This window comes from Corallococcus sp. AB032C (genome assembly GCF_003668935.1).
GTDB classification, from domain to species: domain Bacteria; phylum Myxococcota; class Myxococcia; order Myxococcales; family Myxococcaceae; genus Corallococcus; species Corallococcus exiguus.
The window spans coordinates 1-54826 of sequence record NZ_RAWP01000062.1; the positions used below are offsets into that span (position 1 = coordinate 1).

61 protein-coding genes (1 of these 61 cut by a window edge) are annotated in these 54826 nt (G+C 70.4%); 29 read left to right on the forward strand and 32 right to left on the reverse strand.

The annotated features are described in order from the left end of the window. A partial coding sequence (locus D7X99_RS24950) for a hypothetical protein (protein ID WP_147476253.1) occupies positions 1–222 on the reverse strand: 222 nt, incomplete at its 3' end. A 106-nt stretch (positions 223–328) separates the two neighbouring features. On the opposite strand from D7X99_RS24950, the gene mazG reads away from it, so the two are divergent. Both mazG and rpsT read left to right on the forward strand, forming a co-directional pair. Further along, positions 329–1519 carry a nucleoside triphosphate pyrophosphohydrolase gene (mazG, locus tag D7X99_RS24955; RefSeq protein WP_121779972.1) on the forward strand — a complete coding sequence of 397 codons (1191 nt, stop codon included), beginning with the start codon at positions 329–331 and terminating at the stop codon, positions 1517–1519. Positions 1520–1692: 173 nt separating this feature from the next. Then, complete coding sequence (gene rpsT, locus D7X99_RS24960; RefSeq protein ID WP_120576275.1) at positions 1693–1959, forward strand: 30S ribosomal protein S20; 267 nt, start codon at positions 1693–1695, stop codon at positions 1957–1959. A 46-nt stretch (positions 1960–2005) separates the two neighbouring features. Here rpsT and lptE read toward each other — a convergent pair whose 3' ends face one another. From lptE to leuS, 3 genes are all read right to left on the reverse strand, one after another. Then, positions 2006–2527 (reverse strand): LPS assembly lipoprotein LptE, encoded by a 522-nt coding sequence (gene lptE, locus D7X99_RS24965; RefSeq protein ID WP_121779973.1) that lies wholly within the window; start codon positions 2525–2527, stop codon positions 2006–2008. A gap of 100 nt (positions 2528–2627) precedes the next feature. Continuing rightward, positions 2628–3218, reverse strand: a complete 591-nt coding sequence (locus tag D7X99_RS24970) for a hypothetical protein (protein ID WP_120576277.1) — start codon at positions 3216–3218, stop codon at positions 2628–2630. Positions 3219–3236: 18 nt separating this feature from the next. Next, a complete protein-coding gene (gene leuS, locus D7X99_RS24975; RefSeq protein ID WP_121779974.1) occupies positions 3237–5738 on the reverse strand; it encodes a leucine--tRNA ligase in 2502 nt (833 codons plus the stop codon). A 217-nt stretch (positions 5739–5955) separates the two neighbouring features. Here leuS and asnS point away from each other — a divergent pair, with 217 nt between their 5' ends. The 3 genes from asnS (at position 5956) to D7X99_RS24990 (ending at position 8033) form a co-directional block, all read left to right on the forward strand. Beyond that, complete coding sequence (asnS, locus tag D7X99_RS24980) at positions 5956–7356, forward strand: asparagine--tRNA ligase (protein WP_121779975.1); 1401 nt, start codon at positions 5956–5958, stop codon at positions 7354–7356. A 134-nt stretch (positions 7357–7490) separates the two neighbouring features. Further along, on the forward strand, positions 7491–7781 hold the full coding sequence (locus D7X99_RS24985) for a hypothetical protein (RefSeq protein WP_147476254.1): 291 nt from the start codon (positions 7491–7493) through the stop codon (positions 7779–7781). A gap of 51 nt (positions 7782–7832) precedes the next feature. Next, positions 7833–8033, forward strand: a complete 201-nt coding sequence (locus tag D7X99_RS24990) for a hypothetical protein (protein WP_121779977.1) — start codon at positions 7833–7835, stop codon at positions 8031–8033. A gap of 2 nt (positions 8034–8035) precedes the next feature. On the opposite strand, the gene D7X99_RS24995 is transcribed toward D7X99_RS24990, so the two are convergent. From D7X99_RS24995 to D7X99_RS25125, 27 genes are all read right to left on the reverse strand, one after another. After that, positions 8036–8926: an NAD(P)-dependent oxidoreductase gene (locus tag D7X99_RS24995; RefSeq protein WP_121779978.1), complete on the reverse strand. Its 891-nt coding sequence runs from the start codon at positions 8924–8926 to the stop codon at positions 8036–8038. Positions 8927–8951: 25 nt separating this feature from the next. Continuing rightward, positions 8952–10673: a putative ABC exporter domain-containing protein gene (locus D7X99_RS25000; protein ID WP_121779979.1), complete on the reverse strand. Its 1722-nt coding sequence runs from the start codon at positions 10671–10673 to the stop codon at positions 8952–8954. Beyond that, positions 10670–11443 (reverse strand): ABC transporter ATP-binding protein, encoded by a 774-nt coding sequence (locus D7X99_RS25005; RefSeq protein ID WP_121779980.1) that lies wholly within the window; start codon positions 11441–11443, stop codon positions 10670–10672. Before D7X99_RS25005 ends, D7X99_RS25000 begins: the two co-directional genes overlap by 4 nt. 27 nt (positions 11444–11470) lie before the next feature. Beyond that, positions 11471–11854 (reverse strand): response regulator, encoded by a 384-nt coding sequence (locus tag D7X99_RS25010; RefSeq protein WP_121779981.1) that lies wholly within the window; start codon positions 11852–11854, stop codon positions 11471–11473. A gap of 69 nt (positions 11855–11923) precedes the next feature. Beyond that, a complete protein-coding gene (cheB, locus tag D7X99_RS25015) occupies positions 11924–12967 on the reverse strand; it encodes a chemotaxis-specific protein-glutamate methyltransferase CheB (protein WP_121779982.1) in 1044 nt (347 codons plus the stop codon). Then, a complete protein-coding gene (locus tag D7X99_RS25020) occupies positions 12967–13839 on the reverse strand; it encodes a protein-glutamate O-methyltransferase CheR (protein WP_169825898.1) in 873 nt (290 codons plus the stop codon). Before D7X99_RS25020 ends, cheB begins: the two co-directional genes overlap by 1 nt. 13 nt (positions 13840–13852) lie before the next feature. Continuing rightward, entirely contained in the window at positions 13853–15844 is a 1992-nt protein-coding gene (locus D7X99_RS25025; RefSeq protein WP_121780012.1) for a HEAT repeat domain-containing protein, read from the reverse strand. Positions 15845–16103: 259 nt separating this feature from the next. Then, positions 16104–16625 carry a chemotaxis protein CheW gene (locus tag D7X99_RS25030; RefSeq protein WP_121779983.1) on the reverse strand — a complete coding sequence of 174 codons (522 nt, stop codon included), beginning with the start codon at positions 16623–16625 and terminating at the stop codon, positions 16104–16106. After that, on the reverse strand, positions 16622–17185 hold the full coding sequence (locus D7X99_RS25035) for a chemotaxis protein CheW (RefSeq protein WP_120576288.1): 564 nt from the start codon (positions 17183–17185) through the stop codon (positions 16622–16624). Before D7X99_RS25035 ends, D7X99_RS25030 begins: the two co-directional genes overlap by 4 nt. Positions 17186–17219: 34 nt before the next feature. Next, positions 17220–19451 carry a chemotaxis protein CheA gene (locus tag D7X99_RS25040; RefSeq protein WP_121779984.1) on the reverse strand — a complete coding sequence of 744 codons (2232 nt, stop codon included), beginning with the start codon at positions 19449–19451 and terminating at the stop codon, positions 17220–17222. Beyond that, positions 19448–19822, reverse strand: a complete 375-nt coding sequence (locus tag D7X99_RS25045; RefSeq protein ID WP_120567722.1) for a response regulator — start codon at positions 19820–19822, stop codon at positions 19448–19450. Before D7X99_RS25045 ends, D7X99_RS25040 begins: the two co-directional genes overlap by 4 nt. 54 nt (positions 19823–19876) lie before the next feature. Continuing rightward, the gene (locus tag D7X99_RS25050) at positions 19877–20368 is read right to left on the reverse strand and encodes a M17 family peptidase N-terminal domain-containing protein (protein ID WP_121779985.1); all 492 of its coding nucleotides are present in this window, start codon (positions 20366–20368) and stop codon (positions 19877–19879) included. Beyond that, positions 20365–20790 carry a transcription antitermination factor NusB gene (nusB, locus tag D7X99_RS25055; protein ID WP_120576291.1) on the reverse strand — a complete coding sequence of 142 codons (426 nt, stop codon included), beginning with the start codon at positions 20788–20790 and terminating at the stop codon, positions 20365–20367. Before nusB ends, D7X99_RS25050 begins: the two co-directional genes overlap by 4 nt. A 5-nt stretch (positions 20791–20795) precedes the next feature. Further along, positions 20796–21296 (reverse strand): 6,7-dimethyl-8-ribityllumazine synthase, encoded by a 501-nt coding sequence (ribE, locus tag D7X99_RS25060; protein ID WP_120576292.1) that lies wholly within the window; start codon positions 21294–21296, stop codon positions 20796–20798. Positions 21297–21323: 27 nt separating this feature from the next. Continuing rightward, a complete protein-coding gene (locus D7X99_RS25065) occupies positions 21324–21989 on the reverse strand; it encodes a riboflavin synthase (RefSeq protein ID WP_121779986.1) in 666 nt (221 codons plus the stop codon). A 40-nt stretch (positions 21990–22029) separates the two neighbouring features. Then, positions 22030–23193, reverse strand: a complete 1164-nt coding sequence (gene ribD / locus D7X99_RS25070; RefSeq protein WP_121779987.1) for a bifunctional diaminohydroxyphosphoribosylaminopyrimidine deaminase/5-amino-6-(5-phosphoribosylamino)uracil reductase RibD — start codon at positions 23191–23193, stop codon at positions 22030–22032. Between the two features lie 10 nt (positions 23194–23203). Further along, positions 23204–23707 (reverse strand): transcriptional regulator NrdR, encoded by a 504-nt coding sequence (gene nrdR, locus D7X99_RS25075; RefSeq protein ID WP_120576295.1) that lies wholly within the window; start codon positions 23705–23707, stop codon positions 23204–23206. Positions 23708–23714: 7 nt separating this feature from the next. Then, complete coding sequence (gene glyA, locus D7X99_RS25080; protein ID WP_120576296.1) at positions 23715–24971, reverse strand: serine hydroxymethyltransferase; 1257 nt, start codon at positions 24969–24971, stop codon at positions 23715–23717. A 57-nt stretch (positions 24972–25028) separates the two neighbouring features. Then, a complete protein-coding gene (gene rpiB / locus D7X99_RS25085) occupies positions 25029–25475 on the reverse strand; it encodes a ribose 5-phosphate isomerase B (RefSeq protein WP_121779988.1) in 447 nt (148 codons plus the stop codon). Positions 25476–25578: 103 nt separating this feature from the next. Continuing rightward, positions 25579–26835 (reverse strand): beta-ketoacyl-ACP synthase II, encoded by a 1257-nt coding sequence (gene fabF / locus D7X99_RS25090; RefSeq protein ID WP_121779989.1) that lies wholly within the window; start codon positions 26833–26835, stop codon positions 25579–25581. Between the two features lie 86 nt (positions 26836–26921). Then, positions 26922–27170 carry an acyl carrier protein gene (acpP, locus tag D7X99_RS25095; RefSeq protein WP_014395452.1) on the reverse strand — a complete coding sequence of 83 codons (249 nt, stop codon included), beginning with the start codon at positions 27168–27170 and terminating at the stop codon, positions 26922–26924. Positions 27171–27275: 105 nt separating this feature from the next. Continuing rightward, positions 27276–28025 (reverse strand): 3-oxoacyl-[acyl-carrier-protein] reductase, encoded by a 750-nt coding sequence (gene fabG, locus D7X99_RS25100; RefSeq protein ID WP_120576299.1) that lies wholly within the window; start codon positions 28023–28025, stop codon positions 27276–27278. Then, positions 28022–28960, reverse strand: a complete 939-nt coding sequence (fabD, locus tag D7X99_RS25105) for an ACP S-malonyltransferase (RefSeq protein WP_121779990.1) — start codon at positions 28958–28960, stop codon at positions 28022–28024. Before fabD ends, fabG begins: the two co-directional genes overlap by 4 nt. Before the next feature lie 28 nt (positions 28961–28988). Beyond that, entirely contained in the window at positions 28989–29990 is a 1002-nt protein-coding gene (locus tag D7X99_RS25110; RefSeq protein ID WP_120594246.1) for a beta-ketoacyl-ACP synthase III, read from the reverse strand. A 43-nt stretch (positions 29991–30033) separates the two neighbouring features. Further along, entirely contained in the window at positions 30034–31095 is a 1062-nt protein-coding gene (plsX, locus tag D7X99_RS25115) for a phosphate acyltransferase PlsX (protein WP_121779991.1), read from the reverse strand. Between the two features lie 20 nt (positions 31096–31115). After that, positions 31116–31304: a 50S ribosomal protein L32 gene (gene rpmF, locus D7X99_RS25120; RefSeq protein ID WP_014395447.1), complete on the reverse strand. Its 189-nt coding sequence runs from the start codon at positions 31302–31304 to the stop codon at positions 31116–31118. A gap of 58 nt (positions 31305–31362) precedes the next feature. Continuing rightward, entirely contained in the window at positions 31363–31962 is a 600-nt protein-coding gene (locus tag D7X99_RS25125) for a DUF177 domain-containing protein (RefSeq protein WP_121779992.1), read from the reverse strand. A gap of 128 nt (positions 31963–32090) precedes the next feature. Here D7X99_RS25125 and D7X99_RS25130 point away from each other — a divergent pair, with 128 nt between their 5' ends. The 23 genes from D7X99_RS25130 (at position 32091) to D7X99_RS25245 (ending at position 53852) form a co-directional block, all read left to right on the forward strand. Continuing rightward, complete coding sequence (locus D7X99_RS25130) at positions 32091–33020, forward strand: hypothetical protein (RefSeq protein ID WP_121779993.1); 930 nt, start codon at positions 32091–32093, stop codon at positions 33018–33020. Then, a complete protein-coding gene (locus D7X99_RS25135; protein ID WP_121779994.1) occupies positions 33017–33505 on the forward strand; it encodes a hypothetical protein in 489 nt (162 codons plus the stop codon). Before D7X99_RS25130 ends, D7X99_RS25135 begins: the two co-directional genes overlap by 4 nt. 128 nt (positions 33506–33633) lie before the next feature. Then, positions 33634–34314, forward strand: a complete 681-nt coding sequence (locus tag D7X99_RS25140; RefSeq protein ID WP_121779995.1) for a winged helix-turn-helix domain-containing protein — start codon at positions 33634–33636, stop codon at positions 34312–34314. Positions 34315–34321: 7 nt separating this feature from the next. Beyond that, a complete protein-coding gene (locus tag D7X99_RS25145) occupies positions 34322–35683 on the forward strand; it encodes a cell wall metabolism sensor histidine kinase WalK (RefSeq protein WP_121779996.1) in 1362 nt (453 codons plus the stop codon). A 13-nt stretch (positions 35684–35696) separates the two neighbouring features. After that, a complete protein-coding gene (locus D7X99_RS25150; protein WP_120576308.1) occupies positions 35697–36647 on the forward strand; it encodes a metallophosphoesterase in 951 nt (316 codons plus the stop codon). Positions 36648–36827: 180 nt separating this feature from the next. Further along, positions 36828–38435, forward strand: a complete 1608-nt coding sequence (locus D7X99_RS25155) for a S1C family serine protease (RefSeq protein ID WP_121779997.1) — start codon at positions 36828–36830, stop codon at positions 38433–38435. Between the two features lie 241 nt (positions 38436–38676). After that, entirely contained in the window at positions 38677–40443 is a 1767-nt protein-coding gene (locus D7X99_RS25160; RefSeq protein ID WP_121780013.1) for a chloride channel protein, read from the forward strand. A 42-nt stretch (positions 40444–40485) separates the two neighbouring features. Next, on the forward strand, positions 40486–40698 hold the full coding sequence (locus D7X99_RS25165; RefSeq protein WP_233596813.1) for a hypothetical protein: 213 nt from the start codon (positions 40486–40488) through the stop codon (positions 40696–40698). Between the two features lie 96 nt (positions 40699–40794). Continuing rightward, positions 40795–41658 (forward strand): sulfite exporter TauE/SafE family protein, encoded by an 864-nt coding sequence (locus D7X99_RS25170; RefSeq protein WP_121779998.1) that lies wholly within the window; start codon positions 40795–40797, stop codon positions 41656–41658. Further along, positions 41655–42107: a DUF1634 domain-containing protein gene (locus D7X99_RS25175; RefSeq protein ID WP_121779999.1), complete on the forward strand. Its 453-nt coding sequence runs from the start codon at positions 41655–41657 to the stop codon at positions 42105–42107. Before D7X99_RS25170 ends, D7X99_RS25175 begins: the two co-directional genes overlap by 4 nt. Before the next feature lie 65 nt (positions 42108–42172). Further along, a complete protein-coding gene (locus D7X99_RS25180) occupies positions 42173–42652 on the forward strand; it encodes a histidine phosphatase family protein (protein ID WP_121780000.1) in 480 nt (159 codons plus the stop codon). 172 nt (positions 42653–42824) lie between these two features. After that, positions 42825–43211: a hypothetical protein gene (locus D7X99_RS25185; RefSeq protein WP_121780001.1), complete on the forward strand. Its 387-nt coding sequence runs from the start codon at positions 42825–42827 to the stop codon at positions 43209–43211. 298 nt (positions 43212–43509) lie between these two features. After that, complete coding sequence (locus tag D7X99_RS25195; protein WP_121780014.1) at positions 43510–44199, forward strand: response regulator; 690 nt, start codon at positions 43510–43512, stop codon at positions 44197–44199. A gap of 109 nt (positions 44200–44308) precedes the next feature. Continuing rightward, on the forward strand, positions 44309–45133 hold the full coding sequence (locus D7X99_RS25200; RefSeq protein WP_121780003.1) for a phosphate ABC transporter substrate-binding protein: 825 nt from the start codon (positions 44309–44311) through the stop codon (positions 45131–45133). A gap of 58 nt (positions 45134–45191) precedes the next feature. Continuing rightward, a complete protein-coding gene (gene pstC / locus D7X99_RS25205) occupies positions 45192–46187 on the forward strand; it encodes a phosphate ABC transporter permease subunit PstC (protein WP_171805214.1) in 996 nt (331 codons plus the stop codon). Beyond that, positions 46184–47095, forward strand: coding sequence for a phosphate ABC transporter permease PstA (pstA, locus tag D7X99_RS25210; protein ID WP_120580410.1), 912 nt, complete (start codon positions 46184–46186; stop codon positions 47093–47095). The genes pstC and pstA overlap by 4 nt, the downstream gene beginning before the upstream one ends. 46 nt (positions 47096–47141) lie before the next feature. Continuing rightward, positions 47142–47885 (forward strand): phosphate ABC transporter ATP-binding protein PstB, encoded by a 744-nt coding sequence (pstB, locus tag D7X99_RS25215; protein ID WP_216671846.1) that lies wholly within the window; start codon positions 47142–47144, stop codon positions 47883–47885. 29 nt (positions 47886–47914) lie between these two features. Continuing rightward, entirely contained in the window at positions 47915–48598 is a 684-nt protein-coding gene (phoU, locus tag D7X99_RS25220) for a phosphate signaling complex protein PhoU (RefSeq protein WP_120567750.1), read from the forward strand. 87 nt (positions 48599–48685) lie between these two features. Beyond that, complete coding sequence (locus D7X99_RS25225; protein ID WP_121780004.1) at positions 48686–49873, forward strand: ceramide glucosyltransferase; 1188 nt, start codon at positions 48686–48688, stop codon at positions 49871–49873. Between the two features lie 61 nt (positions 49874–49934). Continuing rightward, a complete protein-coding gene (locus D7X99_RS25230; protein ID WP_121780005.1) occupies positions 49935–50786 on the forward strand; it encodes a metallophosphoesterase in 852 nt (283 codons plus the stop codon). Positions 50787–50881: 95 nt separating this feature from the next. Then, positions 50882–51265: a response regulator gene (locus D7X99_RS25235; protein ID WP_120567753.1), complete on the forward strand. Its 384-nt coding sequence runs from the start codon at positions 50882–50884 to the stop codon at positions 51263–51265. Between the two features lie 84 nt (positions 51266–51349). After that, positions 51350–52633: a hemolysin family protein gene (locus tag D7X99_RS25240; RefSeq protein ID WP_121780016.1), complete on the forward strand. Its 1284-nt coding sequence runs from the start codon at positions 51350–51352 to the stop codon at positions 52631–52633. Between the two features lie 121 nt (positions 52634–52754). After that, a complete protein-coding gene (locus tag D7X99_RS25245) occupies positions 52755–53852 on the forward strand; it encodes a glycosyltransferase family 4 protein (protein WP_121780006.1) in 1098 nt (365 codons plus the stop codon). A gap of 30 nt (positions 53853–53882) precedes the next feature. On the opposite strand, the gene D7X99_RS25250 is transcribed toward D7X99_RS25245, so the two are convergent. Continuing rightward, entirely contained in the window at positions 53883–54407 is a 525-nt protein-coding gene (locus tag D7X99_RS25250; RefSeq protein WP_121780007.1) for a hypothetical protein, read from the reverse strand. A 74-nt stretch (positions 54408–54481) separates the two neighbouring features. On the opposite strand from D7X99_RS25250, the gene D7X99_RS25255 reads away from it, so the two are divergent. Continuing rightward, positions 54482–54826, forward strand: the beginning of a protein-coding gene (locus D7X99_RS25255; protein WP_121780008.1) for a DUF3626 domain-containing protein. Its footprint extends 495 nt past the window's final position; only the first 345 of its 840 coding nucleotides appear in the window; it begins with the start codon at positions 54482–54484; its stop codon lies off the right edge, out of view.

The window sequence follows — 54826 nt, forward strand, 5'->3', positions numbered from 1 at the left end:
GGCCACGGAGGATGATCCGGTGGAGGACACCGGCTCGTCGGCCTCCTCGGAGCCGGTGTCCTCCACCGGATCATCCTCCGTGGCCTGGAAGGTGCTGGGGTCCGGCTCCGGCTCGATGACCTTCTCCTCGATGCGCAGGAGCGGCTCCTGCATCAACGCAGGGGCGCGAGCGGGGACAAGCAGCACGAGGCTGCAACACAGGCCGAGGAACGAGCGGAGCATCCGGACGTCCGATGATAGGCGACAGGCTGGACGATCCGAAATCATGTGGTGCCTTCCGCCCGTGCTACAGGATCCCGTGGCGGGGGGATTGCTCGGGAGTGAATGAATGGCGGCGCCTGGAAGCGAGCTGGAACGACTGGTGGAGATCATGCGGCTTCTTCGGGCCGAGGGAGGCTGCCCGTGGGACCGCGAACAGGACCTGCGCTCGCTGCGCCCCTACCTGACCGAGGAGGCGTTCGAGGTCCTGGATGAAATGGACCGCGTCTCCGACGGCGGCCCGTGGCGCCCGCTGTGTGAAGAACTGGGGGATCTGCTCTTCCAGATTGTCTTCCACGCGCAGCTGGCGGCGGAGCTGGGCGAGTTCACCATGGCGGACGTCTGCGCGGCGATCAGCGACAAGATCACCAGCCGGCACCCGCACGTGTTCGGGGATCAGCAGGTGAAGGTGAACGGCGCCGAGCAGGTGCTGGCCAACTGGGCGCAGCTGAAGGCGGAGGAGCGCAAGAAGAAGACCGGGCGCGCGGGCTCCGTGCTGGACGGCGTGCCCACCGCGGCCCCGTCCCTGCTGCGCGCGGAGCGCCTGACGGAGAAGGCCAGCCGCATCGGCTTCGACTGGCCGGACCTGGCCGGGGTGCGCGGCAAGCTGGACGAGGAGCTGCGCGAGCTGGACGAGGCCATCGCGTCAGGCGGCCGGGACGCCATCGAGCACGAGCTGGGGGACGTCTTGTTCTCGCTCGCGAACCTCGCGCGCTTCGTGAAGACGCCCGCGGAGGACGCGCTGCGCATGGCCTCGCGCCGCTTCGTCACGCGCTTCCAGTACATCGAGGCGAAGCTGCACGAGGAGAACGTCCCCTTTGGCGGCGCCACGCTCGAGCACATGGAGCGCCACTGGCAGGCCGCGAAGGCCGTGGAGAAGGCGCTGCCCCCGCCCAGCCACCCGCCGCGCGCCTCCGTGGCCACCCTGCGCCTGGCGGTGCCGGACGTGGCGGCCCAGAAGGCCTTCTGGGACGAGCTGGCCTCCTGGCTGGGCTGGACGCCCACCCGGACGACGGATGGCACGGCGGCCTACACGGGCGCGGGCCTGGGGCTCGTCTTCATGCCGGGCGTCCAGGGACAGGCGGCGTCCGCGGTGGCCCTCACCCTGGAGGCCCCCTCGTCCTCGGGGGTCGCCCGGCTCCTGGAGCTGTTCCGGGCCCACCATCCGGGGCGGTTGGTGCCGTGCGCCAACGCCGAGGCGGGCTTCCAGTTCGTGGATCCCGCCGGGTTGCGGTGGGAATACGCCGCCCCTCCGGCATGATTCTTCCGGCGTGAGGCGTCGGTGGGGCCCCCGGGAGGCATTCCGGAGGCCTCCCAGGGGTTCCGGAACTGGAAATCCTGATCGCGATCGCACGCGTGCCTTGACGCAACGGGGGCATCGCAGTAAGGACCGCCCCTCTTTTTCCTTGCCTTGCCTTCCGCTGGAGCATTGCCTTGGCGAACACCAAGTCCGCAGAGAAGCGTTACCGCCAGTCCCTGAAGCGCCGCGCCCGGAACGTGAATGTCCGGACGTCCGTGAAGGACGCCGTCAAGTCCGCCCGCGAGGCCATTGCCTCCAAGGACGGTTCGAAGTTGACGGATTCGCTGAAGGCGGCTTCCAAGTCCCTCAACAAGGCGGCCAGCAAGGGCGTCCTGCACAAGCGCACCGCCGCGCGCCGCATCTCCCGGCTGGCCAAGGCCGCCGCGAAGAAGAAGGCCTAGTCATCCCGTAGCACCACCGCGTGTTGAGGACCGGGCTCCCCGGTCCTCACCAGGTGCTGGCCAGCCGATCGTACCCGTCGCGCATGAGCAACTCCGCCAGGCGCGCCAGCGCGGCCTGACGGTTGGCCTCGGCTTCCAGGACGTTTCCGCGTCCCTGGAGGTAGTCCTCAGTCCCTGACACCACCGTCTCCCCGAGCAGCTGCCCCTCCTTGACGAGGCGCAGCCGCACCGTGGTGGAGACGCGGTAGTTGTTGCCGATGATGGTCGGGGAGGCCCAGACGTTGAGCACCGCCCCCTCAATCGTGGACGTGCAGTTCGGAGCGCTGGCCAGACGGCCCGCTTGGATGAGCTGCTGCCTCAGGTAGCGCGTGAAGAGGTTCTCCAGCGCGGGCTCCGGCGTCTCGTTGGCGAAGATGGGCGCGCACACCTGGCCCGTGCCCTCCGGCAGCGCGGAGCCCCACGGGCTGAAGCGGTAGCCGCATCCGGCTCCCAGCATCGCCGCGGCCACCACGCCCCACCGGAACGCCTTCACCGCACCCGCCTGAACCGCGCTCCTCGAGGGCCGCATGGGCGCGCACCCTACCCGGCCGCGATCCTCCGTCAAGCGCCGGGGCCGGCCAGCGGCGCGGCTTCGAGACCGGGCCCGTTGTCCCGCGGCGCGGGCTCCCTCAAGCGCCGGAGCCGGCCAGCGGTACTCCTCGCATGCGTCCGGCAGCCGCCAGCGTGTCGCGGGCCGCGGTGAGCCGTGCCTCGCGGGCCGAGCCCTTCAGCGCCATGCCCAGCGGCCACTGCATCCGCGTGCCGTCATCCAGCTCCAGCGTGAGGCCATGGTGGCGGTACAGCGCCGCGAGCCCCAGGCCGATGACGCCCGCCATGAAGGCCATGATCCGCACCGCCTGCGTGGGCGCCCAGAAGAGGCCCAGCGCGGTGAAGGCGAGCAGCCCCAGCGATTCGAAGTAGGGCCGCGTGCGCCACTCCAGCCGCCGCACCCTCGCCCAGGGCACCTCGAGCGTCGGGCCTCCGCCCGGGCGCCCCTGGAACGACAGTTGCGTGTCGTTCACCGCCAGGGCGCGTCGGTTGCCCAGGTCCAGCGCGAAAGGGGAGACGCCCGGCAACGGCGCGGGCGACTCCGAAGCCTCGGGAGACCGGGGCGGCAGGGGCGCCTCCGGCAGCTCCGCGTTGCAGAAGGCACAGCGGCGCCGGGCCGCCGTCTGGGGGCGCCCGCAGGCGGAGCACATGACGAGCACTTCCGCGGGCACCGCCCCTCCCTCCCGCCGTCAGCCGACGACGAAGTTCACCAGCCGCTTGGGGACGAAGACGAACTTGCGCAGCGTCTTGCCTTCGAGGGCGGCCTTCACCTTGTCGTCCGCCTCCGCCGCCGCGCGCACATCCGCCTCGCCCGCGTCCGCCGCCACGCGCACCTCCGCGCGCAGCTTGCCGTTCACCTGCACGGCGTACGGAATCACGTCGTCCACCACCAGCGCCGGGTCGAACTCCGGCCAGGACTCCGTGACGGTGGACGCCTTCGCGCCGTAGGCCTCCGCCAGCTCGTCCGCGATGTGCGGCGCGAGGGGCGTGAGGATGCGCGCGAGCAGCCGCACCGCCTCCCCCATCGCCGCCTTCTCCGCGGGCGTCTCCGGCGTGCCCACCGCGTAGAGCGCGTTCACGCACTCCATGACGCCCGCGACGGCGGTGTTGAAGGACAGGCGCTCGATGGCCTCCGTCACGCGCTTGACGCACTTGTGGGCCGCGCGGCGCGTCTCCAGCGCCTTGCCCTCATAGGGGCCCGAGTACGTGGCCTCCGCCGAGGACGCGTGGTGCGTGGCGGCCAGCGTCCACACGCGCTTGAGGAAGCGGAACACGCCCTCCACCTGCTCGTGGGACCAGTCGAAGTCGCGCTCCGGCGGGCCCGCGAAGAGCACGTAGGTGCGCGCGGTGTCCGCGCCGTACTTCGCCACGATGGTGTTGGGCGCCACGCCGTTGCCGTAGCGCTTGCCCATCTTCCGGCCATCCGCGCCGTTGACGATGCCCTGCGTGATCAGCCGAGTCACAGGCTCGTCCACCGGGGACAGGCCGAGGAGCTTCATCACCCGGGTCCAGAAGCGGAAGTAGAGCAGGTGCATCACGCCGTGCTCGGGGCCGCCCACGTAGATGTCCACCGGCAGCCAGCGCTGGCCCTCCTTCGGGTCGAAGGGCGCCACGTCGTACTTCGGCGACAGGTAGCGCGCGAAGTACCAGCAGGAGTCGACGAAGGTGTCCATCGTCTCCGTCTCCCGGCGCGCGGCGCCGCCGCACTTCGGGCAGGTCGCGTTGACGAACTCCGGCACCTTCGCGAGCGGCGGCTCCCCCTTGCCGGTGAGCACCGCCTGCGTGTCGATGTCCGGCAGCCGCACCGGGAGCTGCTCCATCGGGACGGGGATGCCCTTGCGCTCGGGGTCGCACTTCTCGCAGTAGACGATGGGGATGGGCGTGCCCCAGTAGCGCTGGCGGCTGAAGCCCCAGTCCTTCTGGCGGTACGTCACCGTGGCCTTGCCCTGCCCCTGCGACTCCAGCTTCGCGGCCAGCTTCACGCGCACTTCGGCCGAAGGCATGCCGGTGAAGTCACCGGAGTCCACGAGGACGCCGTCCTCCGTGTACGCCGCGTCGAGCGTCTCCCCGGCGCCGAGCTTGTCGCCGGACGCCGGCTGGATGACCACGCGCACGGGCAGCGAGTACTTGCGCGCGAAGGCGAAGTCGCGCGCGTCGTGCGCCGGGACGCTCATCACCGCGCCGGTGCCGTAGTCGCTCACCACGAAGTTGGCGATCCAGATGGGCACCGGCTGGCCCGTCACCGGATTCAGCGCGTAGCCACCGGTGAAGACGCCCTCCTTCTCCGCGTCCTCGCCCAGCCGCTCCGTCTTGTTCTGGGCGGCCATCTTCTTCGCGAACGCGTCCACGTCCGCGCGGCGGTCCGCCGTCGTCACCTGGGCCACGAGCTTGTGGTCCGGCGCGAGCACCACGTAGGTGCAGCCGTAGAGCGTGTCCACGCGGGTGGTGAAGACGCGCAGGGCGGCGTCATGCCCCTGCACGCGGAAGTCCACCTCCGCGCCGTCCGAGCGGCCAATCCAGTTGCGCTGGGCGGAGGTGATGCGGTCCGGCCACTCCTTGAGCGTGTCGAGCGCGTCGAGCAGGTCCTGCGAGTACTTCGTGATGCGGAACGCCCACTCGGGCATCTCCTTGTCCTGCACCTCGGAGTCGCAGCGCTCGCAGCGGCCGTCCTTCACCTGCTCGTTGGCGATGACGGTGTGACAGCCGGTACACCAGTTCACCTTGCTGAAGCGGCGATAGACGAGCCCGCGCTCGAGCATCTGGAGGAAGAACCACTGGTTCCAGCGGTAGTACTCCGGCTGGCTGGTGTTGACCTCGCGCGTCCAGTCGTAGCTGTAGCCGAGCGTCTTGATCTCCGCCTTGAACGACTCGATGTTCTCGCGGGTGCGGATGGCCGGGTGGACGCCGTCCTTGATGGCCGCGTTCTCCGCCGGCAGGCCGAAGGCGTCCCAGCCCATGGGGTGCAGCACGTCGAAGCCGCGCATCTGGTAGTAGCGCGCGTAGACGTCCCCGATGAGGTAGTTGCGCACATGCCCCATGTGCATCTGGCCACTGGGGTACGGCAGCATCTCCAGGACGTACTTCTTCGGGGCATCCGGGCGCCTGCCTGCCCGGAAGAGGCCCTCCTGCTCCCAGCGGGTCTGCCACTTTCCTTCAATCGACTGCGGCTCGTAACGCTCGTTCATCGCCATGGCTTCTCGGTCTCTTAGCGGGAGGTAGGACACGCGGGCAACAAGTCTTGGCGCGTCGAAAGCCTGGACGGCTGGCGGCCCCGGGGCCCTGACCGGGAAACCCGGATGGGCGGGGACCCGGCAGGCCCCAGGCCAGGGCCAGGCTTCGCTCGGTGCTTGCCCTTGGGGCCGGGCACGACTAACTCGCCTTCCCGGTCTGGAGCAGAGGGAGAGCACCATGCAGGTCGTGAGTGTGAAGAAGGCCCTGTCGGGGGCCGTCGAAGCGGGCTCGAAGGTGGAGGTGCGCGGCTGGGTGCGGACGCGCCGCGACTCCAAGGCGGGCATCAGCTTCGTGAACGTGAGCGACGGGTCGGTCTTCGACCCCATCCAGGTCGTCGCGCCCAATTCGCTGCCCAACTACGAGAAGGAAATCCTGCACCTCACCGCGGGCGCCTCCGTCATCTGCCGGGGCACGCTGGTGCAGTCCCAGGGCAAGGGTCAGGCCTTCGAGATTCAGGCGGACGAGGTGCAGGTGCTGGGTCTGGTGGACGACCCGGACACCTACCCCATCCAGCCGAAGCAGCACTCGCTGGAGTTCCTGCGGGAGGTGGCGCACCTGCGCGTGCGCACCAACACCTTCGGGGCCATCACCCGCGTGCGCAACGCGGCGGCGCAGGCGGTGCACCGCTTCTTCCACTCGGAAGGCTTCTGCTGGGTGAACACGCCCATCATCACCGCGAGCGACGCGGAGGGCGCGGGGCAGATGTTCCGCGTGTCCACGCTGGACGCGCACAACCCGCCGCGGGGTGAGAACGGGAAGATCGACTGGGGCAAGGACTTCTTCGGCAAGGAGGCCTACCTCACCGTGTCCGGACAGCTGAACGTGGAGGCGTACTGCCTCGCGATGTCGAAGGTCTACACGTTCGGCCCCACGTTCCGCGCGGAGAACAGCAACACCACGCGGCACCTGGCCGAGTTCTGGATGATTGAGCCGGAGATCGCCTTCGCGGACCTCAACGAGGACGCGCTGCTGGCGGAGCGGTTCCTCAAGTACGTGTTCAAGGCCGTGCTGGATGAGTGCGCGCCGGACATGAAGTTCTTCGAGGAGCGCCAGCAGAAGGGCGTCACGGAGCGGATGGAGAAGTTCATCGGCTCCAGCTTCGAGCGCATCGACTACACGGACGCCGTCTCCATCCTCCAGAAGGCGAAGAAGAAGTTCGAGTACGCGCCGGAGTGGGGCAAGGACCTCCAGACGGAGCACGAGCGCTACCTCACCGAGGAGCACGTGGGCCGGCCCGTGGTGGTGATGAACTACCCAGAGGCCATCAAGGCCTTCTACATGCGCATCAACGAGGACGGGAAGACCGTGGCCGCCATGGACGTGCTCGCCCCGGGCATTGGGGAGATCATCGGCGGCAGCCAGCGCGAGGAGCGCCTGGACGTGCTGGACGCGCGCATGAGGAAGTTCGGCCTCGATCCCGCGCACTACCAGTGGTACCGCGACCTGCGCCGCTACGGCACGGTGCCGCACGCGGGCTTCGGCCTGGGGTTCGAGCGGCTCATCGTCTACATCTGCGGCCTGCAGAACATCCGCGACGCCATCCCCTACCCGCGCGTGCCGGGCTCCGCCACGTTCTAGTCCGCGCCACCGCGCAGTGAAGTCAGCAAGGGCCTCCCGTGGCGCGTCCACTGGAGGCCCTTTCTTTTCGGGGCAGGATTGACCGGCGCGATGCCCTGGCTACGTTGGGCACCGTGTCCTGGCACCCGCATCAGGTGGCTCGCTGGCTGAGGCTCGCGCTGGCGTGCGTCGCGCTGGCGCTGGGCGCCGGTGCCTCCGCGCATTCGCTGCCAGGGCCCCAGGCGGCGGTCGCGGTCCTCGTCGAGCGGCGCGCTCCCGAGGTCCGGCACCAGGCGGAGGCACCCGCCCGGACCGAAGCGTCCCTGCCGTCGTCATGGCCTTCGCGTGTCCATGCCAGCACGTCGCATGGCGGCGTGGCGCGGGCCTCGCGGCTCCCGGGGCCACCGCACCGCTACTTCCTGCTGCATCGCGCACTCCTGAACTGAGGGCTTCCAGAGGTCCGTCCCTGGAAGTCCACCCGGTTCCTGGAGTCCTCCATGCCGTCGCTCTCGCGTGCGGGACGTGCCCTCTGGCGCGTCCTCAAGGCGGGCCTGCGCAGGTGCATTCGCGCCTGCCGGCTCGTCCTCATCCTCATCCTTGTCGTCCTGCCCAATCCCCTGGTGATGGTCCTGTCCGTCTTCCTTGGACCCGATCGCCGCAACCATCCCGCGGAGGTGCTGCGCAAGAAGAAGGAATAGTCTCAGGTCTTCTTCGTGATGCCGGCGCGCTCCTGCGCGAGCGCGCCGAGCGCGGACCAGTCCTCATCGCCGCGCCCCTGGGCGACGCCGGTGAGGAAGTGGTCTCGCAGCAGGCTCGCGAGTGGCAGCGGCACCTCCGCCGCCCTTCCCGCTTCGAGCGCCAGCGTCACGTCCTTGAGGCCCAGGCGCAGCGCGAAGCCCGCGGGCGTGTACTGCCCCTTCGCGATGGCGCCCGCGTAGTTCTCGAAGATGGGCGCCTTGGCGAAGACGGACTTGAAGACGTCCAGGAACGCGGCGCGCTCCACGCCGCACTTCTCCGCGAGCGCGAAGGACTCCGACAGCGCTTCCATCATCGACGCGATGAGGAAGTTGCCGGACAGCTTCACCGTGTTCGCGGCGGACGGCCGTTCTCCCAGCTCCGTGAGGCCCCGCCCCAGGGCCGTGAGCACCGGACGCACGCGCTCCATCTGCGCCTTCGGGCCGGCGGCGACGACCCAGAGCTGCTTGCCCGCGGCGGCTTCTGGCCGGCCGAAGACGGGAGCGGAGACGTAGCCCTGTCCCGCGTCCGTGTGCGCCTTCGTCAGCCGCTCCGACAACGCGACGGAGATGGTGCTGGAGGAGACATGGATGGCGTTCTTCGGCAGGGCGCTGACGATGCCGTCCTTCCCCAGCACTGCTTCTTCCGCGGCGTGGTCGTCCGCGAGCATGGACACGACGACCTCCGCGTCGCGGGCAGCCTCCGCGGGCGTCTTCGCCACGCGCGCGCCCTGCTGCTTCAGCGGATCCGCCTTGGAGGCGGTGCGGTTCCAGACAACGAGCTCATGGCCCGCGCCGGCCAGGTTCTTCGCCATGGGTGTGCCCATGTTCCCCAACCCGATGAAGCCGACCTTCATGGAGATGCTCCCTTCGTGCTCGCGTTCACGCTTCGTTCGACTGTTCTTCCGACACGTCCAGCCGCTCGAAGGCGCGGCCCAGGACGGCGACGCCCAGCGCCACCTCCGCGAAGAGTGCTCCCGCCGCCGCCAACCCCGCGAGCGGAACCGCCCAGCGCCCCATGACAGTGAACAGCGGATAGCCCACGAGGAGGGCTATGACGGCGGCCGGCAACAGTCCCAGGAACGTCACCACCAGCGTGCCCACCAGCGTGAGCAGCCGCTGGCCCAGCGCCTCCACGCCGCGTGCCCGCTCGGAGTCCGCCGGAATCCACGCGGGCAGCAGCACCACCGCCGCGTTCTGCACGAACAGCCCCGCCAGGCCCAGCGCCGGCAACACCGACAAGAGGCCCAGCACCACCGGCGTGGACCATGGCGCGAGCGTCACGTCGTCCGCGCCCACCCCCAGCACCAGCGCCACGAGCAACATCACCCACTGCGCCACACCCAACGTCAGCGCGGACGCCGCCAGCTCCGCGCCCACCACCTGCCGCCCCGTGAGCGGCAGCGCGCGCAGGAGCTCCAGCTTCGGCAGGTCCATGCGCAGGTCGGTGCGGAACGCGCTCGGGCCAATCACGGCCATGGCCACCGCGACCATCAGCGCCATGGGCCCCAGGAACTCACGGCTGTTGGAGAACAGCCGCGTGTCCCCCATCACCAGCGCGAACACGGCGCCCAGCACCCCGAAGGACAGCAGCATCGCCAGCCCGCTGCCCATGCGCCTGCGCGCGATGAGGTTCTTCCACAGGAGCGCGACCTCTGGACGCCCCCGGGCCTTCAGCACGAAGGGCACCCGGCCCACGCGCAGATTGCCCGAGCGCGCGGCCCGCTGTGCCCGCCGCCGCGTCCGCGCTTCCGCCCCGGCCACCGCGGAGTCCTCGAAGGGAACCTCCACCGCGAGCACCCAGGCGTAGTGCGCCACCAGCAGCGCCAGCGACGCGGGCAGGTAGCGCAGGAAGCCCTCCCAGCTTCGCGCCATCGCGGGGGCCACCAGCGCCCGGCCCGGCCACAGCACCGCTCGGGGCCCGGGGGCGTTGAGCACGTCGCGCAACCACTCGCGTACGGCGAAGGGCGTGGAGAGGTTCTCCGGCAGCGGGTGGTCGCTCAGCGTGGACAGCAGCGCGCCCATCCCCGCGACCATGACGACCGCCACGATCGCCCACCGCACCACGCTGCCCCAGCGGCCTTGAGACACGAGCCACGCGCGCACGAAGGACGCCGCCGTGCCGTGCAGGTAGAGCGTCCCCATGGCCAGCGCCGCGCCCAGGAAGAAGAGCACCGGGCGGGGGCTGGTGAAGCGCCCCACGAAGAGGGTCGCCGCCAGCGCCGCGAGCATCGCGCTCAAGAGGCCGCGCAGCAGCTTGTAGTGCAGGAGCGCCTTGCGCGTGACGGGCGCGGCGAAGAAGGTCTGCACCTCCGTCTGCGTGAAGGTCAGCGCGGGCCGGTCCGCGCCCAGCACCCACGCCGTCACCAGCGTGCCCAGCACGGAGACCTCCAGCGAGAACTCCGCGAACAGCCTCGCGTTGGGCGACACCGCGCGGCCCGTGCCCTGCACGAAGACGCTGCGCCCCACCAGCGAATACAGGTACGCGAGCCCCACCAGCGCGCCCAGGAGGTAGCGCGGACGCTTCAGCCGCTGCACCTGGCGCACCACCCGGTTGCGCCACGTCCTCACCCAGAGGAACGCCACCGCGCTCGGGAAGCTCACGCCGGTTCGTTCCCCCGCGCTCCCGCCTCCTCCGACGCCGCGCTGGTGATGCGCACGAACAGCTCCTCCAGCGACGCGCCGTCCCCGGCTCCACCCGCCATCTGCTCGCGGATCTCCGCCAGCGAACCCAGCGCCACCGCGCGCCCTCCGGCGATGACGAGCAGCCGGTGGCACAGCTCCTCCACCAGCGGGAGCAGGTGCGACGACAGCACCAGCGCCGTGCCCTCCTCCGAGCGGCGGCGCAGCGAGGCCTTCATGCGGCGGATGCCCAGCGGATCCAACCCCGTCAGCGGTTCATCCAGGAGGATGAGCCGGGGCTGGTGCAGGAAGCCGCACGCGATGGACAGCTTCTGCTTCATGCCCCGCGACAGCTCGCCCGGCAGCGACTTCTCCCGGCCCGTGAGCTCCATCTCCGCCAGGAGCGCGCGGCCCCGCTCCTCCCAGTCCTCCACGCCGTAGAGGCGCGCGGTGAAGTTCAGGTGCTCCCAGACGGTGAGGTACTCGAAGAAGCGCGGCTCGTCCGGGAGGAAGGCCAGCTGGCGCTTCGCCTCCACCGGCGCCTGCGCCACGTCGAAGCCCGCCACCCGCACACGCCCCTCGGAGGGCGGAAGGATGCCGGCCAGGCACCGCAGCGTGGACGTCTTGCCCGCGCCGTTGGGCCCCACCAGTCCCAGCACCTCGCCCGGTGCCACCTGGAAGGACAGGCCGCGCACCGCCCGCACCGCGCCGTACGTCTTCTCCAGCCCTTCGACGTCCAGCGCCGGTTCCATGCGTGCCCTTGGGATTCCTGTCGAAGCTCAGCCGAGCTTCAACAGTTCCTTCACCGTGTCCAGCACCACGCGGGCCTGCACGGGCTTCACCAGGTAGGCCGTGGCCCCCAGCGCCATGGCCCGCTCGCGGTCCGCCGCCGCGCCCTCCGTCGTCACCACGACGATGGGCACCGCCCGGTGCTCTTCCGTCTGGCGGATGTGGTGGATGAGCTTCAGCCCGTCCATCAACGGCATGTTGATGTCCGTCATCACCAGGTCGAAGCGGCCCTGCGTGGAGAGCTTCTTCAGCCCATCCACGCCGTCCTGTGCCTCGATGCAGACCACGCCGGCCAGGCGCTGGAGCGCGTACATGATGCTGCGGCGCATGGCCTGCGAGTCATCCACCACCAGCGCGCGGATCTGCTGCGACATGGACACCAGCCTAGCACCCGCGCGCCGTCCGGCCCGGGATTGTGCGGCGGCTGTCATGCAGCCAGCGATTCACTGCCCGCCGGACTGCCGTCGGCGGCGCACCAGCGCGGCCAGCTCCGTCCCGATGGCGTCCAGGGCCAGCACCCGGCTCACCGCGCCCGTGGCGATGGCCTCCTTGGGCATGCCGTACACCACCGCCGTGTCCTCGGACTCGGCCCACGTCTCGCCGCCCTCGCGGCGGACCGCGCGCACGCCCTGCGCCCCGTCCGCTCCCATCCCCGTCAGCACCACCGCCACCGCGCGCGGACCCAGCACGTCCGCCGCGCTCTCGAAGAGCCGGTCCACCGACGGTGCGTACTTGTCCGCGGGCACCGGCGACGGCGTGCGCAGCTCCAGTCGCCCGGTGCGGTCCGACAGCAACAGGTGGCGGCCTCCCGGCGCGATGTAGACGTGGCCCGGCTTCACCACGTCGCCCTCGCACGCCTCCCTCACCGTGAAGGGACCGATGCGGTCCAACCGCTCCGCGAAGGCCTTGGTGAACTGCGATGGCATGTGCTGGCCCACCAGCACGCTGACGGTTGGTTCCGTGGCCAGTCCCTCCAGGAGCCGCTGCACCGCGGGAGGCCCGCCCGTGGACGCGCCCACGGCGATGATCTGCGGCACCTCCCCCGACAGCAAGACGCCGCGCAGCGCGGCTCCGTGGCGTCCCCCGGGCTTCACGTGGCGCGCCGCGAGCACCTTGTCGATGAGCTCGCGCCGCAGGTGCTCCAGCGCCGCCGGCGTGACCTGGGGCGGCTTGGCGATGAAGTCGAACGCGCCCAGCTCCAGCGCCTTGCCCACGTCCGAGCGGTGCGCGTAGCTGGAGATGACGATGACGGGCGTGGGCGCCGCGCGCATGAGCAGCCGCAGGAACGTGTGGCCTCCCAGCCGGGGCATCTCCAGGTCCAGCGTCACCACGTCGGGCTTCAGGTCCAGGACCTTCTTGAGCCCCTCCTCGCCGTCCTGGGCCCAGTCCAGCACCATCACCTCCGCGGAGGACTCCAGCAGCGTGGTGAGCGTGCGGCGGTTGGTGGCCGAGTCGTCGATGACGAGCACCGTGAGCGGGCGTCCCATCAGCGGCCCTCCCCGCCCGGAAGCTCGGGCCGGCGGTAGACGAGGTCGCCCTTCAGGTGCACCAGTTCGAAGTCCGCGCCCAGGCTGAGCAGGTTCTCCGCGTGTCCCAGGAGCAGGTAGCCCCCGGGACAGAGCCGGTCGCGGATGACGCCCAGCACGCGGCGGCGCGCGGCCAGGTCGAAGTAGATCATCACGTTGCGGCAGAAGACGACGTCCGAGCGCGGCACCAGCTGGCTGCCCGCCACGTCCGACAGGTTGTGGTGACCGAAGTTCACCCACGCCTTCACGTCGTCGCGCACGCGGACGCGGTTCACCCCCACCGGCACGAAGTAGCGCTCCAGCAGGTCCGGCGGCGTCGCGCGCAGGGCGCTGGGGCCGTACTCGGCGCGGCGGGCCACGGCCAGCACGCGGCGGGACAGGTCCGTGCCCAGGACCTCCACGTCCCAGTCGTTGAAGCGGCCGCTCTCCTTGAGCAGCATGGCCAGCGTGTACGCCTCCTCACCGGAGGAACACCCCGCCGACCACAGCCGCAGCCGCCGCGTGTGCGCGTTGCGCTTCTCCAGGATGGGGAGCAGCTCCTCGCAAAAGGCCTTGAGCTGCGCGGGTTCGCGGAAGAAGTACGTCTCGTGCGTGGTGAGGGACTCCACCGCTGCTTCCAGCTCCGCGCTGCGCTGGGCGTCGTAGCGCAGGTAGCGGTGGTAGGAGCCGAAGTCCTGGATCCCCAGCGCCTCCAGCCGGGGCCACAGCCGGCGCTCCATCACGAACTTCATGTTCTCGTGGATGAGGATTCCGCAGTGCGCGTAGACGTGGTCGCGCAGCAGCCGGAACTCCTCCAGCGTCATCTCCGGGCGGCCCTCGTCGAAGCGTGGCATCCGAGTCCTCCCCTCAGCGCCCCGACAACAGGACGACCGCTTCCGCCAGCGCCACCTGGGCCAGCGCGTCCTGCTCCACCGCCATCGCCTGCTCGAGCGCGGGCAGGCACTCCGGCCGCCCCAGCCCGCCCAGCACGCGCGCCGCGGTCGCCCGCACGTCCCAGCGGGGATGGCCCAGGAGCGACACCGCCAGCGCCGCCCCATCCGCCGAGGCCTCCGCCGACCCCAGCGCCGCCAACGCCGCCTTCACCACCTCCGCGTCGTGATGGCTGAGCGCGTCCCACAGCACGCCCGCGCCCACAGTGCCCAGCTTCGTCAGCGCGCGCACCGCCAGCATCGCGAGCGCACCATCGCCGTGGCGCACCAGGGCCTCCAGGTCCGGGGAGCGCTCCTTCGCGCCCGCCGCGCCCACGGCCTCCACCGCGGCCACGCGCACGCCGCGGTCCTCGTCCTTCAGCGCGAGCCCCAGGAACGTCGCGGCCTCCCTGCCGCCCTGCTGCCCCAGGGAGCGCACCGCGGCGATGCGCACCTTGGGGGACTCATCCGCCAGCGCACCTCGCGCCAGCTCCAGGCCGGCCTCGCCGTCCGCCCGGCCCGCGGCCTCCACCGCCGCCGCGCGCCAGGAAGCGTCTTCATCGCGAGCAATCCGCCGCAGCACGGGCAACACCCTCGCCCCGCCCAGCCGGCCCAGCACCGCCACCGCCGCGGGCGTCGTGCGCTGCTCCACCGCCGCCTCCAGCGCGGCCAGCGCGGCCAGCGGATGGGCCACCGTCAGCTGCTCCAGCGCTCGCGCCGCCATGCCCGACAGCGAGGGGTCCGAGAGCAGCTCCACCAGCGGCGTCACGGCGTCCGGAGAGTGCGTGCGCCCCAGCGCACGCACCACCACCGCGCGCAGGTCGTCCTCCGCCCACTCCAGGAGCGCGCACAGCTCCGGCACCGACGTCGAGTCCACCAGCAGCACCAGCGCCTCGGCCGCCACCGTGCGCGCGGGCAGCGACAGCGTGCCCATGCTCCCGAGCAGCAGACGCCGGCCCTCCGGCCCCAATTGGCCCAGCGTGAAGAGCACCTCGCGCAACAGCCGGTCCTCGCGCGCCACCTCCGCCACCGCCACTGCCAGCGACGCTTCGCCCAGCGCGCCGGCCGCCACCAGCGCGCCGGCCCGCACCCGGACGTCGTCGCCGTCCAGGGCCTCCGCCACATGCGCCGTCACGCCCGGGATGCCGCTCAGCACCGAGCGCGCCACGGCATCCAGCTCACCACGCTCGTACGGGCCCAGCCCCACAGCCTGTTTCCCCAGCGCGACGAGCGCCGCCTCGCGCACCGAGCGCACCGGCGACCCCAGCGCCCGACAGATGCGCTCCGTGGCCACGCCCGGGGGGTACAGGCCGAGGAGCCGCAGGGCGCTGCGCTGCACCCCCGGGTCCTCCACCAGCGCCATCACCCGCTCCAACGGGGGCGCGCGCTTGAGCGACGCGAGCCCCTCCAGCGCGGCCAGCCGCAACAGGGGCGCGGGCGCGTCCAGCAGGCCTTCCAGCGCCCGCGCCGCGGCATCTCCGCCCATCCGGCCCAGCGCCTCCGCGGCCGACACGCGCACGTTGAGGTCGTCGTCGGAGAGCGCGCGCAGGAGTACGTCCTCCACCTCCGGGCGGCCCAGCTGGCCCAGGATGTCCGCCGCCAGCTTTCGCTGATCCGGATCCTCGTGCTCCAGCAGGTGCACCAGCGGCGGGATTGCCACCGGCCCCATTCCGGCCAGCGCCTCGGCCGCCGCGTTGCGCGCGCCCGTCTCGCCGCGCCTGCCCAGAACGGAGATGAGCCGCGCGGTGACTCCCGGCGCATCCGGTACGTGGCGCAGTCCTTCCGCCGCCGCGTGGCGCACGCGCCAGCTCTCGTCATGCAGGCCGGTGGTGAAGGTCTCCAGGGCTCCGGGCGCGCGCGGATCCACCGCCTGCAGCGCCCGGTACCGCGCTTCTTCCTGCCCCGCGGGGGACCGCACCGTGTCGCTCATCCGCCGTCCTCCTTCGGGGTTCGTGTTGCTCGGGATGGCCACATCCTGCTCGAAGCCGCCGGGGGAGTCGCGTCCCACGAGGCCCCGTCAGCCCTCCTCCCCAGGCGCTCCCCGCGCCGGAGGGCAGCCCGGCGCTGGATGGAAACGTTCACCTTCGCACCCTTCGCGTCCACGGCGTGGAATGCGACTCAGTGCGCCAGGGGCCCCGCGTTCCAGCCCTTCTGTCTGAAGAACCAGAGGGAATAGAGGCCCAGGACGCTCAGCCAGCGGGCGGCAGGCGGGAGTCTCGCTCCAGCTCCGCGCGAAGGAGCGCCTTCAAGTCCAGCAGCAACCGCAGCCGCTCCGGCGGTCCGCACACGCCCACCACGAACGGCGTGCGCCCCCCGGCCATGAGCGCCGGCGCGGGCTTGATGTCAGCCCGGCGCACGCGCAGCACCTCCGCCACGCGGTCCACCCGCGTCACCACGCGCCGCGTTCCCAGCCGGCACACGAGCAGGCGCGTGCGCCGCGTCTCCTGTGCGGGCTCGCCCAGCAAGCGCCGTCGCAGGTCCACCACGGGCAGCATCGCGCCGCGCAGGTGCAGCACTCCCTCCACGAAGGCGGGCGCGTGCGGGATGGGAATCACACGCTGGGGCGGGAGGATCTCCTCCACTCGCATGATGTCCAGCACGTACTCCTCGTTGCCCACGAAGAAGGCGCACAGCTGCACCTCGGCCGAGGGCGTCTCGGAGGTCTTCTCGCCGCGCGGTCGGCGGACCATCAGGTTCACGGGGTCCGTCATGGGGCGAGCGCCTGCTCCGGATCCAACAGGATGTAGAGCTGCGAGCCCTTGCGCCCCAACCCCGCCACGCAGTCCCGGTCTCCACGCAGCCCCGCGGGCGACAGCTCCACCATGGACGGCTTGAGCCGCACCACGCCCGCCACCGAGTCCACCCATACGCCCGCGGGCCCGTCCTCCGTCTTGAGCACCAGGATGCGCGAGGCCCGGGGTGGCAGGCCCGCGTCCGGCCCCGCCACCAGCGGAGGCACGTCCGCCAGCCGCAGCCGCAGCTTCACGTCGTAGACGGGCAACAACTCCCCGCGCAGGTTCATCACGCCCAACAGCTGCGGCTCCGCGCGCGGAATCTCCGTGAGCAGCGGCACCTTGCAGATCTCCCTCACCGCGAGGATGGGCACCGCGTAGCACTCCGCCTCCAGGCGGAAGGCCAGGTACTCGACGGGCTCCTCCTCCAGCAGCGGCTGCGCCAGGTCGTCACTGCCCGCGGCGAAGTCCAGCAGGCCGCCGACGTCCTCGTCCGGGCGGTAGAAGAACGCGTCGAGCAGGGCTTCGAAACGGGACACGCCCGGGAGGATAGCAGCCCCCGGCGTGGACGCCTCAAGCGCGGCGCCGCTCCTGCGCGATGCCCTCTTCCAGGAGTTCCGCGACATCCAGAACCAGGACGGTGCGGCGGTTGCCCAGGTCGGTGGCGCCGGAGATGCCCTTCACGCGGCTCAGCCGGCCGCCCAGGGGCTTGGTGACGATGTCCTGCTGGCCGAAGAGCTCGTCCACCGCGATGCCCAGCCGCTGCTGCGCCAGCCCCACCACGACGACGAAGTGGCGGTTCACCTCGCGCTCCGGCAGGTGGAACAGGCGCCCCAGCCGCAAGAAGGGCAGCGTCTGGCCGCGCAGGTCCAGCACCTCGCGCCGCTCCACGGTGCGGATGTCGCGCGGCTGCACGGAGAGGATCTCCAGGACGCTGTTGAGCGGCACCGCGTAGGTGCGGCCGCTGACGCCCACCACCAGCGCGCGCACGATGGCCAGCGTCACCGGCAGCGTCAGGTGGAAGGCCGTGCCCTTCCCGCGCTCGCTCCACACGTCGATGATGCCGGAGAGGTTGCCCAGGTTGTTCTTCACCACGTCCAGGCCCACGCCTCTTCCGGAGAGCGCGCTGACGCTGGAGCGGGTGGAGAAGCCCGGCAGGAAGATGAGGTTGAGCAGCTCGCGCCGCGTCATCTCACTGACCTGGGACGGCGTGACGAGCCCACGCGACAGCGCCACCTCGCGCACGCGCACCTCGTCGATGCCCGAGCCGTCGTCGGACACGCTGATGACGACGTGGTTGCCCTTCTGCTCCGCGCGCAGCCGGACCGTCGCGCGCCGGGGCTTGCCTGTGGACAGCCGCGACTCCGGGCCCTCCGCGCCGTGGTCGATGGCGTTGCGGATGAGGTGCATCAGCGGGTCGCTGAGCTCCTCCACGATGAGCTTGTCGAGCTCCACCTCGCCGCCGGAGCTGACGAAGTCGATCTCCTTGCCGGCCTCGCGGGCAATCTTCCGCACCAGCCGCGCCAGCTTGTCGAAGACCTGGCCCACCGGGACCATGCGCGCTTCGAGCAGCCCCTCCTGGAGCGCCTCCAGCTTGCGCTCCAGCTGCCGCGTCTCCCGCGACAGCTCCTGGCCGAAGAGCTTGGACAGCGCGACGGTGCCGTCCTGCCGGGACGTCTCCGCCAGCCGCTGGAGGTTGGCCTTGATGAGCAGCAGCTCGCCCACCATGTTGATGAGCCCGTCCAGCCGCCCGATGTCCACGCGCACCGTCTGCGTGAGCGAGCGCAGGGACGTCTCTTCCGCCTTGGGACGGCCCGCGGAGAGGGGCGCGGACGCGGCGGCCTGGAGCCCCACCACAGTGGCCGGAGGTGACACCGCCCGGATGCGCGGAGGACTTGCCCCCGGGTGCGCGGGCACGGTCGCGAGGCCTCGGGTCTCCACCGGCCCCTCCGCGTCCCCGTCCTCCGGAGGCAGCACCTCGACGTCCTCGCGCACGGTCGCGGCATCGCGTGGCCGAGGCACGTCGAACGAGGGCCCCGTCGAGCCCGATTCCGGCGGCCGGACGGACAGCGGCGCCAGCTCCGCGGGCGTGCCCCGGAGGCCGTCCTCCAGTGCTTGCGCGCCCACCTTCGCGCCGAAGATGAGATCGAACGCGATGCCGGTGGAGCCGCCCGGCCGCGACGAGGGCAGCGTGCTGATGACCTCGCCCAGGGGCTTGAGGCGCGCGTTCAGGTCCGCGAGTCCCTGGTCGAAGTCCGTGAGGTCGAACGCCGCACGCACCCGCCACAGCGCCACCCCGCGCCGCACGTTCTCGCGCAGCCGGTGTTCTTCGTACTCGGTGAAGACGGCGCGCACCGTCGCGTCCAGCTCCAGCCGCTCCAGCGGATCCTCTTCCACGGCGGGCGGGGGCGAACCCAGCCGCGCCATGCGGTCCTCCATGTCGCGGGTGCGCTGGGAGAGCTCGGGGCCCTCCTCGCTCCGGGACGCCTCCCCGAGCAGCGCCTGGAACGTGTCCAGCGCGTCCACCAGCGTGTCCAGGACCTGGTCATCCAGCGTCAGCCGGCCCAGCCGAAGGCGGTCCAGCAGGTCCTCCGCCGCGTGCGCCAGCTGGGTGATGCGCTCCTGGCCGAAGAGGCCCGACAGGCCCTTGAGCGAGTGCGCCGCGCGGAAGATGCCGTTGATGTGCTCGGGGTCCGCCTCCAGGCCCCGCGCCTCGTCCAGGGCCAGCAGGTCGCGGCCCAGCGCATCCAGGATTTCGGTGGCCTCGGCGACGAACTCCGCCAGCGCCTTGCCCCCAGGCGTCACAGAGGCTTCAGGAAGCGCCGCAGGAGCGCCTCCAGGTCCGCCGGCTGGAACGGCTTCACCAGGTAGCCAGCAGCGCCCAGCGCCATGCCCCGCGAACGGTCCTGCTCACGCCCCTCGGTGGTGACGATGATGAGCGGCACGTCCCGGTAGTTGGGGTTCTTCTTGACGAAGTTGATGAGTTCCAGCCCGTTGATGTCGGGCATGTTGATGTCGGTGATGATCAGGTCGAAGCGCTGACGCGGCAGCAGCTTCAGCGCCTCGAAGCCGCTGGCGGTGGTGACGGCCTCGACGCCGTCCACGGCCTCCACGGTCGCGGCGATGTGCTCGCGCGACACCTTGGAGTCCTCGACGATCAACACCTTGAACTTCATCGCGCGCGCCTCAAGGGCCGGATGCTAGCAGAACCCCTGTCTGGCCGCTGCGCGTCAACCCTTCCGGGATGACAGCGATCCGACAAGGCCCTTGTCCGCGAGGAGGGACACCCGTCCCCCCTTGAACGCAGGCAGGAACTGCCGCTGGTACGCTTCCGCCCGAGCGGAGTCGCTCAGGGAAGACCCCTGAGGCACCTCCAAGGCCACGGAGTCCACCTTCGCGCGGCTCAAGACCTTCGCCGCGCCCGCCAGCGCCTCCCCCAGCGAGGCCGCGTCCAGGCGCTTCCGGGAGCCCAGCCCCACCACGAAGATGCGCGGCACGGTCAGCTTCCCGTCCGACGGCAACAGGAGCCAGTCGTCCTTCACGCCGGTGAAGAACCCCCCCTGGAGCACGCGAGACAGGGCGCCGCACAGCCGCCAGTCCACGTAGCCGGCGGAGGACGGCAGGGGGCGGTCGTCCTCGGCCACGAAGAGGCAGAGGGCGTCCACCCCGTTCAGCGCGTCCAGGCCCTCCAGGCCCACGTCCAGGGTCTGCGTCTGGCTCACGGCTTCCCGAGCGCCACCGCGACGCGGTCCAAGAGGCCGTTGACGAAGGCGCTCGACTCCTCGTTGCCGAAGTTCTTCCCCAGCTCCACCGCTTCGTTGATGGTCACCTTGCGGGGGATGTCCGGGCGGTACTTCAGCTCGAAGATGCCCAGCCGCAGCACGTTCCGGTCGATGCGGGACATGCGGTCCAGGCGCCAGTTGTGGCTGTGGCGTTCGATGAGCCCATCAATCTCCTCGCGGTGGGCCTCCACGCCCTCCACGATCTCCTTGGCGAACTTCACCGCGTCCGGCTCCGGCGTACCGTCCTCCGAGGAGGCGGCCCACGCCGCGTCCAGGGCCTCCCGCGTGGTGGCGCCCTGGGTCATCTCCAACTTGTAGAGCGCCTGCAGCGCCCGCTCTCGTGCCGTTCTGCGCGCGCCCATCGCGGTTATCCCTTTCGCTCCGCGCCGGACATCCGCGCGAAGAGGTTGACCATCTCGATGCAGGCCAGCGTGGCCTCCGCGCCCTTGTTGCCCGCCTTCACGCCCGCCCGGTCGATGGCCTGCTCCACGGTATCGCACGTGAGGACGCCGAACGTCACCGCCGCCGGCCGGGGGCCCGCCGCGGCGCTGAACGCCACCGAACCAATGCCCTTGGCGCACTCGCCGGCCACGTAGTCGAAGTGGGGGGTGCCGCCGCGAATCACCGCGCCCAGGACGATGATGCCCGCGTACTGGCCACCCTCCGACACGCGGCGGGTGACGCCGGGCAGCTCATAGGTGCCGGGGCAGCGGTACACGTCGATGGCGTCGTCCTTCACGCCATGGCGCACCAGGGTGTCCACGGCGCCCTTCAAGAGCTCCTCCGTGATGAAGCTGTTGAACCGGGACACGCAGATGGCGAACCGGCCCTGGGGGGGGAGGAAATCCCCTTCGAAATAGCGAGGCATGGCGCGCTCCTTACACCACCCGAGCCCCTACCCGCGAGGGCTGAAACCCGCCGCCCGCACCACCGCCTCGGTCAGCCCCGCTCCCTGGGCGGCGGCCTCCGGGGCGCCCCGGAGGGCGTACAGCCGGGCCACGTACTTGCCAATGAGGTCGCCCTCCAGGTTCACCCGGGCCCCGGGCCCCTTGCCGTGCAGGGTGGTGCGCTCCTGCGTCTCCGGAATCAGCTGCACCCGGAAGCGGTCCGTCTCCACCGCGTTCACCGTGAGGCTGATGCCGTCGATGGTGACGGAGCCCTTCTCGATGAAGCAGGGCGCCAGCTCCGGAGGCAGCTGGAACACCATCACCCACGAGCCGCCCTCCGCGTACGTCTCCAGCACTTCACTGACGGCGTCCACGTGGCCCGACACCAGGTGTCCGCCCAGCCGGTCCCCCAGGGCGAGCGCCCGCTCCAGGTTCACCTTGTCGCCCGTCTTCCGGGCCCCCAGGGTGGTGCGCCGAAGCGTCTCCGGGGCCGCCTGCACGCGGAAGGTGTCCCCGCCCTTCTCCACCACCGTGAGGCAGGCGCCGTCCACGGCGATGGATTCACCCAGCGCGAAGGCCTCCGCGCCCAGCGAGGTGCGAATCCAGAAGTCGGTCATCGCGCCGGTGGTGACGCGGGTGACGGTGCCAGTGTCCTGGATGAGTCCGGTGAACATGGCCGGAACCTTAACGGATGCCCTGGCCGGGCGCTGGCCTTCAGAGCAGCGCGCGCAGGAGGACGTCGTCCCCCACCTTCTCCATCGTCAGGTCCTTTACGGCCAGGGCATGGGCCATGTCCTTCACGCCCAGCTCGCCCGCCCACGACAGGCCCCCGGCCCCCACCAGCTTGGGAGCGAGGAACAGGGCGAGCGCATCCACCAGGTGCTCGCGCAGCAGCGTGCCGTACAGGCCCGCGCCGCCCTCCACGAGCACGTGGTTGAGCCCTTCCTTCTTCACGCGCTTCAGCACCGCCTTCAGGTCCACGCGGTCCTGCTTCGCGCGCACGTTCCACACCTCCACGCCCTGGGCCAGGAAGCGCCGGGCGCGCCGTCCCTCCGGGTCCTCCAGCGTGGCGATGACGGTGCGCGCAGGGCTGCGCTGCGTGAAGACGGTGTGCCCCGGGGACAGCTTGAGGTGCGAGTCCACCACCACGCGCACCGGGTCCTTGCCCCCGCCGCCCGGCAGCCGGGTGGTGAGCTGCGGGTCATCCATGCGCACGGTGTTCGCGCCCACGAGGATGGCGTCCACCTGGTTGCGCAGCCGGTGCACCCACGCGCGCGAAGCCTCGCCCGTCACCCAGCGCGAGTCTCCAGATGGCGCGGCGATCTTCCCATCCAGCGTCACCGCGGCCTTGAGCGTCACCCACGGCAGGCCCGTGCGCATCATCTTGAAGAAGGGCCGGTTGAGCGCGTCCGCCTCGTCCTTGAGGACGTGCGTCACCACCGCCACGCCGCCGCGCTTGAGCCGGTTGAGCCCCTTGCCACTGACGAGCGGATTCGGGTCCGAGGACGCGCTGAACACGCGCCGCACGCCGGCCTCCAGCACCGCCAGGCTGCACGGCGGGGTGCGCCCGTAGTGGTCGCACGGCTCCAGCGTCGTGTAGAGGTCCGCGCCGCGCGCCTTGGAGCCCGCGGCCTCCAGCGCGACGACTTCCGCGTGCGCCGTGCCGGCCTTCTTGTGGTGGCCGCGCGCGATGATGCGCCCGCCCTTCACCAGCACCGCGCCCACGACGGGGTTGGGGCTGGTGCGGCCCAGGCCCTTGGCGGCTTCTTCCAGGGCGATGCGCATGAAGAACTCGGCCACCGCGTGGTCGAAGTCCGCCGCGCGCTTGGAGCGGGGCGTCTTCACCGCCTGCAACCGTGACCTCGTGAGCAAGCGCATACCGCCCTTCCTAACCGTCCTTGGGCGGAGTCACAGGCGGCTTCGCCTTGCGCTCACGCTCCTGGTCCTCGAGCAGGTCCTTCAGCTCGTGCATGAACTCGGAGATGTCCCGGAAGCTCCGGTACACGGACGCGAAGCGCACGTACGCCACCTCGTCCAGTTGCTGTAACCGCCGCATCACGTGCTCGCCAATGGATGAGGAGGGAACCTCCTTCTCCCCCATCCCCTGGAGCAGCCGCTCGATGTCCTCCACCGTCGCCTCCAGCTGCGCGGCGGACACCGGGCGCTTCTCACACGCCTTCTTCAGGCCGTTGAGCATCTTCTCGCGGTCGAAGGCCTCGCGGCGCCCATCCTTCTTCACGATGAGCGGGTAGAGCTCCTCCACCCGCTCGTACGTGGTGAAGCGGCGCTTGCAGACCAGGCACTCGCGGCGCCGCCGGATGACGGAGCCCTCGTGCGACTCTCGCGAGTCGATGACCTTGTTCTCCGGGTCCTGACAGAAGGGGCAGCGCACGGGCGGGCTACTTCAACCGCGAGGCGTACAGCGGGAAGCCCTGCGCCAACTCCTTCACCTGCCCCTTGACCCGCGCGAGCGCCGCGTCGTCCTGCGCGGCGTCCAGCGCCTGGCCGATGAGCCGGCCCACCACCGCCATCTCCGCCTCGCGCATGCCGCGCGTGGTGATGGCCGGGGTGCCCACCCGGACGCCAGAGGTCGTCGTGGGCTTCTCCGGGTCGAAGGGGATCATGTTCTTGTTGACCGTGATGCCCGCCTTGCCCAGCACGTCCTCGGCCACCTTGCCGGTGAGCTTCTTGGCGCGCAGGTCCACCAGCATCAGGTGGTTGTCCGTGCCGCCCGAGCACAGCCGCAGGCCCGCGGACTTCAGCGCCTCCGCCAGCGCCTGCGCGTTGGCGACAATCTGCTTCTGGTACGTCTTGAACTCCGGCGACAGCGCTTCCTTGAAGGCCACCGCCTTGCCCGCGATGGCGTGCATCAGCGGGCCGCCCTGGATGCCGGGGAAGATCTGGCTGTTGATGGTCTTCGCGAAGGCCTCACGGCTGAGCACCATGCCGCCTCGAGGACCGCGCAGCGTCTTGTGCGTCGTCGTCGTGACGATTTCGGCGAAGGGCACCGGCGACGGGTGCACGCCCGCGGCCACCAGGCCCGCGATGTGGGCCATGTCCACCAGCATGGCGGCGCCCACCTTGTCGGCGATCTCCCGGAACTTCGCGAAGTCGAGCGTGCGCGGGTACGCGCTCGCGCCCACCACCAGCACCTTGGGCTTGTGCTCCAGGGCCAGCGACTCCACCTGCGCGAAGTCGATGGTCTCCGTGTCGCGGGACAGGCCGTAGTGGACGACCTTGTAGAGCTTGCCGGAGAAGTTGAACGCCGCGCCGTGGGTGAGGTGGCCGCCGGAGTTCAGGTCCAGGGACAGCATCGTCTCACCCGGCTTCATCAGCGCCATGAAGGCGCCCATGTTGGCCTGGCTGCCGGAGTGCGCCTGCACGTTCACCGCGTCCGCGCCGAACAGCTCCTTCGCGCGCGCGATGGCCAAGTTCTCCGCCACGTCCACCACCTCGCAGCCGCCGTAGTAGCGCTTGCCTGGGTAGCCTTCCGCGTACTTGTTGGTGAGCACGGAGCCCACCGCCTCCAGCACCGCCGGGCTGACGAAGTTCTCCGAGGCGATGAGCTCCAGCCCCTCCTCCTGACGCTCCGTCTCGTGCCGGAGCACCTGGGCGATTTCAGGATCCACCTGGGACAGCGTGCGGGTGTTCTCCATGGGGGTTGCCTCCTGGCGTACGAACGAAGGGGACTGCGAAGGGACGCCTCACGGCCCTCAGCGCTGCTGGGCCTCGACGTCGCGAATCTTCTGGACGCGCTTCTCGTGGCGGCCGCCCTCGAAGGCGGTGGAGAGGAAGGCCTCCAGGATGCCGCGCGCCACGCCCGCGCCCACCACGCGCTGGCCCAGGCACAACACGTTGGCGTCGTTGTGCGCGCGGGTCATCCGCGCCTCGAACTCGGTGGTGCACAGGGCCGCCCGGATGCCCCGGTGCTTGTTGGCCACGATGCTCATCCCGATGCCGGTGCCACACACCAGCACACCCAGCGTGCCCTCTTCCGACACCACCTGGCGGGCCACCTGCGAGGCGAAGTCCGGGTAGTCCACGGACTCGCGCGTCTGGGGGCCCAGGTCCTGGAAGCCGGCGCCGCGCTCCTTCAGGAGCGCCACCAGCTCCTGGCGCAGCTCGATGCCCGCATGGTCGGAGGCGAGGATGACTTTCACGGCCGGACTCCGGAAGGCGGGGCCCGCGCCGTGAGGGCGGGGCCGGGAAGGAGGGCCCCTGCCCGCCGCTGCCCGTCACCGGGAGCAGCGGGCCGGATGGCCGTCAGGCGAAGCGCTTGAACACCAGCACCGCGTTGGTGCCGCCGAAGCCGAACGAGTTGCTCATCACCGCGTCGACGCGGGCTTCGCGCGCCGTGTTGGGCACGTAGTCCAGGTCGCAGTCCGGGTCCGGCGACGTCATGTTGATGGTGGGCGGCAGGATGTTCTTGGTGAGCACCTGCACGCTCACCACCGCCTCCGCGCCACCCGCCGCGCCGAGCATGTGGCCCGTCATGGACTTGGTGGACGACACCGCCAGCTTGCGCGCGTGGTCGCCGAACACGGCCTTCAGGGCCTTGGTCTCGTTCGCGTCGTTGAACGGCGTGGACGTGCCGTGGGCGTTGACGTAGCCCACCTCGTCCGGCCGCATGCCCGCGGACGCCAGCGCCAGGCGCATGCAGCGCGCCGCGCCCTCGCCCTCCGGGGCAGGCTGGGTGACGTGGTACGCGTCCGAGTTGGCGCCGTACCCCACCACCTCCGCCAGGATGTTGGCGCCGCGCTTCTTCGCGGCCTCCATCTCCTCCAGGATGACGATGCCCGCGCCCTCGCCCATCACGAAGCCGTCGCGCTCCTTGTCGAAGGGACGGCTGGCGCGCGCCGGGTCGTCGTTGCGCGTGGACAGGGCCTTCATCACGGAGAAGCCGCCCATGCCCAGGGGCGTGATGGCCGCTTCCGCGCCGCCCGCGATGGCCGCGTCCGTCTCACCCAGGCGGATGGACTTCCAGGCCTCGCCGATGGCGTGCGCGCTGGTGGCGCACGCCGACACCGGGGACCAGTTGGGGCCCTTGCAGTTGTAGCGCATGGAGATGAGCCCAGGCGCCATGTTGATGATCATCTGGATGATGAAGAAGGGCGACAGCCGGTCGAACCCCTTCTCCAGCCCCTTGCGGTGCTGCTCCTCCAGGGAGGAGATCCCGCCGATGCCGGAGCCCACGATGACGCCCACGCGCTCCGGCTGGTAGCCATGGGGCGCGTCCGGGCCGATGGGCAGGCCAGACTCCTTCACCGCCATGTCGGCCGCGGCCATCGCGTACTGGGCGAACAGGTCCATCCGGCGCACTTCGCGCCTTTCGATGAACTGCTCGGGCTGGAAGTCCTTCACCTCGCCCGCGATTCGCGCGTCGAGCTTCCCCAGGTCGAAACGGGTGATCGTGCTGATGCCGGATTGACCGGCCAGCATCGCCTGCCAGTTCTTCTCGGTGCCGGTGCCCAGCGCAGAAATGATGCCGGTTCCGGTGATGACGACTCGACGGTTTGACACTGTTCTTCTCCGCTGACCGCGATGGGGCGCGGAAGCGCCGGTGAGGACGCTCCCCCAGGCCCCGGACTTCCGGGTGTCGCGACTGCCTACTTCTTGTGGGTCTTCACGTAGTTCACGGCGTCGCCGACGGTCTTGATGTTCTCCGCCTCGTCATCCGGAATCTCGACCTCGAACTCCTCTTCCATCGCCATGACCAGCTCGACGATGTCGAGGCTGTCCGCGCCCAGGTCTTCGATGAAGGACGACTCGGGCTTGATCTCATCCTCACCCACACCGAGCTGGTCGGCGATGATGGACTTGATCTTGGTTTCCACGTCGGTTGCGGTGGTGGACATACGTGCAGAACCCTCCAGCTCAATATGGGGCCCGCCGTTTCAGTCGCGGGCCGTCTTCAAGGCGGGCGCGGTATATCCCACGCCCGGCGCCAATCCAACCTTGGCTTACATGTACATGCCGCCGTTGACCTTCAGGACCTCGCCGGTGATGTAGGACGCCGCATCACTCGCGAGGAATACCACGGCCCCGGCGACCTCCTCCGGGTTGCCCAGGCGGCCGAGCGCGATGCCGCCCACCATCTTCTGGCGCAGCTCGTCGTCCAGGTGCGACGTCATGTCCGTCCCGATGAACCCGGGGGACACGGCATTGACGCGGACGCTCCGGCTGGCCAGCTCCTTGGCCACGGACTTGGTCAGGCCGATGAGCCCCGCCTTGGCCGCCGAGTAGGCCGCCTGCCCCGGGTTGCCCATCTCCCCCACGACCGAGGTGATGTTGATGATGGCGCCGGAGCGCTGCTTCATCATGGGCCGGCTGGCGGCGCGGATGAGCGCGAAGGCGCCCCGGAGGTTGGTGTCCATCTGCCGGTCCCAGTCCTCGTCCTTGACGCGCATCACCAGGCCGTCAATGGCCATGCCCGCGTTGTTCACCAGCACGTCCAGCCGGCCGTGCGCCTTGATGACGCCGTCGATGGCGCCCGCGCACGCGGCGGTGTCCGCCAGGTCGAACCGCACGGCCTCCGCCTTCGCGCCCGCCTGCTGGAGCAGGCCCACCGTCTCCTGCGCGGCGGCCTCGTTGCCCACGTAGCTGATGACCACGGTGGACGCGCCCGCCTTCGCGAAGGCCTGCGCGCACGCCCGGCCGATGCCGCGCGAGCCGCCCGTCACCAGCACCACCTTGTCCTTGAAGCCGCTCATGCTGCCCCCAACGCGGCGAGCACCTTCTCCAGGGTCGCGGCGTTCTCGACGTTGAACGATTCGATGTCCTTGGTGATGCGCTTGATGAGTCCGCCCAGCACCTTGCCCGGCCCCAGCTCCACCACGTGCGTGACGCCGTTCGCCTTCAGCGACTCCACGCACTCAATCCAACGCACCGGCGAGCTCACCTGCTCCAGCAGCAGCGGCACCACGCGGGACGCGTCCGCGTTGGGCTTCGCCTCCACGTTGCTCACCACCGGCACGGACGGCGTCAGGATGCGCACGCCCACCAGCACCTCCGCCAGGCGCGGCTTCACGGGGTCCATCAGCGCGCAGTGGAACGGCGCGGAGACGGGCAGCGGCATGACGCGCTTGGCCCCGGCCTCCTTGCACTTCGCGCCGGCGCGCTCCACCGCGGCCGCGTGGCCCGCGATGACCGTCTGCTCGGGCGAGTTGTAGTTGGCCGGGGAGACGACCTGCCCTTCCGCCGCCGCGTCGCAGGCGGCCTTCACCGCGTCCGGGGTGAGGCCCAGGATGACGGCCATGCCGCCCGTGCCCACGGGCACCGCCTCCTGCATGAAGGTGCCGCGCGCGCGCACCGCCCGCGCCGCGTCCTGGAGGTTCATGGCGCCCGCGGCCACCAGCGCGGAGTACTCGCCCAGCGAGTGGCCCGCGACGAACGCGGGGGCCGGGCCGCGCTTCTGGAACACCGCGTGAACCGCGGCCGACACCGTGAGGATGGCCGGCTGGGTATTGGCGGTGAGCTTCAGCGCGTCTTCCGGGCCCTCGAAGCAGGAGGTGGAGAGCTTCTCGTGCAGCGCGTCGTCCACGGCGTCGAAGACGGCCCGCGCTTCAGGGAACTGCTCGTAGAGGTCCTTGCCCATCCCCACGGCCTGACTGCCCTGCCCGGGAAACACGAACGCGACCTTCGCCATGTTGCGGTCCTTCCTTGTGTCGTCCTGCCTACCAGCGCACCACCGCGCTGCCCCACGCCATCCCCGCGCCAATGGCCATCATCGCGATGACGTCGCCGCGCTTGAGGCGGCCGGCGCGCTGCGCCTCGTCCAGCGACATGGGCAGCGAGGCGGACGACGTGTTGCCGTACTTGTGCAGGTTGAGCCAGCATTTTTCCTTGGGAATCTCCAGCCGCTCCATCACGGCTTCCAGGATTCGCAGGTTCGCCTGATGGGCGATGACGTGGTCCACCTGCGTCGTATCCATCCCGTGGGCCCCCAAGGACGTCTGGGTGGATTCCACCAACGCGCGCACCGCGAAGCGGAACACTTCCTTCCCGTTCATCTTGAGCTTGTGAAGATTTGCATCCACGTTGTCCGCGGTGACGGGGGTACGCGAGCCACCGGCAGGGATGCAGAGCAGGTTCGCGAGGTCGCCGTCGGTGCGCAGGTGGGTGGAGAGGATGCCGCGCGGCGCCATGGCGTCTTCGTCCGCGTCCTGTTCCGCCGCCAACACCAGGGCGCCCGCACCGTCCCCGAAGAGGACGCAGGTGTTGCGGTCCGTCCAATCCACCGCGCGGGTGAGCAGGTCCGCGCCCACGACGAGCGCGCGCTTCACCTGGCCCGAGCGCACGAACTGGTCCGCCACGCTCAGCGCATACAGCCCACCCGCGCACGCGGCGGACACGTCGAAGGCGAAGGCGCGCTTCGCACCCAGCTTCGACTGCACCAGCGCGGCGCACGAAGGCATGGGCATGTCCGCGGTGACGGTGCCCACGACGATGAGGTCCAGGTCCGCGGGCGCCACGCCCGCCATCTCCAGCGCGTGGCGGGAGGCGTTCACCGCCAGGTCGCTCGTCGCCTCATCGGGGGCGGCCTGCCTGCGCTCCTGGATGCCGGTGCGCTCGCGGATCCACGTGTCGCTGGTGTCCACCAGGCGCTCCAGGTCCTGGTTGGTCAGGACCTGCGCGGGAGCATAGGAACCCGTTCCGATGATGTGCGTGCGTGCCAAGAGGCCTCCGAGTCGTCGGAGTCCAACGCATGGCCGGCGCGCTCTAATCGGCCCCTTCGTCCCCGTCCGCCTTCCTTCCCCGCTGGTGGGGAGGAAGCCAGGCGGCGGCGTTGGCAATGCAGCGCGTCAGCTCTTCCTGCACGCCCGCGCGCACATGCTGCAGCGCGGTGACGAGCGCGTTGTGGATGGCGCGGGGAGAGGAGCGGCCGTGCGCGACGATGCCCACTCCCTGGAGGCCCAGGAGCGGCGCGCCGCCGTATTCGGCGTAGTCCATGACGCGGCGCAGCCCCAGCAGGGTGGGCTTGAGCAGGAGCGCGCCCAGCTTCTCCGGCAGGCCGCCGCGCTTCTCGATGGCGGAGCGCAGGAGTCCGGTGATGCCCATGCCCACGCCCTCGGAGGTCTTGAGGACGATGTTGCCGGTGAAGCCGTCCGTGACGACGACCTCCACGTCGCCGGAGAACAGGTCCTTGCCCTCCACGTAGCCCACGAACTCCAGGTCCGAGCGGCGCAACAGCGCGCTGACTTCCCGCGTGAGCTGCGTGCCCTTGGATTCCTCTTCGCCGTTGGAGAGCACCGCCACCCGGGGACGCTTCACGCCCAGGCGGGTGCGCGAATAGGCCTCGCCGAGCACGGCGAACTGGGCCAGGTGCGAGGGACGGCAGTCCACGTTGGCGCCCGCGTCCAGCAGCAGGCAGCGGCCTTCGCCCTTCAAGGCCGGAAACAGGGCCGCGATGGCCGGACGCTCCACGCCGGGGATCCGGCCGAGCGTCAACATGCCACCGGCCATCACCGCGCCGGAGTTGCCCGCCGACACGAGGGCGGACGCCTCCCCTTGCCGGACGAGCTCGAAGCCCACCCGGAGCGAGGAGTCCCGCTTGCGCCGGAACGCGGCGGTCGCGGGGTCGTCCATCTCCACCACTTCGGACGCGTGGTGGAGGTGGATGTTGGGAGGCGAGCCGGCGCGCTCCAGGACAGGGCGTACACGCGTGGCGTCCCCGACCAGCACGAGTTCGTGCCCGGGATACGCTCGCGCGAACAGCACGCCCCCGTCCACGACGGCGTCGGGGGCGTGGTCGCCACCCATCGCGTCGAGGACGAGCCGCACCGGCAGCCTTCCGCTTTCAACTACTCCGCGGCGGTCGCGATGACTTCACGGCCACCGTAGTTGCCACAGGCCGCGCAGGCGCGGTGCGGCATCACGGGCTCCTTGCACTTGGAGCACTTGATGACCTGCACGGGGGTCCGCAGGTTGTTGTTGCCGGCCCGACGACGGTCCCGGCGCATCTTCGACGTCCGCTTCTTGGGAACTCCCACGGCTCACCTCGGCATCGGACCCGTCCCCCCTCGCGACCTGCGAGGGGCATAGGGACCGTCAGTTCAGCTTGATGTTCTTCAGCGGCGACAGTCGAGGGTCCACGACCTTCGGCTCGCAGCCGCACTTCTTTTCATTGAGGTTCTGGCCGCACTGCGAGCAGAGCCCCTGGCAGTCTTCCCGACAGACCGCGCTCATCGGGAGCGCGAGCAATACCTGTTCCCGGAGGATCGGATCCAGATCGATCGTCTTCCCATCGAAAACCTGCTCGTCCGTGCCGTCCAGTTCGAAGGTGCCCCCGGATTCACCCTGGGTGCGTTCCTTCTTCTCCATGACCTTCTCGTCGTCGTCCTTGAAGTCGTCTCCCCGGGCCAGGGACTCCGGCACCAGGTTGATGATGAAGGACACGGGCAGGTCCAGCTTCACGTCCGCGAGGCAGCGCTTGCAGGGCGCGCCCAGGTGGACGGTGAAGTTGCCATTGAGCAGCACGCCGCCGCTGAGCTTGCGCAGGGTGGCGTGGAGCGTGGACGGAGCGGTGGCCTGAAAGCCAGTGCCCTCACCGGACGCCTGGCCCTCCAGGGCCTCCTTGAGGAGGCCAGGAGCGATGGGCTCGTCGAGCTTCAGCCCCGCTTCTTTGATTTGTTCAATCTTTACGACCATCTACAAGGCTTCCCGGCAAAAGGGCGCGCAACATAGAGGGACTCCCCCCTTCAGTCAACACGCCGGGTTGGACTCGCGAGCCGAGCCGCGTGGATCCACTCAACACCGCTCTGCTAGCTTTCCATCTGATGCGCAACCCCGCCCGAGGTTTGCGGGGCGCACTCTGTGTCTGGGGGCTCGGGCTGACGCTCGCCCTGCCAGCGCAGGCCCGTGCGCCCCTGCCCCCGTCTCCCCTCCTCTTCCAGCTGGGCCCCACGAGCCCCGCCATCGACTCCGCGAAGGAACTCCTGGAGGCCGGCCGCTTCCAGGAGGCCCTGGGCGTGGTGCAGGGCGGGCTGGATGCGCCCGACGTCACGGACGACGAGCTGGTGGAGCTCTACCGCCTGCAGGGGCTCACCGCCCTCTACCTGGGCGACGAGGCCCTGGCGCGCGGGGCGTACGAGAAGCTGCTCCAGGCCCGGCCGGACTTCGAGCTGCCCCGCTCCGCGCCGCCGAAGGTCCGCGGCCTCTTCGCGAAGCTGAAGGAGGACCTGCGCCACCGCCGCGTCCACCCCGTCACCCTGGAGGTGGACCCCATCCCGGACCCGGCGCCAGGAGACCGCGTGGAGGTGGACGCCGTCCTCCGGGACATGGCGCTGGGCGCGCGGGCCCGGATGTTCTACCGGCGCGCCGGGGCGCAGGGTTTCTCCTCGGTGGACTTCGTGCGCGACCGCGCCCGGGCCGAGCACTACCTCGCCGTGCTGCCCGCGTATGAGCTGCCGGTGGAGTCCACGCCCTATGAGGTCGAGTACTACTTCGAGGTCGTGGACGCGGCGCAGCGCCGGCTCGCCGGACGCGGGGACCCGTTCCACCCGCTCCTCTTCCAGGTGGCGTCGAAGGCCACGCCCGCCACGGCCCTGACGGAAGGGACGAGCCGCCCCTGGTACAAGAGCCCCTGGCTCTGGGTGGCCGTGGGCGCGGTGGCCATTGGCGGCACGGCCGGCGTGGTGGCCCTGTCCTCCTCCGAGGAGCGCGGCCGGGTGCCCATCACCATCCGCGTGGAGGACGCAGCACCATGAGACGCCCCACCCTGCTGATGCTGGCGCTGCTCGCCGGCTGCGGCCCGGACGCCCCTTCGGAGGCCCTGCCCTTGGGCCTGGACATCACCTTGAGCCGCGCCGTCGCCAGCCAGGTGGGCGCGTACCAGGTGGCCGTGTTGAAGGACGGCACGAAGCGCAACTGCACGGAGCTGCAGCGCACCTGCCTGTCCTCCCAGGTGTCCTCCAGCGACCTGCTGGAGTTGAAGGACGCGGACGGCAACTCGGGGCGCACGCTGCGCTTCCCCTCGGCTCCCGGCGGCGCGGCCATGGGGCTTTCCGTGGACGTGCCGGTGGGCCGCGACTACGCGCTCGTCATCGAGGCGCTGACGGCCGACACGCCCACCCGCTTCCTGGGCAGCTCCTGCAACTACCTGCGCGTGGTGAACTCCGGCACCAACGCGACCCTGGTGGCGGCGCCCATCGAGCTGACCACGCAGTCCTGCGACCCGGTGTTTCCGCGCTGACGCCCGGTCCCAGGTCCCCTGGTGGGAGAGCGGGCATGGTGCATGGATGTCACATGGATGTCCCGGGCGCGCCGGAACGAATCTGTTACGGGACGCCACGCATTCCATCCCTTCGCGGGAGCACCTTCATGGCGCGCATCCTCATCATCGAGGACGAGCAGGACCTGGCCGGACTCGTCGACTACAACCTCCGCGCGGCGGGCTTCGAAACGGACACGGCGAACACCGGCGCGGGGGGGCTCGCCCGGGCGCGGGCCCATCCTCCGGACCTGGTGCTGTTGGACCTGATGCTGCCGGACGTGGCGGGCGGTGAAGTCTTGCGCATGCTCAAGAGCGACGCGGAGCTGAAGAAGGCCGCGGTCGTCATCGTCAGTGCCAAGGGCCAGGAAGCGGACCGCATCCAGGGACTGGAGCTGGGCGCGGACGACTACGTGGTGAAGCCCTTCTCCGTGCGCGAACTGCTGCTGCGCGTGAAGGCCGTGCTGCGCCGCGCGGACGCGGAGGAAGGCCCCACCGCGGAGCTGGTCGCGGGCGACATCAGCCTGGACACGTCGCGCCACCAGGTGCGGGTGAAGGGCGAGGAGGTCATCCTCACCGCGCTGGAGTTCCGCCTGCTGCGCACGCTCCTGGAGCGAAGCGACCGCGTGCAGACGCGCGAGGTGCTCCTGTCCGACGTCTGGGGCATCCAGGCCGAAATCCACACGCGCACCGTGGACACGCACATCAAGCGCCTGCGCGAGAAGCTGGGCCCCGCGGGCGACATCATCGAGACCGTGCGCGGCGTGGGCTACAAGCTCAGCCCTCCGTGAGGCCGCCATGCCCCTGCGCTTCACGCTCCTGGCCCTGCTCGTCCCTCCCCTGCTGGTCTCGACGCTGCTCGTGCTCTTCGGGCACCCGGCGGGCGCGCTCGCCGCGGGGCTCGTCACGCTGGCGGGCTCCGCGCTGGCCCTGGGCACCAGCCGCGTGGCCATGGAGCGGCAGCTTCGCGCGCTGACCCAGAAGACGCAGTCGCTGGCGGCGGGCATGGACGTGGCGCAGCCCGCGGGACTGGAGCGCACGGACGACCTGGCGCAGCTGGAAGACGCCATCGACACGCTGGACGACAAGCTGTCCATGCGCGCCGCCGCGCTCAATCAGGAGGCGCGCATCCTCACCGCCGTGCTGGACGGCATGGCGGAGGGGCTCTGGGTGACGGACGCGGAGGGCACCGTGGTGCGCCACAACGACGCGCTCGCGGAGATGCTCCTGCCCGCGCACGGCGCCATCGTGGGCCAGCGGCCGCTCGCGCTCATCCGCAACGAGGCGCTCAACGACGCGGTGGCCCGCGCCTGCCATGAAGGGGCCTCCACGCGGCTGGAGCTGACGCTCGAGGGGCTCTACTCCCGCACCCTGGCCGTGCGCGTGACGCCCGTGGGGCGGGATTTGCCCGGCAGCGCCGCCGTCTTCCACGACGTCACGGAGCTGCGCCGGCTGGAGAAGGTGCGCAAGGACTTCGTGGCCAACGTCTCCCACGAGCTGCGCACGCCCATCACCGCCATCCGCGGCTATGCGGAGACGCTCCAGGGCGGCGCGCTCCAGGACACCCAGGTGGCGCCCAAGATGGTGGAGATCATCCACCGCCAGTCCGAGCGCCTCTCCGAACTGGTGGAGGACCTGCTGGAGCTCTCCCGCCTGGAGGCGCGCGAGATGACCTTCCAGCGCACGGAGGTGCCCCTGGCCCTGGCCGTCTCCCGCGCCGCGGAAGGCGTGCGCCCCAAGGCCGAGGGCAAGAACCAGCAAATCGGGCTGCACGTGCCGCCTCAGCTGGTGGCGCTGGGGGATGGGCGGGCCATCGAGCAGGTGCTCCTCAACCTGCTCGACAACGCGGTGAAGTACACGCCCGCGGGCGGCAGGGTGGACGTGGACGGGGCGTACGAGGGCGGCCGGTGCGTCGTGCGCGTGCGCGACACAGGCGTGGGAATCGAGCCCAAGCATCTTTCCCGGATTTTCGAGCGATTCTACCGGGTGGACAAGGGCCGCAGCCGGGACATGGGGGGGACGGGACTGGGCCTTTCCATCGTGAAGCATCTGATGGGCGCGATGGATGGCGAGGTGAAGGTGGAGAGCCAGCCGAACGCGGGCAGTACCTTTGTCATTTTTCTACCCTCGGCGGCTGGCCCGACGGCTGCGACGGGCTAGGATGGGGGCGGCCATGCGGGTCGCCATCCTCGCGGACATTCACGGGAACCTTCCGGCCTGCGAGGCCGTGCTGGACGACATCACCAAATCGGTGGCGCCGGATTACATCGTCGCGGCCGGAGACCTGGCGCTGCGGGGCGCGCACCCGCGCGAGACGGTGGAGCTGCTCTTCAGCAAGTGCCACGCCCTCATCATGGGCAACACCGACGCGTACCTCGCCGGCAACTACCTGGGCGGCGCGTACCGCGAGCGCGACCACTGGAAGACGGAGCTGTTGCGCTGGACGCGCGACCAGCTGGGCGACACGCTGCTCCACCAGCTGGGACAGATGCCCTTCTCCCTGCGCTACACGCCGCGCAAGGGACAGGACCTGTTCATCTGCCACGCGAACCCCCGCAACCTGGAGGAGTCGCTGGACCCCACGCTGGACGACGTCGCGGTGCGCCGCTTCTTCACGCACCTGGACGCGGCCGCGTGCGCCTTCGGGCACCTGCACTTCCCCTACCGCCGGCGCGTGGGCCGGATGCTCATCGCGGACGTGGCCAGCGCCGGGATTCCTCGCGACGGCGACCTGCGCCCCGCCTACGGCGTCTTCACCTTCACCCCCAAGGGCTGGCGCGTGCAGATCCGCCGCGTGCGCTACCCGGTGCGCAAGGCCACCCAGGCCCTCACCGCGCGCCGCGTGCCCGGGGGGCCGCTGCTCATCCACAAGCTCGTGGAGGCAAGGTACCGCCACCACAACGCCCTGATGGAGGCCGCGCGGCGGCACTCGGGGCTGCCTCCTCCGGGGCCCGTGCTGCGTCCGCCCCCGGGGACCGGAGGTGCGCGCCCCGTGCTCGCCGCGCCCTTCGAGAACAACCCTCCGCCAGAGGTCGATCCGTCCACGCTGCCCCTGGACCTGGACGGCACGGTGACGGGCGCCTCGCCGCTGCCGCCCGACGCGCTCAACGACCTGGACGGGTGAGGCCCACGCCCACCGTGTGCGTGAGGACGGCCCGTCCGGGAATGGACAGGCGCGCCGTCACTTCTGACGGACAGCGGGCTTTTCGCAGCCCGAAATCCGCTTGGCCTCCCGCACGCACAGATGCACTCGGGCGCGCCGGGCCTTAGCAACACCTGAGGCGACGACAACGCGGGAGGGGCCATGGTCGGGTGGATGGTCGGACTGTCGGTGGTAGCGGTGTCCCTGACCGCTGCCGGAGCAGAGGCGCCCTCTACGACTCCGCCGCCCACGGAGGCGCCCGCGGTGGAATCGCCACCGCCCGCGCCGTACTGCGAAGGCGAATACGCGGACAGCTACGCCGCGCTGTCCCCCAAGGCTCGGGCCTTCGAGCAGGCGATGAAGAAGAAGTACACGTACTGCGTGCGCAGCACCGCCGTGTACGAGTGCCTGTCCTACGGAGCGGAGGGCAACGTGCGCCGCACGCGCACGCCGGTGTCCGCGCACGGCACCGCGTTCGCGTACCGGCAGCAGGCCGGGGAGACGCTGCTGCTCACCAACGAGCACGTCGTGGAGTGGCCGGACGTCACCAGCGACGCGCACGCGGTGGACGGAGTGCCTTCCGGCTGCAAGCGCGTGAAGGACGGCCTGAGCATCGTGGAGAACGAGGCGGACCACTACGACCGCGACGACATCCCGTTGTCCAAGGCGGTGGTGGATCCGCAGCTGGACCTGGCCGTCATCAAGTCCAAGGCGCCCTTGACGGTGATGCCGTGGAAGGTGGGCCGGAGCGCCGCCGTGCGCGAGCGCGACGTGGTGGACGTGCGCGGATTCCCGCTGGGCGTCTTCAACGCCACCAACATGGGCAAGGTCATCTCCGCCTACGACCGCGACGAGTACAAGGAGTGGTACCACGACGACTTCGTCATCGACGCGCTCCTGTCGCAGGGCAACTCGGGGTCGCCCGTGCTCGCCATCTCCTGCAAGACGGGGGAGTTCGAACTGGTGGGCGTCTACCACGCGGGCTACTCGCGAGGCAGCGCGCTCAACGTGGTGGTGGGAATCGACCAGGCGCGCGACCTGATGAACAACCTGCGCCGCACGCCCAAGCGCGTCATGGAGGACACGACGCCGCTGGACGCGCTGGCCCGCGCACGCGTGGCGAAGCGCGCGGAGGTGTCCGCCACGCCCTTCTTCCCCTTCGGCTCGCGCACCGCGGCGGTGTTCCCTCGCGCGGACGGCACCCTGCTCTTCGCGCTGTATGAACAGGACTTCCCGCGCCGCGTGCACCCGCTGCTCGTGATGGAGGACGTGCCCCTGGCCTCCGCGGACGAGGGCTTCGGGAAGGTGGGGCGCGTCTGGTTCGGCGGCGAGCGGGGCCTGCTGGAGCGCCCGCGCGCGGAGCAGGACGCGGAGCTGCAACAGCAGCTGGCCCGGCTGCTGGATGCGCTGCGCCGGGACGCGACGCTCGCGTTCTCGTACCAGGACTCGCTGCCGGGCTCGGATGAATCCCGGCAGACCTTCGACACGTCGGCCCGGCTGGGCAAGACGCTGGAGCGCACCATCGTCGCGCACCGCGAGATGAGCGACACCGCCGCGGAGCTGGCGGACCGCTTCGCGCCGGATATCACCGAGCCCGCGACGCGGACGGAGTCCGTGCTGAAGAACCCTCCGCCGCCCGGCATCCACCTGGGCCTCACGGGTGAACCCGCGGGCCAGACTCCCTCGGGCACACCACCCCGCGACTCGGGCGCGCGCCAGCCCGCGAAGAGCACGCAGGACAAGGCGGCCAGGACTCCGTCGGGCAAGTAGTCCATCCGGAACGCGACAGCCCGCGCGAGGCATGCAGCGCTACGCGGCAAGGACTCCGGCGGCCCGGTAACCCGTCCGGAACGCGACAGCCCGCGAAAAGCACGCAGCGAGACGTGGCCAGGACTCCGTCGGACCGGTAGTCCGTCCGGAGGACAGGCGGCCAAGCGGAAGCCTCCGGGAAATACCGTGCGGTCCCGGGAAGGCCCTTCCCTCCTCCGTACATTGGACAGGTGTGGAGGCCATGCCCGAACCCGCACCCGGAGCCGTACATCCCGACCTGAGGACGGGGGCACCCTCGCCCTGGCTGCGGCGGATCCTCCGGGGCCTGTTGGGACAGGAGCGGCGCTTCTGGGTGCTGGTGGTGGGCGTGGGCCTCATCTCCGGCCTGGGCGCGGTGGCGCTGCTCGCCGTGCTGCGCTTCACCCAGCACCTGTTCTGGCAGACCAACTCCGAGCACTTCCTGGAGGGCGCGCTCGCGTCGCCGGGCTGGCGCCGGTTCCTGGTGCCGGTGCTGGGCGGCGCGCTGGTGACGCTGGTGTCCCTGGTGGTGGGCCAGCCCCTGCGAGGCCACGGCACCGCGGGCATCATCGAGTCCATCTGGGTGAAGTCCGGCCGGCTGCCCTTCCCCCGCGCGCTGCTGCGCGGCTTCGTGTCCATCCTCGCGGTGGCGCTGGGGGCTCCACTGGGCCGCGAAGGTGCGCTCCTCCAGACAGGCGCGGCCAGTGGCTCCGCGCTGTCCGGATGGCTGAAGCTGGGGCCGGGCCAGGCGCGCGTGCTGGTGGCGTGCGGCGCTTCGGCGGGCATCGCGTCCGCGTACAACGTCCCCATCGGCGCGGCCCTCTTCGGCCTGGAGGTGCTGCTGGGCAGCTTCGCGCTGGAGCTCTTCGGCCCCATCGTCGTGTCGTGCGTGGTGGCGACGCTCGTGTCGCGCACCCTCATCGCGGACCATCCCAGCTACGTCATCCCCCACTACGCCCTCACCCATCCGCGCGAACTGCTGCTCGCGCTCATCCTGGGCGTGCTCGTGGGTGGGGCCTCCGCGCTCTACGTGCGCGGCATCAACTTCACGTCCGACCTGCTGGACAAGCTGCCCTCGTGGCTCACCCCGTTCATGCCGCTGGTCGCGATGACGGTGGTGGGCGTCACCGCCATCGCGGGGCCGTACCTCATGGGCAACGGCTACGACTCCGTGAACATGGCGCTGCACGGGACGCTGCCCCTCACGCTGCTGCTCATCCTGCCCCTGGCGAAGCTGGCGGTGACGTCGCTGTGCGCGGGCGCGGGGGTGCCGGGCGGTCTCTTCACCCCGTCCCTCTTCTTCGGCGCGCTCCTGGGCGGCGCGTTCGGGATGCTGGTGGAGCGGGCGCTTCCGGGCGGTGCGGCGCCCAGTGGGGCCTACGCGCTGCTCGGCATGGGCGCGGTGCTCGCGGGCACCACGCATGCGTCCGTGTCCGCGGTGCTGATGATCTTCGAGATGACCGGAGACTACGACCTCATCCTCCCGCTGATGCTCGCCGCGGTGGTGGCCGCCGTCGTCAGCCGCCGGCTGGAGCCGGAGTCGCTCTACACGTCCGTGCTCGCGAAGCGCGACGTGCGCGTGCCCGCCTCCGTGCCGCACTGGCTGCGGGAGGAAGGCGTGCGCTCGCTCCTGTCACCGGCCACGCAGCGGGTGCCTCCCTCCGCGCCCTTCGACGAGGTGGTGGTGCTGCTCCTGGAGCAGCCCGCGGGCGCGGACCTCTACGTCACCGACGCGGAGGGGCGCCTGTTGGGTGTCATCACCCTGGACGCGCTCAAGGGCCACCTGCCGGACCACTCGCTGCTCCAGGCCACCGTGGCCGCGGACGTGATGGACACCGGCGTGCAGCCCATCACCCCGGACCTGTCCCTGGCGGAGGTGGCCGCGAGGTTCGGCCACACGGAGTTGGACCGGCTGCCCGTGGTGGACGGACGCAGGCACCTGCTGGGTTCGCTCTCCAAGGGCGACCTGCTCAAGCGGGGGCGCTTCTAGATGGAGCTGGAGCCCCGCACGCGCGCGTGGAGCATCGTCGCCATGAGCTTGCTGTGCGTCGTGCTGGCGTGGGTGCTGCTGCGCACGCCACCGCACCCCGGTCAGCGCCTGGAGCCAACGGAACCCACGGAAGAACCCACCCGGGGCAATCCCTACCGGGGCTGGCCGCTCTTCCAGGGTTGGCAGATACCGCAGCCCCCGGACACGCCGCCGGCACACGACACGAAGCCGTCCAACGCGCCCCGGCAACGTTGAAGGACCACCGTCCCCTCACCCTGGGGGGGCGGTCCAGGGCGGGCAACCAGACGGGCTGCGCGTGAAGCGCTTGCATGCAGGAGGGCCAGGAGGAAGATGGCCGCCGTCTTGGACGCCACTCCGTTCAACTTCGTCGCCATCGTGCTGTGCATCTCCATTGGAGCGGGCCTGATGGGTTCGCTGCTGGGCCTGGGCGGTGGCCTCATCCTCATCCCCGTCCTCACGCTCGTGCTCAAGGTGGACATCCGCTACGCGGTGGGAGCCTCCATCGTGTCCGTCATCGCCACGTCCAGCGGCGCGGCGGCGGCGTACGTGCGAGACGGCCTGGCCAACATGCGCGTGGCCATGTTCCTGGAGCTGGCCACCGTGGCGGGCGCCGTCACGGGCGCGATGCTCGCGGGCGTGGTGAGCGGCCGCGCGCTGTACTTCCTCTTCGGCGCGGTGATGGCCTATTCGGCGCTCGCGATGCTGCGCAAGCTGCGCGAGGACGGTCGCCCCCGCGAAGAGCCGCCGCCCAATGCCATCGCGGACCGGCTCGCGCTGCACGGCAGCTACTACGATGTCTCCACCGGCGGCGAGGTGGCGTACCGCGTGCACCGTCCGCTCGTGGGCCTGGGGCTCATGTACATCGCGGGCACCGTGAGCGGGCTCCTGGGCATCGGCTCCGGCGCGCTGAAGGTGCCGGCCATGGACCTGGCCATGGGGCTGCCCATCAAGGTCTCCACCGCCACCAGCAACTTCATGATTGGCGTCACGGCGGCGGCCAGCGCGGGCATCTACTTCGCGCGAGGCGACATCGACCCGTTCATCGCCGGCCCCGTCTGCGTGGGCGTCACGCTGGGCGCGTTCGCGGGCTCGCGCTACCTCACGAAGCTCAAGAGCGGCTCCCTGCGCAGGCTCTTCGTGGCCGTCCTGCTGTGGGTGTCGTACGAGATGCTGTCCAAGGGAATCCACGGATGAGCCCGGTCACCGACGAACCTCTGTCTCCTCGGGAGACCACCGCCACCACCACCGTCGCGCAGGACCAGGTGGTGCCGCTCACGCCGGAGCTGCTCATCAGCCAGCTGTTGCGCGGCGGCGTGCTGCTCAGCCTGTCGCTCGTCGCGTGCGGCATGGTGATGACCTTCTTCCGGCACCCGGACTACTTCTCGTCCCCGGACGCGCTCCAGCGCCTCACCTCGCCGGACGACGCGCCGCACCAACTGACGGACGTCTTCGAGGGCGTCATGGCCGTGCGCGGCCAGTCCTTCGTGATGGCGGGGCTCCTGGTGATGATCACCGTGCCCGTGCTGCGCGTGGCCCTGTCCCTGGGCATCTTCCGCGCGCAGAAGGACCGCGCCTTCGCCGCCATCACCACCGGCGTGCTCGCGCTGCTCCTGCTCGCCTTCCTGCTGGGCGGTGTGGAGTAGTCCACTCAGCAGTCCACCCGTTCGTCACATCCACGCGGGCGCGAAAGGCACTACAACGCGCGCCCATGGCCGAACGTGATCTGCCCATCCTCCTCGTGCGCCACGCCGTGGCCGAGGACTCCCACGCCCTGGGCGACGAGGCCCGCGCCCTCACCCCGCAGGGCCGCGCCGCCTTCCGTCAGCACGCGAAGAAGCTCGCGCGTCTCACGCCGCTCATGGGCATCATCACCAGCCCCCTGGTGCGCGCGGTGCAGACCGCGGAGCTGCTCGCGGACGCGCTCGGCCTGTCCCACGTGGAGGTCCACCCCGCGCTCGTCCCCATGAAGGGCGCGGCCCGCAACGTGCTCAAGCTGGCGCTCGACGTGGGCCCGGGCTGGGCGCTGGTGGGACACAATCCCTCGCTGGAGCGCGCCGCCGCGCTCGCGCTGGGCCATGCCCTGCCGGACAAGCTCCGCAAGGGCTGCGCGGTCGCCCTGCGGCCCGAAGGACGCGAATTCTCCCTGCAGTGGATGGCCGCGCCGGGGCGCTCCCTGCGGCGCCCGTGATCCACCCCCTCGGGTGACGAGGTGCTTTTCCGGGATTGGGTCGCATGCGGGAAGAGCCGTTGCGGTAGGATGCCCGCTTCGGCGAATCATGCGTCCCTCCCAGGCCACAGCCCTCGCGGTTCCCGGCGCCAGACACGGCCTGGAGCGCGCGTGCGCGTCGGTCGTGGCACGCATGAGCAGTCTGCTGAAGCTGGTGCTGATGGCAGGGGTCGTCGTCGGGCTCGGGTTGCTGCCCGGCGTGATGGTGCCCAACAAGCCCTTCACGCCCACCGTCCCGATGAACCAGGGGCAGGGCAATCAGGGCCCCTTCGAGGAAGACCATCCCCGTGCCGACGCCGGCATCAAGGTCTTCGCGGAGAAGCACCGCCGTTCGGGCGGCCTGTTCATCGAACCGGTCCCCACGGAATGCGGCCTGGCCGCGTTCCTCGCCTCGCTCCAACCCGCGTTGCGCGGCGTGGCCCTCGTGGCCCCGCCTGACGCTCCGGATGAGCCAGGCATCGCGCTGCGCCGCAAACAGCTGCCGCGCCGCGGTGGCATGGACGAAGCCGCCGCCGTCTGACGTCCGCCGTCCCCCGCGCCTGAAGTCCATGAGCCGCGCGGCGTGGACGCCGTCATGCAGGTGGTGCCCAACGAAATGAATGGCGACGGCCACGGCGCGGATGCGCCAGGCCGCACGCCGAAGGTGGCCTCGCGCAACCCAGGCGAGGACAAGCGGCGCGGACGGCCCCGTCCCCCTTCTCCTCGGGGCCCGTCCGCGCCCGTCGTATTCGCGCACACCCTTCCGTGACGGACGTGACGCACTTGTTGCCGGCGCGTCACGTAGGCGCGAAGCGATGCGCGCACAGTACGTGCCCGCCATGTCCCACGTACTCATCGTCGACGACGAGCGCGACCTAGCGGAGCTCATCGACTTCAACCTGCGCGGCGCGGGCTTCACCACCCGCGTGGCCTTCACCGGGGAGGCGGCGCTCACCGCCGCGCGAGAGCAGACCCCGGACGTGGTGCTGCTGGACCTGATGCTGCCGGACCTGTCCGGCATCGAGGTCTGCCGCCACCTGCGCGCCAACCCCCGCCTGCGTGACGTGCTCATCGTCATGCTCACCGCGAAGAGCGAGGAGGCGGACCGCATCCGGGGCTTCGAGGTCGGCGCGGACGACTACGTCGTCAAGCCCTTCTCCGTGCGCGAGCTGGTGCTGCGGCTCAAGGCCATCCTCCGGCGCTCGTCCTCGCCCCAGGATGGCACCCCGCCCCTGGCGCTGGGCCCCCTGCGCCTGGACGTCACCCAGCACCGCTTCTTCGTGGAGGAGAAGGAGACGCCTCTCACCGCGCTGGAGTTCCGCCTGCTGGAGTACCTCATGGCCCGCCTGGGCCGGGTGCAGACCCGTGAACAGCTGCTGGAGCAGGTCTGGGGCCTGTCCAGCGCGCTGGAGACGCGCACCATCGACACGCACGTGATGCGCCTGCGCGACAAGCTGGGCCCTGCCCGAGCCCTCCTGGAGACGGTGCGCGGTGTCGGCTATCGCATCGTGGATCCGGCGGCCGGGTAGTCAGGCGCTCCCTGCCGTAACCCATTTGTCACACAAGGGCCGTCAAACGGCCACATCGGGTCCATAGATCGTCACGCGACCTCGACACCCTTCGAGGAGGAGACACCTCATGAAGAAGACTCTGCTCTCAAGCTTCGTCGCCTTCGGGCTCGCCGTCCTCCCGCTGACCGCCCAGGCAGGCACGGTGACGGTGAAGGGCTCGGACACAATGGTCATCCTCGCCCAGCGCTGGGCGGAGGCGTTCATGAAGAAGAACCCCGCCACGAAAATCCAGGTGACGGGCGGCGGCTCCGGCACGGGCCTGGCGGCCCTGCAGAACGGCACCACCGACATCGCCATGTCCAGCCGGGAGATCAAGGAGGCGGAGTCGGCGAAGATCAGCGCCCGCAACAAGACCGCGCCCACCGCGCTGTCCGTGGCGAAGGACGGCGTCACCTTCTACGTCAACGACACCAACAAGGTGGACGCGCTCAGCACGGAGCAGCTCAAGTCCATCTACCTGGGCGACACGACGAACTGGAAGGACGTGGGCGGGCAGGACTCTCCCATCGTCCCGTACTCGCGTGAGAACTCCTCCGGCACGTACGTCTTCGTGAAGGACCACGTGCTGGGCGGCGAGGACTTCGCCCCGGAGGCGCAGACGCTCCCCGGCACGGCCGCGGTGGTCAACGCGGTGGCCAAGGAGAAGAACGGCATCGGCTACGGCGGCGCCGCGTACGGCAAGGGCATCAAGGAGCTGAAGGTGAAGAAGGGCAACGAGACCTTCGCCCCTAGCGCGGAGAACGTGAAGAGCGGCAAGTACCCGCTGTCGCGCGACCTGTTCTTCTACCTGGGCAAGGCGCCCGCGGGCGAAGTGAAGGCGTTCATCGACTTCGCGCTGTCCGCCGAGGGTCAGGCCATCGTCACCCAGGTCGGCTACTTCCCTGTGAAGTAGTTGGCGTCACGCGATTGTCACCCGGCGCGGGGTTCCCATGTTGGATAGACAGGCCGTCATGCAGGAGCAGGACCTCGCGCCCCCGGTGGCGCTGCCCACGCTGTCGCCCGCGGCACGCCGGCGCCAGCTGAAGGAGAAGGCCATCGCCGCGCTGATTACCGCGGTGGCCTTCACGGGCATCGCCGCGCTGGTGCTCATCCTCGTCTTCGTGGCGAAGGAAGCGCTGACGCTCGTCACCGACGCGGCGGCGCGCGAGGAGGCCAGCTTCTCCAAGATGTTCCTTCCCCAGATGGTGCGGAAGGGAAGGCCCCTGGCCTACGTGTGGCAGCCGGTGTCCGGCGTGCCCAAGGTCAGCATGATTCCGCTCTTCATCGGCACGCTGAAGACGACGGCCGTGTCCATGCTGGTGGCCGTGCCCCTGGGCATCTTCGGCGCGCTGTTCGCCGCGGAGTTCGCCCCCCGCCGCCTGCGCGAAATCCTCAAGCCCACCATCGAGCTGCTCGCCGGCATCCCGTCCGTGGTGCTGGGATTCTTCGCCCTGATGGTGATGGCCTCCTTCCTCCAGGAGACGTTCGGCTTCACGTCCCGGCTCAATGCCGTCGTGGCGGGCCTGGGCCTGGCGCTGGCCATCGTGCCGGTCATCTTCACGGTGACGGAGGACGCGCTCACCGCCGTGCCGCGCAGCTACCGGGAGGCTTCCCTGGCGCTGGGCGCCACGCCCTGGGAGACCGCGTGGAAGGTGGTCCTCCCCGCGGCGGCCCCCGGCATCCTCGCCGCGTGCGTGCTGGGCTTCGGGCGCGCCATCGGTGAGACGATGATCGTCCTCATGGCCTCCGGCAACGCCGCCATCGTGTCCTGGAACCTGGGGGACTCCGTGCGTTCGCTGTCAGCCACCATCGCCGCGGAGATGGGCGAGGTGGTGGTGGGCAGCCCACACTACGCGCTGCTCTTCTTCATCGGCGTGGAGCTGTTCCTCTTCACCTTCGTGCTCAACATGCTCGCGGGGGTGTGGACGAAGAAGGTCATCCAGCGGCTCAAGGGAGGTGCGGGGTGAAGCACGCCACACGCAAGGTCGTGGGCCTGTCGCTCGTGTCCCTCACGGGGCTGGCCGCGTTCGTCATGGTGGCGATGCTCGCCCTCATCCTCCTGGACGTCGTCCGGGGCGGCTGGAGCCACCTGTCCTGGCAGTTCCTCTCTCAGGCGCCGTCGGACGGGATGATGGGCGGCGGCATCTTCCCCGCCCTCTTCGGCACCGCGGCGCTCACGCTGCTGATGACCCTGGCGGTGATGCCGGTGGGCGTGCTCACCGCGGTGTACCTGCATGAGTACGCCCGGCCCACCAGCTTCCTGGCCCGCGCGGTGCGCGTGGCGGTGGCGAACCTGGCGGGCGTGCCGTCCATCGTGTTCGGCCTCTTCGGCCTGGGCTTCTTCATCCTCTTCGTGGGCAAGGGCCTGGACCACGCGCTGGGCTACGAGGAGCTGCACTGGGCCCAGCCGGGCATCCTCTGGGCGTCGCTCACGCTGGCGGTGCTCACCCTGCCCGTCGTCATCGTGTCCACGGAAGAGGCGCTGCGCGCCGTGCCTCAGGAGCAGCGCACCGCGAGCCTGGCGCTGGGAGCCACCCAGTCGCAGACGCTGGCGCGGGTGGTGCTGCCGGGCGCGCTGCCGGGCATCCTCACCGGCGCGGTGCTGGCCGTCTCCCGCGGCGCGGGGGAAGTGGCCCCCATCCTCTTCACCGGCGCGGCGTACTTCCTGCCGGACCTGCCCACGAGCCTGAACTCTCAGTTCATGCACCTGGGCTACCACACCTACGTGCTGGCCACGCAGTCGCCGGACGTGGAGGCCACCCGCCCGCTGCTTTATGCGACGGTGCTGGTGCTGCTGCTCCTCACCTTCGCCCTGAACCTGGTCGCGGTCGTCATCCGCACGCGCACGCGCCGCAAGGCCGCTGCCGGACACTGACGCTCTTCATCCCATGCCCATCTCCTCCGCCACGCCTCGCAACAAGATGGAAGCCCGCGAGCTCACCCTGCGCTACGGCAGCAAGGTGGCCATCAAGCAGGTGAGCCTGGCCATCCCCGAGCACAAGGTGACGGCGCTCATCGGCCCGTCCGGCTGCGGCAAGTCCACCTTCCTGCGCTCGCTCAACCGGATGAACGACCTCATCCCGGGCGCGAACCACGACGGCAGCGTGTTCCTGGACGGCCGCAGCATCCACGACCGCGCCCTGGACGTGGTGGACCTGCGCCGGCGGGTGGGCATGGTGTTCCAGAAGTCCAACCCCTTCCCCAAGTCCATCTTCGAGAACGTCGCCTACGGCCTGCGCGTGGGCGGGCTCAAGGACAAGGCGAAGCTCGCCGCCCGGGTGGAGAAGTCCCTGCGCGGCGCTGCGCTGTGGGACGAGGTGAAGGACCGGATGGAGGAAAGCGCCCTGGGCCTGTCCGGCGGTCAGCAGCAGCGCCTGTGCATCGCGCGCGCGCTGGCGGTGGAGCCGGAGGTGCTGCTGATGGACGAGCCCGCGTCCGCGTTGGATCCCATCGCCACGGCGAAGATCGAAGAGCTCATCCACGAGCTCAAGGCCACGTACACCATCGCCATCGTGACCCACAACATGCAGCAGGCCGCGCGCGTGAGCGACCGGACGGCTTTCTTCTACATGGGAGAATTGGTGGAGTGCGGTCCCACGGAGCAGATCTTCACCAACCCCCACGAGAAGCGCACGGAGGACTACGTCACCGGGAAGTTCGGCTGAAGCCCTCCCGCGCGACGGAACAGGACGACATGGCGGCCACGCACACCGACAAGGCATTCGAGCAGGACCTGCGCAACCTGCGCGAGAAGCTGCTCGCCATGGGGGCCAAGGTGGAGGCCCTCATCTCCCAGAGCACCCGCGCCCTCACCGACCGCGACTCGGCGCTGGCGGAGCAGGTGGTAGGGGCGGACCGCGAGGTGAACCGGCTGGAGGTCGACATCGACGACCTGTGCCGGCGCATCCTCGCGCTGCGCCAGCCGGCCGCCTCGGATCTGCGCCTCATCACCACGGCGCTCAAGATCGTCACCGACCTGGAGCGCATTGGCGACCTGGCGGTAAACATCGCCGAGCGCGCCATGGACCTGAACCAGGCGCCGCCGCTGGCGCCGTACGTGGACACGCCGAAGCTGGCGGAGCTGGCGCAGCAGCAGGTGAAGAAGGCCCTGGACGCGTTCGTGTCCGGAGACGCGGCCAAGGCGGAGGACGTCCTCAAGGGGGACGACCTGCTGGATGCCCTCTTCCTCAAAATCTTCAACGAGCTGCTGGCCTACATGATGGAGGACTCGCGCAACATCCGCCGGGCCACGGCGTTGATGTTCATCGCGAAGCACCTGGAGCGCATTGGCGACCACGCGCTCAACGTGGCGGAGATGGTCATCTACATGGTGCGCGGCAAGGACGTGCGCCACCCGCGAAGCCGCGACCTGGAGTAGGCGGCTTCACCGGCGTGTCACGGCGAGTTGGCCATCCCGCCGTTCCGCCGCCCCGGTCCCGCCTTGTGGGACCTCTAGGGTGGCGACATGCTCATCGCATCCAGCCTCCTCCTGGCCGCGTCCGCAGTGGGCCTCGTCGCCCTCCTCCTCCAGGCGCTGTTCGTGCGCCGACACCGCCGCACCGTTCCCGCCGCCCCCACGAATAAGCCCGGCCTGTCCATCCTCAAGCCGCTGTGCGGCGTGGATGACGACCTGGAAGCCAACCTCGCCCAGTTCGCGCGGCTGCCCTACCCCCACTACGAAGTGCTGCTGGGCGTGAAGGACGCGCGCGACCCCGCCTACGCGGTGGCGCGGGCGGCGCAGGCGAAGTGGCCCCACGTCATGCGCGTGGTGCTCCAGGAGGGCGAGCCCGGCCTCAACCCCAAGGTAAACCAGCTGGTGACGCTGTCGTCCGAGGCCCGGTTCGACCTGTGGGTGGTGAGCGACAGCAACACCCGCGTGGGGGACGGCTACCTGGAGGAGATCGCCGCTGGATTCGAGGACCCCACGGTGGGCTGCGTGACGCACCCGGTGGCGGGCCTGGGTGAGCAGACCTTCGGTTCGCTCCTGGACAACCTGCACCTGTCCTCCAGCGCGGCGGCGGGGATGATCGCCGCGAAGCACGTGGCGGACCGGGACATCGTGGTGGGCAAGTCCATGGCGCTGCGCCGCGAGGACGTGGAGGCGCTGGGCGGCTTCTTCTCCGTGAAGGACGTGCTGGCGGAGGACTACGTCATTGGCCAGTGGGTGACGCGCAAGCTGGGCAAGCGCGTGGTGCTGGCGCACGCCCCCGTCTTCAACGTGTCCCTGCGCAAGAGCGTGGACGCCTTCTTCCAGCGCTACCTGCGCTGGAGCGTCATCCACCGCACAGCGGTATCGCCCTCGACGTACCTGGCGCAGGCGCTCCTCAACCCGGTTCCGCTCGCGGTGCTGGGCGCGTTGCTCCACCCGTCCGCGCTCACGGGCCTGGCGGCGCTGGCGGTGGCGCTGGGCAAGGTCTGGGTGGACGTGGCGGTGTTCCGCTCGCTGCGGCCCCAGCCCGTTTCCTTGCGCGCGGCGCCCGCGGTGCTGGTGAAGGACGCGCTGCTCTTCGCCGCGTGGTGGCACGGCGCGTTCAGGCGCACGGTGGACTGGCGCGGCACGCGGTTGCGCGTGGTGTCAGGCACGCGCCTGGTGCCGATGCGTGCTCGTGGCACTCCCGCGACGGAGTGGATCCCCAGCAACGGGGTGGGGTGAACGACGCTGGCCCAACTTTTGACGATCCTTCGTACAGCAACCCTCGCCGCTCGAAGACGCGATGCCTATCTCCTTCAACATGCCCTCCCTGAAGCTGGCGCATCTTTCGGATCTTCACCTGGACATGAGCCGCGAGAGCGATGCCTCCGCGTCCTCATTGGTGAAGGCCCTGACAGCGCAGGAAGTGGATCACGTGGTGGTGACGGGAGACCTCACGCACCGCGGATCCCACGCCGAGTTCCAGCGCTTCCGTGAACACTTCTCTCCCTGGATGGAGACCGGACGCCTCACCTTCATCCCCGGCAACCATGACCGGCCCGGCGAGGATGTGGGCAGCGTCTTCATGGAGGGTCGCAAGGTCCACACGGTGGAGAAGGCGGGCCTCTTCCTGGTCTGCGTGGACTCCACCGGTGAGCACAACCGCAACTATTTCCACAGCCACGGCGAACTGACGGAAGGCGTCGTGGACGAAGTGGACCGCGCGCTGGAGCAGGCGCCGAAGGACACGCTGGTCGCGGTGCTGCTGCACCACCACGTGATGCCGCTGCCGCTGGAGAGCTTCCCGGAGTGGATCGCCACGAAGTTCGGGTTGCCCCACGCGTCGGAGCTCGCGTTGGGAAGCCGACTGCTGGAGCGCGTGGGCGGCCGGGCGGACCTGGTGCTGCACGGCCACCGGCACATCCCCAGCGAGGCCGCCCTGGGCACCCCGGGCGAGCGCTCCTTGCGCGTCTACAACTCCGGCAGCAGCACGGACCTGGGCCGCTTCCGCGTCTTCAGCCACATGGCCGGCCGGATGGTGGGTGAGCCCGCGTGGTGCCAGGCGTCGGAGCCCGCGAAGCCGCGCACGGCGGTGCACAACGTCAGGCCCGCCCTCCAGTACCTGGTGGGCCAGCTGGGCATGGCGCTGTTCTAGGGCCTGCCCGGCTGCCTGCTGGAGGCTGTCCCTGAGTACAAGTGGCGCGAATGCCAGCGGGGCCCCGGAAGGTTCTCCTCAGGTCAGGAGGATGCTTGGGGCGACTCGCGCTGGATGATGGGGCTCGGAAGGTCCTGGTCGTGGATGACGATGCGGACTGGAGGGAGTTCCTCCGGGTGAGCCTGGAGGACCTCGGCTATGAGACCACCGAGGCAGCGGACGGACAGGAGGCGCTCGACTCGCTGCGGCGGGGCGAGCGCTTCGGCGTCATGCTGCTGGACCTGAACATGCCTGGGATGAGTGGCCTGGAGGTGGTGGAGAAGCTTCCACGCGCGTCCACCAACCCGCGCATCGTCTTCCTCACCTCCGCGGCGGCGCAGGATGTGGGCAGCGCACTCATGTCCGGTCCCCACTACTACCTGCCCAAGGGAGCGAGTCGCGACCAATTGTCGCTCCTCCTGCAATCGCTGGGGGTGTAGGACTGGAGGCGTCACCCGCCGCCACGTGGCGGGGTGGATCCAGCCAGGAGGGCCGCCATCGTCACGGAGCTCGTCATCATCCTCTTGCTGGTCCTGGCCAACGGCGTCTTCGCGGGCGCCGAGCTGGGCCTGCTGTCCGTGCGCAAGACGCGGCTGAAGGAGCTGCTGGAGCAGGGCAGCAAGTCCGCGAAGGCCGTCGCGGCGCTGCGGGATGATCCGGAGCGGCTGCTGGCCACGGTGCAGATTGGCATCACGGTGATTGGCTCCACGGCGGCGGCCTTCGGCGGCGCGAGCATCGCGCACCGGCTGGCGGGGGTGCTGGCGGGGCTGGGCGTGCCGGAGGCCACGGCGAGCCAGGCCGCGTTCGCGCTGGTGGTCGCGCTGGTGTCGTACCTGTCGCTGGTGCTGGGGGAGCTGGTGCCCAAGTCCCTGGCGCTGCGCTACTCCGAGCAGTACGCGCTGACGCTGGGCCGGCCCCTCAAGTCGTTGGCGTGGGTGATGCGGCCCCTGGTGTGGTTCCTCACCGCGAGCTCCAACGTGGTGCTGAAGCTCTTCGGGGACAAGACGAACTTCTCCGAGTCGCGCCTGTCGCCGGACGAGTTGCTCCAGTTGGTGGAGGAGGCGTCGAAGCAGGGCACGTTGGATCCGCGCGCGGGGGAGATTGCGTCGCGGGCCTTCGCGCTGGGGGATTTGACGCTGGGCGAGGTGATGGTGACGCGCGAGCACATCGTCGCGTTGCGCCGGCATGCGAGCAACGAGGAGATCCGCCAGGTGCTGCTGGAGCACGGGCACTCGCGGATGCCGGTGTACGAGAGCACGCTGGACAATGTGGTGGGCTACATCGTGGCCAAGGACCTGCTGGGCGTGGCCTGGGAGGGGCACCTCATCGTCCTGGAGGACGTGCTGCGCCCGCCGCTGTTCCTGGTGGAGTCCATGCGCGCCATCGCGGCGATGAAGGAACTGCAGCGCCGGCGGATGCAGCTGGCGGTGGTGGTGGACGAGCACGGCGGCGTGGTGGGGCTGGTGACGGTGGAGGACCTGGTGGAGGAGCTCGTGGGGGACATCCTCAGCGAGTCCGAGACGCCGGAGGTGCTGGTGCGGCGCGAAGGCCCCAGCATCGCGGTGGTGCAGGGCGAGGCGAGCCTGCGCGAGGTGAACCGCGCGCTGGAGCTGGAGCTGGAGGAGAGCGAGGACTACTCCACCGTCGCGGGCCTGTGCATCGCGCTCGCGGGAGGCGCCATCCCGGAGCAGGGCACGAAGCTGCCCATGCCGGACGGCACGGTGCTGGAGGTGCTGGAGGCGTCACCGCGCCGCGTGCGCCAGGTGCGCTTCCACCTGCCGGAACAGCCCGCGCAGCCGGAGGCGTGACGGCGGTCCCTCCCCTTCGTGCGAATCCGGACGGGTGCCCTGGGGTGCCGTTGTTGATACCGCACCGGGCACCTATATGCCCGGGAGGGACACCCTGGCCCTGGGGAGGCGCGCGCAGCGGATGCAGTCTTCAGCTCCACGCATCGCGTTCGCCATCGAGACGACGCTCGGCAACGCGGTGTTCCTGGACAACCTCAAGCGGGCGATGGCGCGCCGCGACGACATCGTGCCGGTGTGGCTGCCCATCGACGAGCACGCGGATGACGTCTGGGAGCAGCTGCCGCTGGTGCGCTCGCGGCTGTCGGTGCGCGGAGGGCTGCGCGCCCGGAGTGCGCTGAACCAGGCCTCCGCGCGGGAGCCGGTACGGGCCGCGGTGGTGCACACGCAGCGGCTGGCGCACCTGGCGCACGACTTCATGCGCCGCGTGCCGAGCGTCATCTCCACGGACGCCACGCCGAGCGGGCTGGAGGACTACCTGCGCTACTACGGCCTGCGCTCGCAGCACGCGGGCTGGGTGGGCCGGGCGAAGAACGCGCTGCACCGGCGCACGTACGCCATCGCGAAGGGGATGCTGTCCTTCTCCCGGTTCACCAAGCGCTCGCTGGTGGAGGAGTACGGCGTGCCCGACGCGAGCGTGCATGTCGTGTGGCCCAGCGTGGACACGACGCTGTGGCGGCCCGCGCCGGAGAAGAAGCCCCGGGACGGCGTGGTGCGGCTGCTCTTCGTGGGCGGCGACCTGGGGCGCAAGGGCGGCAAGCTGCTCTTGCGCTGGGCGCGGGAGACACGGCGGAAGGGGTGGCACCTGGACCTGGTGACGTCCACGCCCTTCGAGGCGCCGCCGGGGGTGCGCGTCCACGTGGGCATGCAGCCGAACTCGCCGGAGCTGATTGGCCTGGCGCAGGCAGCGGACCTCTTCGTGCTGCCGACGATGGCGGACATGTCGTCGTGGGCCATCGCGGAGGCGAAGGCCGCGGGCCTGGCGGTGGTGTCCACGCCCGCGGGCGGCGTGGGCGAGCTGGTGCGCGACGGCGTGGACGGGCACATCGTTCCGGTGGGCGACTACACGGCGCTGGCGCACATGTTGGACGCGCTGGTGCAGCGCCCGGAGACACTGGAGGCCATGGGACTGGAGGCCCGCCGCATGGCCGAGGCGCACATGGACCTGGATACGACGTGTTCGCGGATGCTCGCGTTCATCCGCCAGGTGACGGGCGTCTGAAGCAGGACCCGCGCACGAGCCACGGCGGGCTCACGGTTTCGCCGCGAGGGTGCGGGCGAAGTCCGGCTCCAGTCGCTGGAGCAGTTGCCACTCCAGGTCGCGGTCGCGGTTCGAGGGGACGAGCCGCGAGCCCTGGATGCCATCCGGCTGGTATTCCAGGCGCGGCTCCGACTGACCGGGCCGGCTGGGGGCGACCGCGACGGAGCGCTCGTTGCGGTAGTACCGGAGGGTGCATTGACCGTCGCCGCGCTCGGTGCCGATCACGTAGAAGCTCGCGTACTGGGTTCCCAGCGAGGAGGGCGGAGTGATTTGCGCCCATTCCGTCCGGGCCTCGTGGCGGGTGGGATCCGCGATGACCGAGAAGCCCTTGTCCTTGAGCAGGGCCAGGGCCGTGGGCCACACGTCCGCGAGCGGCTTGCGATACACGTGTGCGCGGACCTCATCCTCCAGGGCGACCTGCTGGCGTTGGGCCGCGCAGCCCATTCCCATCCAGAGCAGGACCGGGATGGCCAGCAGGGAGACCGCGCGAGGCGACGACGTCTTCCGAGGGTTCATGTTCCCCTGGAACGTCCAACCCCCGCCTGCATATCGCCGCGTTCGGCCCAGCGCGCCCGGCTACACTGGAGGCCATGCGTCATCCCGCCCTGGAGCATGTCCACCAGCAGGCCCGGGGCGGCCCCATGGATCGCCAGCTTCGGGTCACCCTGCACTTCCATCCGGATGTCCTGTTCGAGGGAGGCGGCATCCTGACCGCGATGCGGCGTGACGGCCGGTACCGCTCGCAGTTCGAGACGCGCACGAGCAACGGCGGGCTCACGGCCTTTCCCGACGGAGCCCGCTGGCGGTGGGAGAGCCGTCTCTTCAACGGGTTCTATGACTGTCGCGATGGCAGCGAGCGGCCCAAGTACGGCTCGCTGAATTTTCGCGGTGAGGCCCATGGGGGTTCACCCCGCTTCGGCTCCAGCTACTTCCGG

Excerpts from the sequence above, each read along its gene's own strand:
- mazG (WP_121779972.1), top strand. The coding sequence starts at position 329 with ATGGCGGCGCCTGGAAGCGAGCTGGAACGACTGGTGGAGATCATGCGG.
- lptE (WP_121779973.1), bottom strand. The coding sequence starts at position 2,527 with ATGCGGCCCTCGAGGAGCGCGGTTCAGGCGGGTGCGGTGAAGGCGTTC.
- leuS (WP_121779974.1), bottom strand. The coding sequence starts at position 5,738 with ATGGCGATGAACGAGCGTTACGAGCCGCAGTCGATTGAAGGAAAGTGG.
- asnS (WP_121779975.1), top strand. The coding sequence starts at position 5,956 with ATGCAGGTCGTGAGTGTGAAGAAGGCCCTGTCGGGGGCCGTCGAAGCG.
- D7X99_RS24990 (WP_121779977.1), top strand. The coding sequence starts at position 7,833 with ATGCCGTCGCTCTCGCGTGCGGGACGTGCCCTCTGGCGCGTCCTCAAG.
- D7X99_RS24995 (WP_121779978.1), bottom strand. The coding sequence starts at position 8,926 with ATGAAGGTCGGCTTCATCGGGTTGGGGAACATGGGCACACCCATGGCG.
- D7X99_RS25005 (WP_121779980.1), bottom strand. The coding sequence starts at position 11,443 with ATGGAACCGGCGCTGGACGTCGAAGGGCTGGAGAAGACGTACGGCGCG.
- D7X99_RS25010 (WP_121779981.1), bottom strand. The coding sequence starts at position 11,854 with ATGTCGCAGCAGATCCGCGCGCTGGTGGTGGATGACTCGCAGGCCATG.
- cheB (WP_121779982.1), bottom strand. The coding sequence starts at position 12,967 with ATGGGACGCCCGCTCACGGTGCTCGTCATCGACGACTCGGCCACCAAC.
- D7X99_RS25020 (WP_169825898.1), bottom strand. The coding sequence starts at position 13,839 with ATGCCACGCTTCGACGAGGGCCGCCCGGAGATGACGCTGGAGGAGTTC.
- D7X99_RS25025 (WP_121780012.1), bottom strand. The coding sequence starts at position 15,844 with ATGAGCGACACGGTGCGGTCCCCCGCGGGGCAGGAAGAAGCGCGGTAC.
- D7X99_RS25030 (WP_121779983.1), bottom strand. The coding sequence starts at position 16,625 with ATGACGGACCCCGTGAACCTGATGGTCCGCCGACCGCGCGGCGAGAAG.
- D7X99_RS25045 (WP_120567722.1), bottom strand. The coding sequence starts at position 19,822 with ATGAAGTTCAAGGTGTTGATCGTCGAGGACTCCAAGGTGTCGCGCGAG.
- nusB (WP_120576291.1), bottom strand. The coding sequence starts at position 20,790 with ATGGGCGCGCGCAGAACGGCACGAGAGCGGGCGCTGCAGGCGCTCTAC.
- ribE (WP_120576292.1), bottom strand. The coding sequence starts at position 21,296 with ATGCCTCGCTATTTCGAAGGGGATTTCCTCCCCCCCCAGGGCCGGTTC.
- D7X99_RS25065 (WP_121779986.1), bottom strand. The coding sequence starts at position 21,989 with ATGTTCACCGGACTCATCCAGGACACTGGCACCGTCACCCGCGTCACC.
- ribD (WP_121779987.1), bottom strand. The coding sequence starts at position 23,193 with ATGCGCTTGCTCACGAGGTCACGGTTGCAGGCGGTGAAGACGCCCCGC.
- glyA (WP_120576296.1), bottom strand. The coding sequence starts at position 24,971 with ATGGAGAACACCCGCACGCTGTCCCAGGTGGATCCTGAAATCGCCCAG.
- acpP (WP_014395452.1), bottom strand. The coding sequence starts at position 27,170 with ATGTCCACCACCGCAACCGACGTGGAAACCAAGATCAAGTCCATCATC.
- fabG (WP_120576299.1), bottom strand. The coding sequence starts at position 28,025 with ATGAGCGGCTTCAAGGACAAGGTGGTGCTGGTGACGGGCGGCTCGCGC.
- fabD (WP_121779990.1), bottom strand. The coding sequence starts at position 28,960 with ATGGCGAAGGTCGCGTTCGTGTTTCCCGGGCAGGGCAGTCAGGCCGTG.
- D7X99_RS25125 (WP_121779992.1), bottom strand. The coding sequence starts at position 31,962 with ATGGTCGTAAAGATTGAACAAATCAAAGAAGCGGGGCTGAAGCTCGAC.
- D7X99_RS25130 (WP_121779993.1), top strand. The coding sequence starts at position 32,091 with ATGCGCAACCCCGCCCGAGGTTTGCGGGGCGCACTCTGTGTCTGGGGG.
- D7X99_RS25135 (WP_121779994.1), top strand. The coding sequence starts at position 33,017 with ATGAGACGCCCCACCCTGCTGATGCTGGCGCTGCTCGCCGGCTGCGGC.
- D7X99_RS25140 (WP_121779995.1), top strand. The coding sequence starts at position 33,634 with ATGGCGCGCATCCTCATCATCGAGGACGAGCAGGACCTGGCCGGACTC.
- D7X99_RS25145 (WP_121779996.1), top strand. The coding sequence starts at position 34,322 with ATGCCCCTGCGCTTCACGCTCCTGGCCCTGCTCGTCCCTCCCCTGCTG.
- D7X99_RS25150 (WP_120576308.1), top strand. The coding sequence starts at position 35,697 with ATGCGGGTCGCCATCCTCGCGGACATTCACGGGAACCTTCCGGCCTGC.
- D7X99_RS25155 (WP_121779997.1), top strand. The coding sequence starts at position 36,828 with ATGGTCGGGTGGATGGTCGGACTGTCGGTGGTAGCGGTGTCCCTGACC.
- D7X99_RS25160 (WP_121780013.1), top strand. The coding sequence starts at position 38,677 with ATGCCCGAACCCGCACCCGGAGCCGTACATCCCGACCTGAGGACGGGG.
- D7X99_RS25165 (WP_233596813.1), top strand. The coding sequence starts at position 40,486 with ATGAGCTTGCTGTGCGTCGTGCTGGCGTGGGTGCTGCTGCGCACGCCA.
- D7X99_RS25170 (WP_121779998.1), top strand. The coding sequence starts at position 40,795 with ATGGCCGCCGTCTTGGACGCCACTCCGTTCAACTTCGTCGCCATCGTG.
- D7X99_RS25175 (WP_121779999.1), top strand. The coding sequence starts at position 41,655 with ATGAGCCCGGTCACCGACGAACCTCTGTCTCCTCGGGAGACCACCGCC.
- D7X99_RS25180 (WP_121780000.1), top strand. The coding sequence starts at position 42,173 with ATGGCCGAACGTGATCTGCCCATCCTCCTCGTGCGCCACGCCGTGGCC.
- D7X99_RS25185 (WP_121780001.1), top strand. The coding sequence starts at position 42,825 with ATGAGCAGTCTGCTGAAGCTGGTGCTGATGGCAGGGGTCGTCGTCGGG.
- D7X99_RS25195 (WP_121780014.1), top strand. The coding sequence starts at position 43,510 with ATGTCCCACGTACTCATCGTCGACGACGAGCGCGACCTAGCGGAGCTC.
- D7X99_RS25200 (WP_121780003.1), top strand. The coding sequence starts at position 44,309 with ATGAAGAAGACTCTGCTCTCAAGCTTCGTCGCCTTCGGGCTCGCCGTC.
- pstC (WP_171805214.1), top strand. The coding sequence starts at position 45,192 with ATGCAGGAGCAGGACCTCGCGCCCCCGGTGGCGCTGCCCACGCTGTCG.
- pstB (WP_216671846.1), top strand. The coding sequence starts at position 47,142 with ATGGAAGCCCGCGAGCTCACCCTGCGCTACGGCAGCAAGGTGGCCATC.
- phoU (WP_120567750.1), top strand. The coding sequence starts at position 47,915 with ATGGCGGCCACGCACACCGACAAGGCATTCGAGCAGGACCTGCGCAAC.
- D7X99_RS25225 (WP_121780004.1), top strand. The coding sequence starts at position 48,686 with ATGCTCATCGCATCCAGCCTCCTCCTGGCCGCGTCCGCAGTGGGCCTC.
- D7X99_RS25230 (WP_121780005.1), top strand. The coding sequence starts at position 49,935 with ATGCCTATCTCCTTCAACATGCCCTCCCTGAAGCTGGCGCATCTTTCG.
- D7X99_RS25245 (WP_121780006.1), top strand. The coding sequence starts at position 52,755 with ATGCAGTCTTCAGCTCCACGCATCGCGTTCGCCATCGAGACGACGCTC.
- D7X99_RS25250 (WP_121780007.1), bottom strand. The coding sequence starts at position 54,407 with ATGAACCCTCGGAAGACGTCGTCGCCTCGCGCGGTCTCCCTGCTGGCC.